The sequence below is a fragment of the Bartonella sp. HY328 genome (assembly GCF_025449335.1).
Classification (GTDB): Bacteria; Pseudomonadota; Alphaproteobacteria; order Rhizobiales; family Rhizobiaceae; genus HY038.
Window position 1 is genome coordinate 3,150,045 of record NZ_CP104883.1, and the last position, 44,846, is coordinate 3,194,890.

40 protein-coding genes, 1 tRNA gene and 1 pseudogene (1 of these 42 only partly in view) are annotated in these 44,846 nt (G+C 42.3%); 24 read left to right on the forward strand and 18 right to left on the reverse strand.

Features of this window, described 5'->3' with window-relative positions:
* The 5 genes from sdhA to N5852_RS13375 form a co-directional block, all read left to right on the forward strand.
* On the forward strand, positions 1-220 hold the end of the coding sequence (sdhA, locus tag N5852_RS13355; RefSeq protein ID WP_262098251.1) for a succinate dehydrogenase flavoprotein subunit. Its footprint begins 1,625 nt before the window's first position; only the last 220 of its 1,845 coding nucleotides appear in the window; its start codon lies beyond the left edge, outside the window; it ends in the stop codon at positions 218-220.
* Between the two features lie 12 nt (positions 221-232).
* Positions 233-1,012, forward strand: a complete 780-nt coding sequence (locus N5852_RS13360; protein ID WP_182417994.1) for a succinate dehydrogenase iron-sulfur subunit — start codon at positions 233-235, stop codon at positions 1,010-1,012.
* A 280-nt stretch (positions 1,013-1,292) separates the two neighbouring features.
* Positions 1,293-2,699 (forward strand): dihydrolipoyl dehydrogenase, encoded by a 1,407-nt coding sequence (gene lpdA, locus N5852_RS13365; protein ID WP_262098252.1) that lies wholly within the window; start codon positions 1,293-1,295, stop codon positions 2,697-2,699.
* Between the two features lie 558 nt (positions 2,700-3,257).
* Entirely contained in the window at positions 3,258-5,402 is a 2,145-nt protein-coding gene (locus N5852_RS13370) for a TonB-dependent hemoglobin/transferrin/lactoferrin family receptor (protein WP_262098253.1), read from the forward strand.
* 108 nt (positions 5,403-5,510) lie between these two features.
* Positions 5,511-6,428, forward strand: coding sequence for a heme/hemin ABC transporter substrate-binding protein (locus tag N5852_RS13375; RefSeq protein ID WP_262098255.1), 918 nt, complete (start codon positions 5,511-5,513; stop codon positions 6,426-6,428).
* 118 nt (positions 6,429-6,546) lie between these two features.
* Here N5852_RS13375 and N5852_RS13380 read toward each other — a convergent pair whose 3' ends face one another.
* Positions 6,547-6,780 carry a DUF1674 domain-containing protein gene (locus N5852_RS13380; protein ID WP_262098256.1) on the reverse strand — a complete coding sequence of 78 codons (234 nt, stop codon included), beginning with the start codon at positions 6,778-6,780 and terminating at the stop codon, positions 6,547-6,549.
* A gap of 222 nt (positions 6,781-7,002) precedes the next feature.
* On the opposite strand from N5852_RS13380, the gene htpX reads away from it, so the two are divergent.
* Both htpX and N5852_RS13390 read left to right on the forward strand, forming a co-directional pair.
* On the forward strand, positions 7,003-7,986 hold the full coding sequence (htpX, locus tag N5852_RS13385; protein ID WP_262098257.1) for a zinc metalloprotease HtpX: 984 nt from the start codon (positions 7,003-7,005) through the stop codon (positions 7,984-7,986).
* Positions 7,977-9,410, forward strand: coding sequence for an RsmB/NOP family class I SAM-dependent RNA methyltransferase (locus N5852_RS13390; RefSeq protein WP_410004220.1), 1,434 nt, complete (start codon positions 7,977-7,979; stop codon positions 9,408-9,410). The genes htpX and N5852_RS13390 overlap by 10 nt, the downstream gene beginning before the upstream one ends.
* Before the next feature lie 122 nt (positions 9,411-9,532).
* Here the strand turns inward: N5852_RS13390 and N5852_RS13395 are convergent, their stop codons facing one another.
* From N5852_RS13395 to N5852_RS13415, 5 genes are all read right to left on the reverse strand, one after another.
* Positions 9,533-10,219: a hypothetical protein gene (locus N5852_RS13395; RefSeq protein WP_262098259.1), complete on the reverse strand. Its 687-nt coding sequence runs from the start codon at positions 10,217-10,219 to the stop codon at positions 9,533-9,535.
* Between the two features lie 136 nt (positions 10,220-10,355).
* Positions 10,356-12,305, reverse strand: coding sequence for an acetate--CoA ligase (gene acs / locus N5852_RS13400; protein ID WP_262098260.1), 1,950 nt, complete (start codon positions 12,303-12,305; stop codon positions 10,356-10,358).
* A gap of 424 nt (positions 12,306-12,729) precedes the next feature.
* Complete coding sequence (gene lpxK / locus N5852_RS13405; RefSeq protein ID WP_262098261.1) at positions 12,730-13,734, reverse strand: tetraacyldisaccharide 4'-kinase; 1,005 nt, start codon at positions 13,732-13,734, stop codon at positions 12,730-12,732.
* A gap of 4 nt (positions 13,735-13,738) precedes the next feature.
* Positions 13,739-15,067 (reverse strand): lipid IV(A) 3-deoxy-D-manno-octulosonic acid transferase, encoded by a 1,329-nt coding sequence (waaA, locus tag N5852_RS13410; RefSeq protein ID WP_262098263.1) that lies wholly within the window; start codon positions 15,065-15,067, stop codon positions 13,739-13,741.
* Between the two features lies 1 nt (position 15,068).
* Entirely contained in the window at positions 15,069-15,827 is a 759-nt protein-coding gene (locus N5852_RS13415) for a lysophospholipid acyltransferase family protein (protein ID WP_262098264.1), read from the reverse strand.
* Between the two features lie 655 nt (positions 15,828-16,482).
* Here N5852_RS13415 and N5852_RS13420 point away from each other — a divergent pair.
* From N5852_RS13420 to N5852_RS13430, 3 genes are all read left to right on the forward strand, one after another.
* Positions 16,483-17,985 (forward strand): efflux transporter outer membrane subunit, encoded by a 1,503-nt coding sequence (locus N5852_RS13420; protein ID WP_262098265.1) that lies wholly within the window; start codon positions 16,483-16,485, stop codon positions 17,983-17,985.
* 66 nt (positions 17,986-18,051) lie between these two features.
* The gene (locus N5852_RS13425; protein WP_262098266.1) at positions 18,052-19,260 is read left to right on the forward strand and encodes an efflux RND transporter periplasmic adaptor subunit; all 1,209 of its coding nucleotides are present in this window, start codon (positions 18,052-18,054) and stop codon (positions 19,258-19,260) included.
* A 5-nt stretch (positions 19,261-19,265) separates the two neighbouring features.
* Positions 19,266-21,257 carry a MacB family efflux pump subunit gene (locus N5852_RS13430; RefSeq protein ID WP_262098267.1) on the forward strand — a complete coding sequence of 664 codons (1,992 nt, stop codon included), beginning with the start codon at positions 19,266-19,268 and terminating at the stop codon, positions 21,255-21,257.
* A gap of 89 nt (positions 21,258-21,346) precedes the next feature.
* Here N5852_RS13430 and N5852_RS13435 read toward each other — a convergent pair whose 3' ends face one another.
* Together N5852_RS13435 and N5852_RS13440 are read right to left on the reverse strand one after the other, a co-directional pair.
* Positions 21,347-21,556 (reverse strand): hypothetical protein, encoded by a 210-nt coding sequence (locus N5852_RS13435; protein WP_262098268.1) that lies wholly within the window; start codon positions 21,554-21,556, stop codon positions 21,347-21,349.
* Positions 21,557-21,659: 103 nt separating this feature from the next.
* Complete coding sequence (locus N5852_RS13440; RefSeq protein ID WP_262098269.1) at positions 21,660-22,193, reverse strand: AprI/Inh family metalloprotease inhibitor; 534 nt, start codon at positions 22,191-22,193, stop codon at positions 21,660-21,662.
* Positions 22,194-22,536: 343 nt separating this feature from the next.
* Here N5852_RS13440 and dapF point away from each other — a divergent pair, with 343 nt between their 5' ends.
* From dapF to N5852_RS13465, 5 genes and pseudogenes are all read left to right on the forward strand, one after another.
* Entirely contained in the window at positions 22,537-23,412 is an 876-nt protein-coding gene (dapF, locus tag N5852_RS13445) for a diaminopimelate epimerase (RefSeq protein WP_262099779.1), read from the forward strand.
* Complete coding sequence (mtaB, locus tag N5852_RS13450; RefSeq protein ID WP_262098270.1) at positions 23,412-24,686, forward strand: tRNA (N(6)-L-threonylcarbamoyladenosine(37)-C(2))-methylthiotransferase MtaB; 1,275 nt, start codon at positions 23,412-23,414, stop codon at positions 24,684-24,686. The genes dapF and mtaB overlap by 1 nt, the downstream gene beginning before the upstream one ends.
* A gap of 442 nt (positions 24,687-25,128) precedes the next feature.
* Positions 25,129-26,184 (forward strand): annotated as a pseudogene (ftsY, locus tag N5852_RS13455) (signal recognition particle-docking protein FtsY); the annotation flags it as partial.
* An 82-nt stretch (positions 26,185-26,266) separates the two neighbouring features.
* Positions 26,267-26,932 carry a septation protein A gene (locus N5852_RS13460; protein WP_262098272.1) on the forward strand — a complete coding sequence of 222 codons (666 nt, stop codon included), beginning with the start codon at positions 26,267-26,269 and terminating at the stop codon, positions 26,930-26,932.
* Positions 26,933-26,982: 50 nt separating this feature from the next.
* Positions 26,983-27,357, forward strand: coding sequence for a DUF4259 domain-containing protein (locus N5852_RS13465; RefSeq protein WP_262098273.1), 375 nt, complete (start codon positions 26,983-26,985; stop codon positions 27,355-27,357).
* A gap of 72 nt (positions 27,358-27,429) precedes the next feature.
* Here the strand turns inward: N5852_RS13465 and dmpG are convergent, their stop codons facing one another.
* From dmpG to N5852_RS13505, 8 genes are all read right to left on the reverse strand, one after another.
* Entirely contained in the window at positions 27,430-28,452 is a 1,023-nt protein-coding gene (gene dmpG / locus N5852_RS13470; RefSeq protein WP_262098274.1) for a 4-hydroxy-2-oxovalerate aldolase, read from the reverse strand.
* Positions 28,452-29,402 carry an acetaldehyde dehydrogenase (acetylating) gene (locus N5852_RS13475; protein WP_262098275.1) on the reverse strand — a complete coding sequence of 317 codons (951 nt, stop codon included), beginning with the start codon at positions 29,400-29,402 and terminating at the stop codon, positions 28,452-28,454. The genes dmpG and N5852_RS13475 overlap by 1 nt, the downstream gene beginning before the upstream one ends.
* Positions 29,403-29,538: 136 nt before the next feature.
* The gene (locus tag N5852_RS13480) at positions 29,539-30,555 is read right to left on the reverse strand and encodes an amidohydrolase family protein (RefSeq protein ID WP_262098276.1); all 1,017 of its coding nucleotides are present in this window, start codon (positions 30,553-30,555) and stop codon (positions 29,539-29,541) included.
* Complete coding sequence (locus N5852_RS13485; protein WP_262098277.1) at positions 30,555-31,097, reverse strand: 3-hydroxyanthranilate 3,4-dioxygenase; 543 nt, start codon at positions 31,095-31,097, stop codon at positions 30,555-30,557. Before N5852_RS13485 ends, N5852_RS13480 begins: the two co-directional genes overlap by 1 nt.
* 82 nt (positions 31,098-31,179) lie before the next feature.
* Complete coding sequence (locus tag N5852_RS13490) at positions 31,180-31,599, reverse strand: RidA family protein (protein ID WP_262098278.1); 420 nt, start codon at positions 31,597-31,599, stop codon at positions 31,180-31,182.
* Between the two features lie 40 nt (positions 31,600-31,639).
* On the reverse strand, positions 31,640-32,422 hold the full coding sequence (locus tag N5852_RS13495) for a 2-keto-4-pentenoate hydratase (protein ID WP_262098279.1): 783 nt from the start codon (positions 32,420-32,422) through the stop codon (positions 31,640-31,642).
* Positions 32,419-33,222, reverse strand: a complete 804-nt coding sequence (locus tag N5852_RS13500; protein ID WP_262098280.1) for a 2-keto-4-pentenoate hydratase — start codon at positions 33,220-33,222, stop codon at positions 32,419-32,421. Before N5852_RS13500 ends, N5852_RS13495 begins: the two co-directional genes overlap by 4 nt.
* An 8-nt stretch (positions 33,223-33,230) precedes the next feature.
* A complete protein-coding gene (locus N5852_RS13505; protein WP_262098281.1) occupies positions 33,231-34,715 on the reverse strand; it encodes a 2-hydroxymuconic semialdehyde dehydrogenase in 1,485 nt (494 codons plus the stop codon).
* 233 nt (positions 34,716-34,948) lie between these two features.
* Between N5852_RS13505 and N5852_RS13510 the strand changes: the two genes are divergently transcribed.
* Positions 34,949-35,878, forward strand: coding sequence for a LysR substrate-binding domain-containing protein (locus N5852_RS13510; RefSeq protein WP_262098282.1), 930 nt, complete (start codon positions 34,949-34,951; stop codon positions 35,876-35,878).
* A gap of 67 nt (positions 35,879-35,945) precedes the next feature.
* Here N5852_RS13510 and N5852_RS13515 read toward each other — a convergent pair whose 3' ends face one another.
* Entirely contained in the window at positions 35,946-36,878 is a 933-nt protein-coding gene (locus N5852_RS13515) for a LysR family transcriptional regulator (RefSeq protein ID WP_262098283.1), read from the reverse strand.
* A gap of 337 nt (positions 36,879-37,215) precedes the next feature.
* Between N5852_RS13515 and N5852_RS13520 the strand changes: the two genes are divergently transcribed.
* From N5852_RS13520 to N5852_RS13540, 5 genes are all read left to right on the forward strand, one after another.
* The gene (locus tag N5852_RS13520; RefSeq protein WP_262098284.1) at positions 37,216-38,397 is read left to right on the forward strand and encodes an ABC transporter substrate-binding protein; all 1,182 of its coding nucleotides are present in this window, start codon (positions 37,216-37,218) and stop codon (positions 38,395-38,397) included.
* Positions 38,398-38,625: 228 nt separating this feature from the next.
* Entirely contained in the window at positions 38,626-39,540 is a 915-nt protein-coding gene (locus N5852_RS13525) for a branched-chain amino acid ABC transporter permease (protein WP_262098285.1), read from the forward strand.
* Between the two features lie 198 nt (positions 39,541-39,738).
* Positions 39,739-40,683 (forward strand): branched-chain amino acid ABC transporter permease, encoded by a 945-nt coding sequence (locus N5852_RS13530; protein WP_262099780.1) that lies wholly within the window; start codon positions 39,739-39,741, stop codon positions 40,681-40,683.
* Entirely contained in the window at positions 40,677-41,435 is a 759-nt protein-coding gene (locus tag N5852_RS13535; RefSeq protein ID WP_262099781.1) for an ABC transporter ATP-binding protein, read from the forward strand. The genes N5852_RS13530 and N5852_RS13535 overlap by 7 nt, the downstream gene beginning before the upstream one ends.
* A complete protein-coding gene (locus N5852_RS13540) occupies positions 41,429-42,130 on the forward strand; it encodes an ABC transporter ATP-binding protein (RefSeq protein WP_262098286.1) in 702 nt (233 codons plus the stop codon). The genes N5852_RS13535 and N5852_RS13540 overlap by 7 nt, the downstream gene beginning before the upstream one ends.
* Before the next feature lie 134 nt (positions 42,131-42,264).
* On the opposite strand, the gene N5852_RS13545 is transcribed toward N5852_RS13540, so the two are convergent.
* A tRNA-Ser gene (locus N5852_RS13545) sits at positions 42,265-42,354 on the reverse strand.
* A 383-nt stretch (positions 42,355-42,737) separates the two neighbouring features.
* Here N5852_RS13545 and rplU point away from each other — a divergent pair.
* The 3 genes from rplU (at position 42,738) to N5852_RS13560 (ending at position 44,249) form a co-directional block, all read left to right on the forward strand.
* Positions 42,738-43,052 (forward strand): 50S ribosomal protein L21, encoded by a 315-nt coding sequence (gene rplU / locus N5852_RS13550; protein ID WP_182418317.1) that lies wholly within the window; start codon positions 42,738-42,740, stop codon positions 43,050-43,052.
* 135 nt (positions 43,053-43,187) lie between these two features.
* The gene (rpmA, locus tag N5852_RS13555) at positions 43,188-43,457 is read left to right on the forward strand and encodes a 50S ribosomal protein L27 (RefSeq protein ID WP_182418318.1); all 270 of its coding nucleotides are present in this window, start codon (positions 43,188-43,190) and stop codon (positions 43,455-43,457) included.
* A gap of 120 nt (positions 43,458-43,577) precedes the next feature.
* Positions 43,578-44,249 (forward strand): GNAT family N-acetyltransferase, encoded by a 672-nt coding sequence (locus N5852_RS13560; protein ID WP_262098287.1) that lies wholly within the window; start codon positions 43,578-43,580, stop codon positions 44,247-44,249.
* Positions 44,250-44,846: the final 597 nt, after the last annotated feature.

Below are 44,846 nucleotides of genomic sequence, written 5' to 3' on the forward strand. Positions count from 1 at the left end.
TTACTCGGCTGTTGCACGTAAGGAAAGCCGCGGCGCTCATGCCCGTGAAGATTTCCCAGATCGCGATGATGTAAACTGGCGTAAACATACATTATCTCACCTTTCACCGGAAGGCAAAGTTAGTCTTTCCTATCGTGCTGTGCATGTGGATCCACTTACTCGCTATGAAGATGGTGGTATTGATCCAAAGAAAATCGCGCCTAAAAAGCGCGTTTACTAGGGGAGCAAAATAATGGTTCAAATGACCCTTCCCAAAAATTCCACGGTTAAAAAAGGCAAGGTCTGGCCAAAGCCAGAGCAAAACCAAAACTTAACGGAATTTCGTATTTATCGCTGGTCACCAGATGATGGTGAAAATCCACGCCTTGACACTTTTTATGTGGATCGTGATTCATGTGGGCCGATGATTTTGGATGGACTTTTATACATCAAAAATCATGTTGACCCAACATTGACACTGCGTCGTTCTTGCCGTGAAGGTATTTGCGGCTCTTGTGCGATGAATATTGATGGCTCCAACACCCTTGCTTGTATTACCGGCATGGATGAAGTTAAGCACCCAATTAAGGTCTATCCATTGCCTTCAATGCCAGTGGTCAAAGATCTTGTGCCAGATCTTAATCGTTTCTATGCCCAGCATCGCTTGATCGAGCCTTGGTTGCAAACCGTATCGCCAACACCAGAAAAAGAATGGCTACAAAGCCATGATGATCGCTTGAAACTTGATGGGCTTTATGAGTGTATTTTATGCGCTTGCTGCCAGACATCTTGCCCAAGCTATTGGTGGAATGGTGATCGTTATCTGGGACCCTCGGTTCTATTGCAGGCTTATCGTTGGATTGCTGATTCACGCGATGAAGCAACCGGTGACCGCCTAGATAAGCTTGAAGATCCTTTCCGGCTTTATCGCTGTCATACCATCATGAACTGTACGCAAACTTGCCCTAAAGGACTAAATCCTGCCAAGGCAATTGCCGAGATTAAGAAATTGATGGTTGAGCGTCAGCTCTAATCCTATATTCTTTATGAGTGGATTGAAAATGCCCTGAATGAAAATTCAGGGCATTTTATTTTAAAGCCTATTCATGTCAAATTGCGCAATTTGACATTATGGTAATGGGCACTAAGCGGTGGCGTTAAGATATTTTCAAATCAACGCCCTGCATAAGTTTACAAAAACCCTCACATTTTGCTAAAAATTTGCAATAATGTTTAACTTTGTTTTTGAGACTCACGTGATTTATGCTAGTCACGAACAAACGAGGGAAAAACCCTAAGCAAAAGGAAGAATCATGTCTTATGATGTTGTGGTGATCGGTTCCGGCCCTGGCGGCTATGTTTGTGCATTCAAAGCAGCCCAATTAGGCCTTAAAACCGCAATGATTGAAAAACGTAAAACATTTGGTGGCACTTGCCTTAATGTTGGCTGCATTCCATCAAAGGCGTTGCTTCATGCTTCAGAAGTTTATGCTGAAGCCTCTCATGGCTATGACTCAATTGGTGTTAAAATTGGCAAACCAGAGTTTGATTTTGCCAAAATGATGGAATTTAAACAAAGCGTTATTGATGCCAATACCAGCGGCGTTGCTTTTCTAGCTAAGAAAAACAAGGTTGATACTTTTATTGGTACTGGTAAAATTGTTGCGCAAGGCAAAGTTGAAGTAACTGCTGAAGATGGCAGTGTTCAAACGGTTGAAACCAAAAATATCGTAATCGCAACCGGCTCGGATGTTGCAGGTATTCCTGGTGTGGAATTTGAATTTGATGAAAAAACCATTATTTCATCGACAGGAGCCTTAGCCCTTACCAAAGTACCATTAACAATGATTGTTGTTGGTGCCGGTGTAATTGGTAGTGAACTTGGTTCAGTTTATGCGCGTCTTGGTACAAAAGTAACGGTTGTAGAATATCTTGATAAAGCTCTTGGCGGTATGGATGGCGAAGTATCGCGCAACTTCCAAAGACTTATGGAAAAGCAAGGCATCACTTATAAGCTTGGCGCAAAAGTAACTGGTGTTGAAAATGGCTTTATGGGCGCAACAGTGCGTTATGAACCTGTAAGCGGCGGCGAAACACAATCTCTTCATGGCGATGTTGTTTTGGTTGCAACAGGCCGTAAACCTTATACAGCCGGTCTTGGCCTTGAAGAAGTTGGCGTAAAGCTAGACAGCCGCGGCTGCGTTGAAATTGACAATCATTGGAAAACTACACTTGATGGCGTTTATGCCATTGGTGACGTAGTAAAAGGCCCAATGCTTGCCCATAAAGCTGAAGATGAAGGCGTTGCCGTTGCTGAAATTTTGGCAGGTCAAAAAGGCCATGTCAATTTTGACGTAATCCCTGGCGTTGTTTACACCCAACCAGAAGCTGCCTCTGTTGGTAAAACTGAAGAAGAATTAAAAGCCGCAGGTATTGAATATAATGTTGGCAAATTCCCATTCACTGCCAATGGTCGTGCACGCTCGATCCAGCACACTGATGGATTTGTAAAAATCCTTGCTTGCAAAAAAACCGACCGCGTTCTTGGTGGCCACATTCTTGGTTATGGCGCAGGTGAAATGATCCACGAAATCGCCGTTCTTATGGAATTTGGCGGTTCTTCGGAGGATCTAGGCCGCACATGTCATGCCCACCCAACTATGTCAGAAGCTGTACGTGAAGCGGCCCTTGCTACTTTCGCAAAACCGCTACATATGTAAGCTTTTCACCTCTAATAAAAGCCCCCTTTGCTTTGTCCAAAGGGGGCTTAAACTACCTAAAAAGTCCAAAACGAGCTTATACTCCCCAAAAACATTGACTTATTTTTAATATTTGTCGAATTTAATAAAACCAATCCCTCTTTAAAAACTTAACTATTACCTAATTTTATTATCAAGGGCGTGCAGGGTGAAAATCCTTTTAAGTTCAGGCCAGATATCATGCGCGATTTTTGGGCGCAATTTAAAACAATAAAGCCAAAACGCTCGTTTTCCATAATTTTGTTTCCATTAAATAGCCTTTCAATAAATTATAACTTGACTATATTTATCATGTTTGATAGCCAAAGTTAAAAATAAATATAGGCTAGAGGAAAGTTTATACCAACGAAGTTCGAAAAGTAGAATTTAATATTACCTAGCTGTATTTAAGTTATGAACAATTATCTAGCCATTCAAGAAAATTATTGATGGTTATTATTACTTAACTTGTTTTATTGGTGATATAAAGATGATAAAAGTCAATTATAAAATAAAAAAAAACTTTTTATAACTACTTTTTTGACATTATCAATATTTTCTAGCTTAACCTCATCGCAAGCAAATGCAGCACAAGAAAATGAAAACGAGCTTGATACCGTTGTTGTCGATGCTGAAAACAAACACAGTTTGAAAAATAAGGGTGTTTTAACCGATACTGTTACCACTAAAGATATTCAAAACAAGCAAGTGGATAATGTCAACGACATTTCTCGGCTTGATCCAGCAATTAATTATAACCGCCAAAATGATAGTTTTAATATTCGCGGTCTTGATGGCAATCGTGTCACCACTACAATTGATGGCATTCCGATACCGTGGCTTGATGATATCACGCGCGGCGTTAAGGGCGGTTCATCAGCCTTTGACTTTGCTTCCCTATCGGCAATAGATATTGGTAAGGGATCAGATTCAAGTATTTACGGTTCTGGCTCGCTTGGCGGCATTGTGTTAATGCGCACCATAGACCCTGAGGATCTTATTAAAGACAATAAAAATTGGGGATCAATTACCAAAGGCAGTTACGATTCAGCCAATCGCAGTTGGAACATAAACGAAGCTTTTGCAGTTAAATTCAATCAAACTTACATGTTATTACAAGGCGGTTATATTGGCGGCAAGCAGCGTGCAAATAATAGCGATGACGGTGGTTATGGCGTAATGCGCAGCATGCAAAACCCAGAAAATTTCACTAGCAAAAATTACCTATTTAAAATCCACCAATATATTAATGATCAACACCGCTTAGGTTTTACCGCCGAGCGCTTTGACAATGACCGTGACACATGGGTGCTAAACCAAGCGAGCGCGCAATTTAAGCCTGCGAGCACTTATCAAGAGCAAAATCGCAAGCGTGAGCGTTATTCAGCTTCATATGATTATTATGGCAGTGGTGATGGTTGGTTAGATCGTGCCCGCATCATTGGCTATTGGCAAGAAAATAGTGCAAGTTCTGGAACCGAACAAATTCGACTAACCACACCCAAAGGTGATTTTTATCGAATTTCCAACACGCAAAATCGCGATTATGGCTTATCATTTGATGCAATGAAGCTATTAACATTTGACAATGTTACCCATACTTTGCGCATTGCCGGCAATGGTTCATCTTCGCGCTTTGAGCAATATACAACTGGTCGTGATAGTTGCCCACCACCACCTTATCGTCCACCCTATATGATGTGCAAATTTCTACTTAGCGACCAATCTGAAATACCAACTACCCGCTCAACAAGTTGGGGTATAAGTATTGAAGATGAAATGGCTTTTTTGAACAATCGCCTAAGAATTACCCCTGGCGGTCGGTTCGACTGGTTTAAACATAAGCCCTCAACCACAAAAGGCTTTGAAACCAACGTATTTTTCCATGGCTATGCAGCAGAGGTTAGCGATTCGCACTTTTCGCCAAAACTACGTGGCGAATGGGATGCTAGCGAAAACCTTATGTTTTATGCGCAGTGGGCACAAAGTTTTAGAGCGCCAAGTTCGTCAGAACTTTACTTAGAATTTGCCAATCCTGGCATTTACCACCTTTATGGCAACCCCAACTTGAAGCCTGAAATTGGTAATGGATTTGATATTGGTGCAAAATATACAAGTAACAACTGGGGTGGTTCACTTGGACTATTTAGCAATTATTATAAAAATTTTATCGGCCGCAAAGAACTTGGACCATCGCTTATGTTTCCAAGTGGTGAGGCTGTTTATATAAACCGCGCTAAGGTGCGTATTTCCGGCGTGGAAGCAAAAGCCTATTGGCAAATAACTTCCAATTGGCGCACAGATTTCAGCCTCGCTTATATGGAAGGCAAGGATCGCGAAACCGATGAATATTTAAATTCTATTCCACCATTTAAAGGAACGCTTGGTGTTGGCTATTCTCAAGAAATATGGGGCGCTGATTTAAGAATGACGGCAGCGGCAAAACGCAATCGAGTAGAAAACAAGTCGGATTACGCCAAAGCCCCCGGCTATGCCGTTTTTGATATTAGTGGTTGGTGGCGTCCTACTGGTGAAAAAGGCTCTAAATTGCAAGCAGGTATCTATAATATATTTAATAAAACCTATTGGAATGCACTCGATCTGCCATCAAGTGCTAACTATAAAAAGGTTTATTATAGTGAACCGGGACGTAATTTTAAAATTTCTTTTGTGCAAGAATTTTAGCCAATATCGCGCCAAAGGGCGAAACTTTGGACATTTAAAAACCTAGCAAGATACAGCGATAAACAAAGTGTCCTGCTTCACATGCCGCAAAAATGAAAAGGATAGGTTATGACAAAAACACATAAGACTGTTACCAAAAACCGAATTTTAAAAACTTTTATGCTTGCGGCATTTGCACTGGCGGCGAATAGTCAACCGTCTTTAATACAAGCTAGCGAGATCTTGATTAATGATAATGCTAAATTAGTATCCATCGGTTGGCCCGTTACTGAGACCATTATTGCCCTTGGTGATAAAGATCGTTTAGTCGGTGTTGATAAACGCAGCACCTTTATGAAGGAAGGAAGCGATCTTACAAATATTGGCGCTGCCGCAACTATTGACCTTGCTGCAATTAAAAAAGTTGATGGCCAAACTGTCTTGGCTTTAGAGGGTGCTTTAAATAAGGATAATTTAACCTCTATTGAAAGCAACAAGATTCCAGTTCTTATTATTCCAGATGATCACAGTGAAGATGGCGTCATCGATAAAGTTAGTTTTATTGGCCATGCACTTAATCATGAAGATAAGGTCAATGAGTTAATTGCACGAATAAAAAACGACTTTAATAAAGCAAACAGTATAAAGGCTGAACTTACCACTAAGAAAAAAGTGCTTTTTCTTTTGACAGTACCTTCAGGCGACAAGGAAGTTGGTCCTATATTCATGGCTGGTAAAAACACTCCTGCCCATGACATTATTGTTCTTTCAGGCGGAGAAAATGCCGCCGCCAATATTGAATCCTATGTGCCTTTAAACAAAGAACAAGTGACTAAAATGGCGCCCGACCTTATTTTATCTATGAGCAATGATGGTTTCCCAACGATTGAAACATTGTTAACGCAAGCGCCATTGCAAGATACTCCGGCAGTTAAGAATAAAGATCTTTTGCGCTTAGATGGTTTAAAGCTACTTGGCTTTGGCCCTGATACTGGTATCATCATGCAGGAAATCGCCCAAAAATTGGTAGATATCCAAAATCGTTAATTTAAGTTACGTAAGACAAATACATAAGCAAGGATATTGATGGCTAAAGCCTGCCACCAATATTCTTGCTTTTTTATTGCGCTTTAAAAGCATTTAACATTAGCCGCACCCCTCACAATCAAAAATCGATAGCACGACCTTTAATTTCCCAGTCACCATAGCGTGCTGGATCATGGCCACCGCGCCCACCAAGCTCACGCTTCGCCTTTTCAGCGGCAAGGGCTGCCTGCTCGCGGCGCTCTTGTGCTTCGGCTAAAGCGCGTTTTGCTGCTGGTGTTAAAGTTTCTTGCACCAAAGCCTTTTCCTCAGCTACATTATCATCTTTATTGATTATTTGCTGTTTTTCAGTCATTTTTTCACCAATCCATTGAAAAAATTCTTTCAAATCCACATTTTATATAAAATTGGTAAATCTTGCCAGCTTATTTTTAACGACAAGCATAGGAATATTCATATGCTTATATTCACAAAAAAGGCGACTTCAAATAGTCGCTTTTTAGTAGTTATTATATGATAAGCAAGTAATAGATTTACAAAATGCAAAAAGAAACAAATTAACAATGGAGTTTTGTTGATGAACATTATTCGGACCGCCATGCTTTTAGCATTCATGACGGCCCTTTTCATGGGTGTAGGTTATATTATCGGTGGCCCAAGGGGCATGATGATTGCCTTTGTGATTGCGGCTGGCCTAAACCTGTTTTCCTACTGGAATTCAGATAAAATGGTGTTGCGCATGTATGGTGCCCGTGAGGTTGATGCCCGCTCAAACTCTGAATATTACAATATTGTCACCGATTTAGCTCGTAAAGCTGGCCTGCCACAACCACGCGTTTATATTATGGAAAATCCGCAACCCAATGCTTTTGCAACGGGTAGAAATCCACAAAATGCGGCAGTTGCAGCGACAACTGGACTGTTAAACAGCTTAACACCAGAAGAAATTGCTGGCGTCATGGCGCATGAGCTTGCCCATGTGCAAAATCGTGATACTTTAACCATGACAATTACCGCAACTATTGCCGGTGCTATTTCAATGCTCGCCAATTTTGCCTTTATTTTTGGTGGCAATCGCGATTCCAATGGCAATTCTACCAATCCACTTGGTATGATTGGTACGATTATTGTTATGTTTGTTGCGCCTTTTGCGGCAATGCTCGTACAAATGGCAATTAGCCGTACCCGTGAATATGCGGCTGACAGACGCGGCGCTGAAATTTGTGGCAATCCTTTATGGCTTGCATCAGCTTTAAACAAAATTGCTCGCGGCGCCCATGAAGTAGTCAATGACGAAGCCGAACATAATCCAGCAACCGCCCATATGTTTATTATCAACCCATTATCAGGTCGTGGAACAGATAATCTCTTCTCAACTCACCCTAATACTGAAAATCGTATTGCAAAATTGCGTGAAATGGCTCAAGAGATGGGAGCACAGTCAAACAGCACCTTCGACATGCGCAGCAATAGCCCGAGGCAAACCATGCGCAAAACTGTTGAGCGGCCAAGCTGGATGAAAGTCAAAAAAGATAATAAGCCAAGAGGTCCATGGTCTTGAATAACGCCAAAGCGCAAAAAAACAATAATCAAAAACCTAAACGCGATAATAGTAAATCGGATCGCCAGCCCAAAGTGGCTGGCATCGCTGTTCGGCAAGCAGCTTTGCGTATGCTTGGTGCAGTGATTGACAAGGCAACCTCGCTTGATGGCTTAACCGATAATGAGCATGGCCACCCACAATATTTAGCGCTTGATATGCGTGACCGCTCTTTGGTACGAGCAATTTTGGGAGCCGCTTTAAGAAATCGCGGTGCCATTGATAATGCGATTGACCAATTTGTCGATAGGCCATTGCCGCAAAATGCCAGTGCGTTAAAGCATCTTATCCATATTAGTGCGGCGCAAATTCTTTATCTTGATGTACCAGATCATGCGACAATTAATCTTGCCGTAACAATTGCCAAATTTGATCCGCGCCTTACCCGTTTTTCTGGCCTAGTAAACGCTATTTTACGCCGCTTTACCCGCGAAAAAGATGCGATTTTACAACAAGATGATGTTCTATCCAATGTGCCTTTATGGTTTGCACAAATGCTTGAGCGCGATTACGGCAAGGAAAAAGCCCAAGAAATCATTAAGGCACAAGCTTATGAGCCGCCTTTAGACATCACAGCAAGCGGTGATGTTAACGCAATAGCACAAGAGCTTGGCGGTGAAGTACTGCCTTTTCAATCTATCCGAATTGCTGAGGTTGATTGCTCCATTCCAGAATTACCGGGCTTTGCCGAAGGTAAATGGTGGGTACAAGATGTTGCAGCAAGCCTCCCTGCCCGCTTAATGAAGGCAGGCAAAGGGCAAAATATTGCCGATTTATGTGCCGCCCCTGGTGGTAAAACCGCGCAGCTTGCCAATACGGGTGCCAATGTCACGGCGGTTGATGCATCTAAAAACCGGATGAAACGGCTCATTGCCAATATGGCGCGTTTAAACCTCAATGTTGCCACTTATAATGGCGAATTACAAGATTTCAAACCAGAACAGCCTTTTGATGCCCTATTGCTTGATGCGCCCTGCTCATCAACTGGTACGATTCGCCGCCATCCAGATGTTTTGTGGACAAAATCGCTTGATGAAATCGGACGACTTGCAGATTTACAATTGCAGCTGTTGGAAAAAAGCATCGATCTGGTTAAAATTGGCGGCACGATATTATTCTCCAACTGTTCTTTAAGCAAAAGAGAAGGCGAAAGACTGGTTGCTAAATTTTTAAAAAACCGCACTAATGTCGCGCTTGTTCCCTTCACAGTTGAAGAACTTTGCCAAAGTTTTGATAATATGTCCGATGCAGCTAAAAATATTTATGCAGATATTTTAACCGATGAAGGATACTTGCGCACGACGCCAGCCGATTTACCCAATGAAAATCCAAAATTAAGCGGCATGGACGGATTTTTTGCCGCCCGTTTCAAGCGTTTAAGTTAAAGATAAAAGCTAAAAATTTGATTTTAGAGCGCTTTATCTTTTATGTAAGCACAAGCGCTCTCATTTTTCTTTAACATATTGTAAACGCAAAAAGATTTCATTTTTGCACTTAACGAGCTTTCTTACAGGCTAATTATATATCTGTGTAAAAAAAATAGAATATAAACAATAAACAATATACCAATTATGATGGAAATATATTTTTTTCGAAATTTTTCATCAATAATTTTAGTCATAAAAATTAAGATAATTGCAACAAAGGCCTTAATCATAATAGAGCTGAGACTACCAGATAACAAATTCATTGTATCTTCTAAACGTTCTTCAAACGAATATTTTTCATAAGAATATTGCAAATACTGTTGATTTATAATCATACTGTAAACATTTAATATTCCAAACATTATACCATATAAAAAAACATTTTTACTATCGATCTTTTTATTATCAATCTTTGGTTCATTGTTTTTTATTTTACAAAAAGCATATCGAAAGCATAAAAAGGCAGCGAATAAACAAATTGCACTAATTAATAGAATAAAAACAAGACTGTTTTTATCAACCATCATCACTAAATCATAAAAGATAGTTCTAATCGAAAGTAGAATAACCAAATTGGTGGTAAAGTATCCCAAGACAAATATACTAAGACGATAGATATCAAAACGAACCAATATAAAAATCATAGCGAAGAAAAGCGGGCTAAAAAACATTGCTGTTAATGCCCCTTCTTGATGAATAATAATATTCATCCATTGAATAATATTTTTAACAAGCAGATAAATTGGAGACTGAGTAAAATATTCCATTATCGATTTCTACTTTTCTAATGATGATAGATGTGATTTAACGCAAAATAGTCTAAAAAATTGAAATTTTGCAATAAAAAAATGCCAATCCTTGCTTAAGGAATTGGCATTTTTTAGTTTAAACTATTGTTAGAAACTAGCCGATTATTTTACGCCCTGCAATCAAATCATCAACTACGCCGGGATCTGCGAGAGTTGACGTATCGCCAAGATTGTCAAATTCATTCTCAGCAATCTTGCGCAAGATACGCCGCATAATTTTACCTGAACGGGTTTTGGGCAAACCGGGTGCAAACTGGATTTTATCGGGTGTTGCAATTGGCCCAATATCTTTGCGCACATGCTGGATAAGCTCTTGGCGTAGCGCATCGGTTGGCTCAATACCCTCCATCAAGGACACATAGCAATAAATGCCTTGGCCTTTGATAGCATGGGGGAAACCAACAACTGCTGCTTCTGCCACCGAGTGATCTGAAACCAGTGCCGACTCCACCTCTGCGGTACCAAGGCGGTGACCAGACACGTTAAGCACATCATCCACACGGCCAGTTAGCCAATAATAGCCATCTGCATCGCGCCGACAGCCATCGCCCGAAAAATATTTTCCTTTATAGGTGGAAAAATAGGTTTCGACAAAACGCTCATGATCTTTATAAATGCTACGCATTTGTCCCGGCCAAGAATCGGAGATACAAAGATTACCTTCACCCGCCCCCTCAAGAACATTGCCTTCCGCGTCAACAATATCAAGCTTCACGCCAAAGAACGGCTTGGTTGCTGAACCGGGTTTAAGGTCGGTTGCCCCCGGTAATGGCGTAATCATATGGCCACCAGTTTCTGTTTGCCACCACGTGTCAATTACCGGACAACGACCATCACCAACCACATTATAATACCATTCCCAAACTTCTGGATTGATTGGCTCGCCGACAGTACCAAGAATACGCAGGCTTGTCCGCCGTGAACGGGTAACAAACTCATCCCCTGCCCCCATTAGCGAGCGAATTGCCGTTGGCGCCGTATAAAAAATATTGACCTTATGCTTATCCACCACTTCCCAAAAACGAGCATTATCCGGAAAATTGGGAACACCTTCAAACATTAAGGTTGTGGCACCGTTACATAATGGCCCATAAACAAGATAAGAGTGCCCCGTAATCCAACCAGCGTCAGCGGTACACCAGTAAACTTCATTCGGGTGATAATCAAAAACATATTCATGGGTCATAGAGGCATAAACAAGATAACCACCAGTGGTATGCAACACACCTTTTGGCTTACCAGTTGAGCCTGATGTATAAAGAATGAATAATGGATCTTCCGCCTTCATCTTAGCTGGCGGACAATCACCCTTCACATCAACCATTTCTTCGTGATACCAGATATCGCGGCCTGGCGCCCAACCAATTTTACCACCGGTTCGGCGTACCACTAACACTTGATTGACAATGGTATATTGGCGTGCAGCAATATCAATAGCCAGATCAACATTTTCTTTCAAATGAATTGGCTTACCACCGCGTACACCCTGATCTGCTGTAATTACAAATGTAGATTCACAATCCACCAAACGGCCAGCCAAAGCTTCTGGCGAGAAACCAGCAAATACGACTGAGTGAATCGCACCAATACGCGCGCAAGCCAGCATCGCATAGGCAAGCTCTGGAATCATCGGCAAATATATGGTAACGCGATCGCCTTTTTTAACGCCACGCTTTTTCAATACATTGGCAAAGCGGCAAACATTGTCATAAAGTTCGCGATAGGTGATTTTTTTATCAATATAGGGATTGTCCCCTTCCCAAATAATTGCCACTTGATCAGCTCGGCTTTTTAAATGACGATCAATACAATTATAGCTGACATTGGTAACACCATCTTCATACCATTTAATCGATACACGACCTTTAAAACTGGTATTTTTAACTTTAGTGAATGGCTTATACCAATCTATCCTGCGACCATGGCGTGACCAGAATGTATCTGGATCTTTGATACTCTCGTCATACCATTTGGTATAAGTATCCGCATCAAGCAAAGTATTTTTCTTTATGCTTGAAGGCACGGGATAAACTTTATCGGTCATATTTTCCTCCAAAATGCGCTTGCCACAAATATGCAAGGTGCAATCCTCATGCATCTTACAAATGACAATCCTCCAACGCGAAATCTCTAACTGGTCCTCCTACAAACCGTTTTATTAGAGTTCCTTTAAACCATAACTGCTTTTTTTATAAAAAAGAAGAACTAATTTAATTTTTGTATTTTTTTGAGATTTTAGCCAATTTTTTAAAGCCAACAAATATCAATTTTTAGATTTAAGTAATTAATAATAAATAACATTTAAAAACTACAGGGAAATTATTCTATTAATAATTTTACATTTTTTTTCAATGAAAATAATATCTTTTTTAAAATTAAAATTAATAACAAACTTATATTATCATCAATAATAGTAAGTTTTGATGCAAATTATATCTCGCCATAATCGCTCGAACTGATGATCGCAATTAGTGGATTTTAAAACTTTTAATCGTTTCAACCAATAAATTTTGACCATAATCGGTTTGGTTAAAAACCACTTCAACATCAACAATAATCAAATTTTCTAAGTTTACAGAAAAATCTTGATCTTTTAAACGCACATAATCTTTAGCGGTGGTAACCAGCATAAGATCTTTGGTCTTTGCCTCAACAGCAATATTTTTCACTTCGCTAGCGTTAAAAAAATGATGGTCAGCAAAAATACGCTTTTCAACAATAATGCCGCCAAGCTCATTTACACTTTCAAAAAATTTGTCCGGATTACCAATTCCGGCAAAGGCTAACAATTTTTTATCCTTTAAATCGACACTGCTTGTTGGTTGTAATTTAGCATGAGTTATCTGCCCATCATCTATTGGTAAAAAAACAGTTTTATCAAATTGCGCTGCTCTATTGCCGATAATAAGAATTTTATCGGTAAATGCCAATTGCGTTGCAAGCGGCGCACGTAAGGGGCCGGAGGGAAAAACAGCGCCATTGCCAATGCCGCGCAATGCATCAACCACCAATAGGCTTATATTAGGCAATAATTTACGGCTTTGAAAACCATCATCCATTAAAATGATATCACAGCCTTGTTCTACCAAAATTTGTGCCGCAAGGAAGCGATCTTGACAAACCGCAACAAGAGCATGACGCGCTAATAATAAGGGCTCATCGCCGACCTTTGTTGCGTGATCTTTATCAATATCAACAATATGGACATTTTGTACCGAACCGCCATGGCCGCGCGTCACAATGCCCGGTTTTAGCCCCATAGTTTTTGCCGTCTTTGCAAGGCTTATCGCTACGGGTGTTTTACCAGCTCCGCCAAGAGTAAAATTGCCAATACATAAAACCGGCACATCAACCTTTGGCGCGGAATGATTTTGCATTTTTCTAGCCGCAAAATAACCATAGACCCAAGCAAAGGGGCTTAGTAAAAAGCTTGAAAGGCTGTTATTCTGCCACCAGAATTTTGGTGCCTGCACTTTTTTAATCCCGCTTATTCAACATATTATCAGCTTGGCTTAATTGCGCAGCAAGAGTTAGCGGTTGTAAAAATTTTTCCAATACTTCAAAACAACGCTCTCTTGCCCCGCTTAATTGCGTAATGGTTTGGCGGCCAGATTCAATCATCCGCTCACGCACATCAGGCCGTTCCAATAAATGATGAACATAACCTGCAAGCATAGTCGCGTCATCAACCAATTGCACCGCCTCATTTTTCATCAATGCCTGATAGGTTTCCTTAAAATTTTGGATATTCGGTCCACTTAATATAGCTGCACCGCTCATGGCAGGTTCGATAGGGTTATGCCCTCCCTCTCCTGCCAAGGATTTGCCAACAAAAGCAATTTGGGTAAGGCGCAAATAAAGTCCCATATCACCCACCGTATCACCTAACAAAATATCCGTCTCATTTGTTGGCATTTGGTCATAGGCTTTACTGGCAAAGGTCAAACCAATATCGTCGAAATGGCGGGCAATTTCCGGCGCTCTTTCAACATGGCGCGGCACAATAATTGTCAAAAGCCCAGGATGTTTTTTCAATAGCTTTTTATGCACTTCGGCCGCCATTGCCTCCTCCCCCTCATGGGTTGAGATAGCTGCCCAAACGGGGCGCAAGCCAATGGCCTTTTTGTAGCGTTTAATTTCGGCAGGTTTACCCGGCAAAATAACATCGGCCTTTAAATTGCCCGATACCGATACACGCGCCGCGCCAAGATCACGGAAATATCGTGCATCATCGTCGGTTTGGCAGACCACAGCATCAAATTTTGAAAAAATTTCATAAGCAACGCGTGAGCGCTTTTTCCAAGATTTATAAGAACGCTCAGATAAATGGGCATTAAGCATGATTTGCGGAATTTTTCGTTTAGCAAGCTCAAAAATACGCACTGGCCAAATTTCAGATTCGCAAACAATGGAAATATCAGGCTTCCAATAGTCTAAAAACCGCCGTGTACAAGAGACAATGTCAAGTGGTGCATATTGATGAATCACCCTATCGGCAAAGCGCTCATCGGCCAGTTTTGCCGATGCAACTGTTCCCGTCGTCAATAATATATTGATTTTCATCAATAATATACGTTCTACAATTGGAATAAGCGCCATTGTTTCGCCAACGCTTGCCGAATGCAACCAGATTAATGGCCCCAATGGGCGTGGTTGTGTCGCTTTGCCAAGCCGCTCGCGCTTACGCTTTAGCTCTTCCTTGCCACGAGCTGCGCGCATTGACAGATAAAAAGGCGCAAAAGGGCGAAAGCTTGAGCCAAGGCCCCGATAAAATGATAATGCCAGTCTTGCTCTTAAATTACGCATATCAGCCCCGCTTTTTGTGGTGAAGCTTATCATAAGCCTCAACAGTTAAGCGGTTCATAATTTCTGTAAGTTCCTGTCGTTTTTTTTCCAATAAATCATCATCGGCATCCTCTGGTACAAAAACAGCGTCACCCATAAGAAAAATAGATCGACCAAACGGCAATGGTATGGCGGTTTTATCCCAAGTTTTCTCCAATATTTTTTCTCGCGAAAAAGCATAAATATAAGGAACAATTGGGCGTCCAGATAATTTAGCCAAAAGAATAATACCTTTGCCAGCTTCACGCGCCGTACCATGAGCAATATCGGCAATCATTGCGGTTGTTTTGCCAGCGCGCAAAGACTTATTTAAGGTAATGAGCGCACGCGCACCGCCGCGCTCTGCCTTTTGCTTGTCACCGCGCCCACCCGAACCGCGTACAGTTTCAAGTCCTAAAACTTCACTTACCCGTGCATTAAGTTCTGCATCAGCCGAACGAGAAAACATTGCAATGATTGCTTCACCCTTGGGGCGTAAAAATGGCCCCATAATATGGCGACCATGCCAAAAAGTAATAATAAAAGGATTATACTTTTCATGGGCTTTTTTAGGATCATCTGATCCTTTTAACAATGGATTTGTCCAATAAACCAGCCGCAAATAGGTTGCCATGAAATGCACCAGCAGCGATTTAAAAAATTTTGAATCCTTTAAAGGCTGCCGAATTTTACGCCATAAACGTTTTGAAAAGGGGTCTTTAGAGGGTTGGTTATTATCCATATTACAATCTTAATCTTATTCCATTTGTTAATGGCCTAGTTCAACAACACACTAGGCTATCAATCGATTCGATGTTTTGGCGCGCATTCTTGTAAATGAGAATCGCAAAAGCCATGCTTTTTTACTGTGATGCATCATCAAATGCAAAATTTGTATCAATTTTTTGTAAAAAATTTGTTTTTAATAAAATAGAACGCTTTTGTCTTTACGCGATTAAACATGGATTGTCATCCAGCAGTTACCAATACAAAATAATTTAACAATCCTATTGTTAAAATTCAATAGATCTCTATTTGCAGTATCTCAAACATATAATCTCAGCTCTAAGCATTGGTATGAATAAAATTTTGCAATTATGACAAATAATTCACGAGCAAAATTTTAAAAAATATGTTTAAACGCAATTAGGCTAAACTAGGGCTTCTTTGACTTAGCTTAAAATAAAACCGCTTTAATAATAAAACAATTGAACAACAATCAAATATTTAGATTTTTAAAAAAATATTGTTGCTCAAACAATTGCATCGCTAAAAATTATGATGTTTAACCGCCATTCATATCAAACATGCTATTTTATAGTCAAAATTTAAAGTAATCGCCGAAAAGCGCAAGAAAAATAGTCCAGCAGGGCCAACAGGTAGGAAACCTTTATAATATGTCTGCCACAAAGCACATAACCAAAAGACTAGCCAATAAAACATTCAACCATTCATTGGCTAAAAGCCTGTCGGCTGTGTTATCACTTTTTTTATTGGCAGGCTGTGTTGTTGGTCCAGATTATCAAAAGCCAAATCTTTCACTGCCAGCGAGCTGGTCTAAATCTAACAATTTAACGCCGCTGCAACCAGCGCAATTAGCCAATTGGTGGTATAAATTAAATGACCCCTTACTTGACCAATTAATTGATGTTGCTATTCGCGGTAATAATGATGTTGCAACCGCCAAGGCTAAAATTCGTGAAGCACGCGCTAGCCTTGCCTCATCAAATAGCACATTATTTCCAAGTCTTAATGGATCAAGCTCTTATAATCGCAGCCGCACCGGCACGCAAAGCGACCAGGGCGCTTATCGCGGTGGCCTCGATAGTAGTTGGGAAATTGATCTTTTTGGTGCTAATCGGCGCGGTGTTGAAGCATCGCGTTACGGGCTTGATGCTGCTAACGAAGATTTACGTGCAACATTGGTGACAATGATTGGAGATGTTGCAAGCTATTATGTTGAGGTACGCAGCCTACAAGCAAAACTTGCATTAACGCGCGAAAGCGTCGCTTCGCAGCAAAGCACGGCAAAGCTTACCCGCGATAAGTTTGCCGCTGGCGCCGTATCGCAGCTTGACGTATCAAATGCCGAGGGACAAACTGCTAGCACTGAAGCAAATATTCCTCAACTCGAAAGCCAATTAGCAAGCGCCACTCACCGTTTAGCGGTTTTAACGGGGCAACAACCAGCTGCACTTAATGCAATAATGGCAAAACGCAAGGCCATTCCAACCCCCAAATGGCCAATTGCAAGTGGAATACCCGCCGATATTTTGCTAAACCGTCCAGATGTGCGAGTAAGCGAACGCCAATATGCCGCAGCAACAGCACGCATTGGTCAAAAGGAAGCTGCGCGCTATCCATCGCTTTCACTTACCGGCAATATTTCAACTTCCGCTTCACAAATTGGCGACCTTGGACGCAATTCATCGATTGCATGGGCGGTTGGCCCAAGCTTTAGCGTGCCAATTTTTAATGGTGGGCAACGCGCTGCCGATGTAATGGCGGCAGAAGCTCAGCGCGATCAATATTTTATTGCTTATCGTGCAAAAATCTTAACCGCCCTTGAGGAGGTTGAAAACGCCCTTGTTGCACTATCCAAAGATAGAATAAGAGCAGCCAAATTAGGTCAAGCCGAGCGTTCTTATCGCCAAGCACTTGATCTTTCGCGCAATCTTTATACATCGGGTAATACCAGCTTTTTAGACCTTTTAACTGCTGAACGCTCTCATTATTCAGCGCAACAATCTTATATTGATGCGCAAGCATCCATTACCACCGATTATATTGCCCTAATGAAAGCTTTAGGTGGCGGTTGGAATGGAACATTAGATACAAGTCGCAAAGAGGTTACCGACAGCAATACTGGGCCTCATATCCAACCACGAGCTAATCAATAACAAATGCCAATAAGAAGCAAATATATTTGCCAATACAATTAAATTTTTTGATAGGAATAAAGACTTATGTATAAACCAAAAAAGAAATTATTACTGGTTATCATCGCCGCCATTGCGCTGATTATTGTCTATTTTCTTTATCAAATGTTATTTTCGAGCCAAACAAGCGAACCCAACTTTATGACTGCCCCGATAAAACGCGGTGATATTGAGGTAACCGCTCTTGCGACCGGTATCGTTAAACCATATCGCTTGGTGGCAGTAGGTGCGCGCGCAACGGGCCGTATTATTTCACTCAAAGTTCAGCCCGGCAGTGAGGTAAAGGAAGGCGATTTATTAGCCGAAATTGACTCAACCACCCAAGCAAATGATCTTAAAAACAAAGAAGCTGCGCTGAGCAACAATTACGCCAAGCTAGCAGAGCTGCAAGCTCAGTTAGTACTTGCACAAAAAAACCTTGCTCGTCAAAAAAATATGATTGCGAGCAATGCGGTGTCAAAAGCCGATTTTGATAGTGCTGAGGCCGAGGTAAATGTGCGCCAAGCCCAAATTGACGCATTAAATGCGCAAATTATCCAATCGCAAGTGGATGTTGAGACGGCAAAAGTAGATCTTGGCTATACACGCGTTACAGCACCTTTTGATGGAACGGTGCTCGCAACGGTTGTTCAAGAAGGCCAAAATGTTAATGCTGTTCAATCGGCTCCAACCATTGCAATTATTGGTGATCTTACCAAAATGACCATCCGCGCTGAAATTTCAGAAGCAGATGTGATAAATGTAAAGACTGGCCAACCCCTATATTTCAATGTGATCGGTAATCCAGAACGGCGCTATGATGGTGTTTTGGAAGCGATTGAACCAGCACCTGAATCTATTCGTAATGACATAAGCTTTAACTCAAGTGCTAGCACGTCTAGCTCATCTTCGTCGTCAGCTATTTATTATAATGGTATTTTCAATATTGATAATGCCGATGGTGCGTTGCGTACCTATATGACGGCTGAAGTCAAAATCGTCCTTGGCAAATCTGAAAATGCTCTTTTAATTTCAACCGATGGCTTAGGGGCGAAAAAACGTGATGGAAGCTATAATGTGCGAGTTCTTAATGAAAATGGCAAAGTCGAAACACGAGATGTCAAAATAGGCCTTAATAATAAGGTGAACGCTGAAGTGCTCTCCGGCCTTAATGAAGGGGATAAAGTTATTACGGGCGGTGGCATGCCAAGTGGCCAACAAGGATCTGGCCGTGGTCGTGGCATGGGGCCGTGGTGAGTGTAATGGTAAGTCAAAAAAAACCACTTATCGTCCTTAAGGATGTGCGCCGCAATTATCCAGCTGGCGAAGGTGAAGTAAGCGTTCTCAAGGGCATTGATCTTACCATTTATGAAGGCGAAATGGTAGCAATTGTTGGGGCATCCGGCTCTGGCAAATCAACGCTTATGAATATTTTGGGCTGTCTTGACCGCCCATCATCAGGCAGTTACAAAATCAGGAATAGTGAAACCCTAGAGCTTGATGCCGATCAGCTTTCAGAATTGCGCCGTGATCATTTTGGCTTTATCTTTCAACGCTATCATCTTTTGGGTGAATTAACCGCCCTTGGCAATGTTGAAATTCCAGCAATTTATGCCAACATCAATCCAAGCGAGCGAAAAAAACGCGCAGAAGGACTTTTGCAACGCCTTGGTATGGGCGAGCGTGTCAACCACCGGCCGAGCCAATTATCAGGCGGCCAGCAGCAGCGTGTATCGATCGCCCGCGCCTTAATGAATGATGGCGAAGTAATCCTTGCCGATGAACCAACCGGCGCGCTTGACAAACAATCTGGCGAAGAAGTTTTGCGCATCCTTGAAGAGTTACATGCTGAGGGGCGCACAATTATCATCGTTACCCATGATATGAATGTTGCCCGCCGTGCTGAACGTATTATTGAAATAAGTGATGGTGAAATTTTAACGGACACACCCAATATTACTGACGCCAATCCTACTCAACATGGTGTTTCTGGTAAGGCTGATTTAATCGAAAAAGAAGATGTCGTTTATAAACGCAGCGGCTTTTTGCGCGGCTTTACCGATCGGTTCCTTGAAGCCTTTCGCATGGCAACCTTGTCAATGAACGCGCACCGCATGCGCACATTTTTGACTATGCTTGGCGTTATTATTGGTATTGCCGCCGTGGTATCAATGGTCGCGCTTGGTAATGGTACTAAGCAACAAATCTTAGAAAATATTAATCGCCTCGGCACCAATACGCTAACCATTTTTGCGGGCCGCAGCATGGCAGATTTACGTTCAGGCAAGATTACCACCCTTGTTGATGCTGATGCACAAGCACTTAAAGAACAACCCTATGCAGCCGCAGTCACGCCAAGCGTTTCAACAACAACAACGGCGCGTCGCGGGGGAATTGAAGCAAATGCATCACTGACAGGCGTTGGTGAACAATATTTTTCAGCTGAAGGCGCAACGCTTGTTGCTGGCCATTTATTTGACGAACAAAGTGTTAAGGATCGCACTCTTGATCTTGTTGTCGATCAAACCGCCGTCTCAACACTCTTTCCTGATGATCCTGATAAGGCGGTTGGTTCAGTTATTTTTATTGGTAAAGTCCCAGCGCGCATTATTGGTGTAATTGAATTGCAAAGTTTTGGCCCTGCTAGTGATACCTTATCGCTCTATTTGCCTTATACTAGCGTTCAAACACGCTTTTTAGGCACCACTACTGTGCGCTCAATTACTTTACGTGTTGATGATGCCTATGATTCCCGGGTTGTTGAAACAGCGGTTAAAAACTTTTTGACCATGCGCCACGGGTCTGAAGATTTTTTCATTCGCAATAGTGATGAGTTCCGCGAGCAAATTATGCAAAGTTCGCAAGTCCTAACCCTGCTGATTGCATCTATCGCTCTTATATCACTGATCGTTGGTGGTATTGGCGTTATGAATATCATGCTGGTAACTGTCTCTGAACGTATTAACGAAATCGGTGTACGAATGGCAGTTGGCGCACGGCGCAGTGATATTTTGCAGCAATTTTTAATTGAAGCAATTCTCGTCTGTTTAATCGGCGGTACGTTGGGTATTGCTTTTGGTCTGTCGGTTGGCTTCTTGTTTGATGTGCTTGGCGCACCTTTCAAACTTATATACACCAGCGGCTCGATCATTGCGGCATTTTTATCGTCCACCCTTATTGGTATTGTCTTTGGCTTTTTACCCGCCCGCAACGCATCAAAACTTGATCCCGTTGCCGCCCTTGCCAGAGATTAAAACTTAACAAATAACAAGGCGATTTGCATAATAGCAAATCGCCTATGGTTAAAACTAGTGCATGAGTAATATGTAAAATACATGATAGGTTAAAACTCATGTAAAATAGCTTTTAAGCCAATATAGGGACTAGTTAAAACTTGTGGGTGATTAATTTGTTTTGCGGCCTTCATCATTGAAGATTGCACAAGTACAATATTTTGATAATCAGCTTTTAATGCATCATTGGCAGCTAAAGCTGCTTCATCATAAAGCGCCACATTGCTTTTAGCGGTGTGAAAACAGCAAATTTTTACCATTCTGCCCTCCTCCTCAAATGGTCGCAATATAAAAGACATAAAAAAACTGGCGTAAAATACGCCAGTTTTCATTAATCCTAATATAAGCTTTGACGCGTTAAGCTTAGCGTGAAAGGCTGATGGGCGAACCTGACGAAGTTTGGCCACTAAAATGGGTACCATCTTGTGATGTAAGCGTTGCAACGCTTGCACCAGATGCATCAAAGAACTCGAGTTTTGAACCACTAATATTCCATGAGCTAACGCTTGAAATGGCTGAAGGGCAATTTAAAGGTGCAGAACGGTAGCCTTGGCCAAATTTGGTCATTGGCGTTACAACCTTACACGTCATACCACCAACATTGGCATTCCAGACACCAGCAATACTAGCAGCGGCAAGATTAATGCCGGTTGCTTCACTACCAAGGCTAGCAACTTGGGTTTGGCCATCCATACCAGGGGCAGTTGGATATTCGCCCGATGGGGCTGGCAATTCAGATTGCGAAATAGATGCTGAAGGGCCAGTGCCTGTTGCTGGTGGGAATGGACGCACATCAGCATTTTGATAATTACCACTGCCCATACGGTCTGCCATGCAGCCTGTTGTTACCAGTGCCGCCAATGCCAATGCAACCAAGGATATTTTATTCAACGCCATGACATGCTCCATCATCCGAATCGGTCAATTTTGTTAACCATAAAAGATTTTTTTGCTAATATTCGGTTTTCACTTGTAAATGCAATGAAATTAAGCCTTTTTTTTACCAATGCGGCTTAATAGCAACACATTATAGTGCTTTTTAATAATTCTACTCAAGTTCAACTGGTATTTTTATCGCCTTTACGCCATATAAGGCACATCAATCGGATTTCATGTAAAAAATTGAAATAAATCTGCCGGAATTGTTAAAATGCCAGAACCTTTAAGCCAGTCTGAGATGACCAATATGCAAGAACCTCGCACAATGACAGAGCTCACCCAAATGCCAGAGCTTACTAAAATGCCCGAGCTTACCAAAATGAACGGTCTTGGTAATAAGATTCTTGTTGCTGACATGCGCGGCCAAAACAAGCATATCATTCCTGCTGCTGCGATAGAGCTTGCCAGCCATGATCAAACATCCTTTGATCAAATTATGGCAATTTATAATAGCCGGCTTACAAATACAGATTATTATATTGAAATATGGAATAGCGATGGTTCAAAGGCTAAAGCTTGCGGCAATGGCACACGCTGCGTTGTCGAGTGGCTTTACAATAAAAATGGGCAAAGCCATTTTATCCTTGAAACCGATGGTGGCATTGTAGAGGCAAACCGGCTCGATAATGGGCTTGTTTCGGTTAATATGGGTAAAGCTCGTTTAAACTGGCAAGATATTCCAACCCAACATGCGGTTGATGATACCAATCATGTCGCAATTGGTACTGGCCCTTTGCAGGATGCATCACTCGTTTCTATGGGCAATCCCCATGCGATCTATATTGTTGATAAGGATGTTTGGGATTATCCTTTGGGGGAATTAGGACCCATTATTGAGCATGATGCGTTTTTTCCAGAACGGGTTAATATTTCAATTGTTGAGATTACCTCGCCAACATCATTTAATATGCGCACATTTGAGCGCGGTGCAGGTCTAACCCTTGCTTGTGGTACTGGGGCTTGTGCAGCAAGCGTTGCGGCTAATCGCCGTGGACTTATCGGTAAGCGTGCAGTAGCCACCCTACCTGGTGGTGATTTAGAATTATTTTGGCAAGATGATGGCAATGTCATCATGACTGGGCCAACCCAATATGAGTTTTCCGGACATTTTGATCCAATTTCGGGTCACTTTATCAAGGATGAAACAAATTTGAAGATTGAAAGAGTTAATGCCTGATGGCGACTGAGATTGTTACCTTTGGTTGTAGGCTCAATGCTTATGAGTCTGAAGTCATGCGCAAAGAAAGCGCAGCGGCTGGCCTTGATACGCTTGAAGGCGGCGCAATCATTTTTAATACATGCGCTGTAACCAGTGAAGCAGTGCGCCAAGCCCGCCAAGCTATTCGCAAAGCGCGGCGTGAAAATCCAGACGCACGTATTATCGTCACCGGCTGCGCTGCCCAGACCCTTGCGCCCGAATTTGCGGCAATGGGCGAAGTTGATTTGGTTTTAGGTAATGAAGAAAAACTTCATTCTCATTCTTATCGCCAACTCCCTGAATTTGGTGTTAATCTTTTTGAAAAAGTTCGCGTTAACGACATTATGGAGGTTAAAGAAAATGCCCCCCATATGGTTGACCTTATTGAAGGGCGGGCGCGGGCTTTTGTGCAAGTGCAAAATGGCTGCGATCATCGTTGCACGTTTTGCATCATTCCCTATGGTCGCGGGCCATCGCGCTCAGTACCAATGGGGGCAGTGGTGGAGCAGATTAAGCGGCTTAATGGCAATGGCTATCAAGAGGTTGTATTAACGGGAGTTGACCTTACCAGCTATGGCCCAGATCTTCCGGGAAAAGCTGGACTTGGCAAGTTGGTTGCCGCGATTTTGCGCGGTGTACCTGACCTTGAGCGTTTACGGCTTTCATCGATTGACTCGATTGAGGCGGATGACGAATTATTAGAGCTTTTAGCCTATGAAAAACGCTTAATGCCGCATTTGCATCTATCGCTACAAGCGGGCGATAATATGATCTTAAAGCGCATGAAACGCCGTCATGCCCGTGAAGATTCAGTGCGTTTTTGCAATGATTTGCGCGATAAACGGCCTGAATTTATTTTTGGTGCCGATATTATTGCCGGTTTTCCCACCGAAACGGAAGCGATGTTTGAAAATACTCGCCAGCTTATAGCCGATTGCGGTTTAACCCACACCCATATTTTCCCGTTTTCGCCGCGTGAAGGAACACCTGCCGCCCGTATGCCGCAATTAGAACGAGGCATAGTGAAAGAACGCGCTGCAATTTTACGCAGTGAAGGTGACAGAGCCTATGAAAAGCATTTGCAACAGGCAATTGGTCGCCGCCAACGAGTTTTGGTTGAACGTGATGGCATTGGTCGCAGTGAAGATTATACCTTGACCGAAATTGCTGGTGCGGTAGCTGGCACTATTATAGATTGCGATGTTTCCCATGTAGAGGGTGATAAGCTAATTGGCAATAGAATTGCAGCTTAACAATCCAACTATTTTTTGGATTGTTAAGCCAATATTTTGATATATAGATGAGAAAAGGCCACGACAGTGGCTTGATGTATGTTTAAGGATTTAAAACAATATGGCTGGTTTTTTCAAAAAGGTTTTTTCTTTTGCTGATAAGACAGATGAAGAAAATGCAGGTCAAGCACCGGCATTAACTCCTTTTGAAGCCCACCAATTGGCATTAAAACAGGCACAAGAGGAAAAAGAAGCTCAAAAAGCTGCAAGTGAACACGTCTCTCACCATGCCAATGAAGATACCCCAAAAGCGGAAGCCGAAAGCCAAAGCGATTCATCAAGTTCTAAATCTGATACAACACTTGATAAAACCGCAGATAATAAGCTTGACGAAACATTTGCAACAATTGCTCAAGATAACATTGTACCCGCAACAATTGATACAAGCCTGCTGGTTGATGAACCAGAGGCAGCAGATATTGTAAACGCATTTCCGCCACAGGAATTGCCAAAAAAAACGGGGCGCATCAGTGTTGGCGCCGATATTGAAGAAGTTATTGAACCAGAAGTTGTGGTGGTAGAAGAACCCGTTGCGGTAAAACGCTCATGGTTTGAGCGTTTGCGCAATGGCTTGTCACGCTCATCACGCCAGCTTGGCGATTCAATTGGTGCTATTTTTACCAAACGCAAACTTGATGAAGATACATTACAAGACCTTGAAGATGTTTTGATTGCTTCAGATCTTGGGCTTGAAACGGCAATGCGGGTTACCGACTCCCTTGCTTCTGGCCGCTATGGTAAAGATATTTCTACTGATGAAGTACGCGTGATTATGCGCGATGAAATTGAAAAAGTTTTGGCGCCTGTTGCTAAGCCTTTAGAGCTTGATCTTTCGCATAAGCCGCATGTTATTTTGGTGGTTGGCGTCAATGGCACAGGTAAAACTACCACTATTGGTAAATTAGCAGCAAAATTATCGCGCGGTGGTTTAAAAGTAATGTTGGCAGCAGGCGATACGTTTCGCGCTGCAGCAATTGAACAATTACATATTTGGGGCAAACGCACCAATTCACCGGTAGTTGCAACCAAGCTTGGCGCTGATGCAGCTAGCCTTGCTTTTGAAGCCTATGAAAAGGCAAGGGAAGCAGGCAGTGACGTATTAATCATTGATACAGCAGGGCGTTTACAAAATAAAACCGAATTAATGGACGAACTTGCCAAAATTGTACGCGTTTTAGGCAAGCATGATGCTGATGCACCGCACACGGTTTTGCAAACCCTTGACGCTACCACTGGACAAAACGCCCTTAACCAAGTCGAAATTTTCCGCAATGTTGCAGGTGTTAATGGTTTGGTAATGACAAAGCTTGATGGAACAGCGCGCGGTGGTATTTTGGTTGCTATTGCAGCAAAGCACAAATTACCCGTTTACTTTATTGGCGTTGGCGAAGATATAGATGATCTTGAACCTTTTAAAGCCAATGAATTTGCCCAAGCGATTGCCGGAAAGCATGATTAAGTAAGCATGATTTAAGTAAACATAAATCTCACTTGATTGAACCAAATTTAAATAAAATCCATGACCTTAGAAAGCATGATGAATGACAAAATCAATTTTTGAACCAAATCCAGATGATGCGGCGGCGGTAAAAAAGGCGCAAATGTCGCCAATGGGTAAGTTAATATTGGAAATGGGGCCCTTGGTTTTGTTCTTTTTTGCCAATTATAAAGGGCAATGGCTTATCGACAATATCAGTTTTTTTTCAAGCTTTGATAAGCCAATTTTTCCAGCAACAGCTATTTTTATGGTGGCGATTATAGTTGCCCTTATCCTATCATGGATTTTAACCCGTACTATTCCGGTTATGCCCTTGGTATCTGGTATATTCGTCGTGGTTTTTGGTGCCTTAACTCTTTGGTTGCATAATGACATTTTCATTAAAATGAAGCCAACAATCATTAATACATTATTTGGAATTATTTTATTTGGTGGCCTTTTATTTGGTCGCTCTCTGCTCGGCTATGTCTTTGATTCAGCTTTTCGACTAGATGCTGAAGGATGGCGGAAACTTACTTTTCGCTGGGCATGCTTCTTCATTTTCTTAGCGGTTTTGAATGAAGTTATCTGGCGCAATTTCAGCGATAATTTTTGGGCCAATTTCAAGGTTTGGGGAACGATGCCCATCACCATCATCTTCCTTATCTTACAAGCGCCACTTTTAGCGCGCCATTCACTTGATCTTAAAGAAAACGAAGAAAAGTCTTAAGATTATCATATCAAAACGCATCGATAATTAACGAAATTTTGGAGAAAAAAATGGGTGCTTGGAGTGTAGAGCCTTGGGGAAATGACGAGGCGGCTGATTGGTTTGCCAATTTTTGGGACGATAAGGATTTTTCGCCCATTATTACGCTGATTGAAAATTTTGATCCAGCTAATGAAGATTATTGCGGGTTTCGCGCCGCTTGCTATTTGCTTGAAACTTTGGGCCGTCCCTATGTTTGGCCAAGCAATAGGCTAGATGATTTGCGACCACTTTTAACCAAAGCAATCGAAATTTTAGAAAATATGGTCAGCCCGCCCGATGAAAGCTGGTTTTTCCTTGAGGAATGGGACAATGATCCAGAAATGATTGAAGCCCTTGAACAGCAAATTAAAGCTTTGTCCAAGAACCTCAACCAACTTAGCTAAAACGCAAAGCTATCAGATTATTAAAAAGGTGTGAAATTGCATCACGCCTTTTTAATCTTAACATAAAATTTTTTAAGCCTTTTGCGATAGATCCAACGCTACATCGACAATCATATCCTCTTGGCCACCGACCATTTTTCGCTTACCAAGTTCAATTAAAATATCACGAGTATCAACATTATAGCGTTTTGATGCATTTTCCGCATGACGCAAGAAGCTGGAATAAACACCAGCATACCCAAGTGACAGGCTTTCCCGATCAACCCGCACGGGACGATCTTGCAATGGACGAACAAGATCATCAGCCGCATCCATGAGCTTAAATAAATCGACACCTGTTTCAATATTCATGCGGTTTAATACGGCAATAAGTGCTTCAATGGGTGCATTGCCCGCCCCTGCTCCCATGCCGGCCAAAGAAGCATCAACGCGCACAGCGCCTGCCTTAATACCTGCAACCGCATTAGCTATGCCAAGGGTTAAATTGTGATGGGTATGGACTGCCACTTCCGTTTGCGGCTGTAGGGCTGATCTTAAGGCGTGGACGCGCTTTGCATAATCTTCAGGTAAAAGCGCCCCTGCAGAGTCAGTCACATAAACACATTCCGCCCCATAACTTTCCATTAATTGAGCTTGCTCTGCAAGTTTTTCTGGCTCCGCCATATGGGACATCATTAAAAACCCAACTGTATCCATGCCAAGGTCACGCGCTGCCTCAAGATGTTGGCGCGAGACATCCGCCTCGGTGCAATGGGTTGCCACCCGCACTGAACGCGCACCTGCATTATAAGCAGCTTTTAAATCATGAACCGTGCCAATACCGGGGATCAGCAAGACAGTGACAACAGAATAATCACAAACATCACTAACCGCTTTAATCCAGTCAATATCACTATGGGCGCCAAAGCCATAATTGAAGGTTGAACCGCAAAGGCCATCACCATGAGTGATTTCAATCGCATCAACATGGGCATCATTAAGAGCTTTGGCTATTTCTTGAACCTGCGCAATGCTATATTGATGGCGAATAGAGTGCATACCATCGCGCAGGGTTACATCTTGAATGTAGATTTTATCCTTATTTTTGCGTGCCATTAGCGTGCTCCCTGTGCCATTTGTGATAATTTCTTACCGGCCCAATGATCGGCAGTCATCAGCGCTGCGGATGTCATAATGTCAAGATTACCTGCATAAGCAGGTAAATAATGGGCAGCGCCTTCAACCTCTAACAAAACAGTGGTTTTTAGCCCTGTCGATGGCCCAATGCCGGGAATATTTAACGGGGCATTATCACCAATATATTCAAACTGCACTTTTTGTTTTAAACGATAGCCTGGTACATAGGACTGTACAATCTTCACCATATCATTGATGGATTGTTCTATTTTTTCGGCACTGCCCCCTTGCGACAAAACAAAAACGGTATCTCGCATAATGACCGGCGGCTCTGCAGGATTTAAAATAATAATTGCTTTGCCAATTTCGGCTCCACCTAATTTTTGAATAGCATTTGAAGTGGTTTCAGTAAATTCATCAATATTAGCTCTTGTACCGGGACCAGCTGATTTTGATGAGATAGAAGCAACGATTTCGCCATAGATCACACGGTCAACTGCCCGCTTAATTGCATAGACCATAGGAATCGTTGCCTGCCCGCCGCAGGTCACCATATTCACATTAGCTTCATCAATATTTTGATCACCATTAATTGCCGGTATTGTATAAGGGCCAATGGCTGCAGGCGTGAGATCAATAACTTTTTTACCATCTTTTTGTAAAAGTTCATTATTATGGATATGCGCCTTGGCTGAGGTTGCATCAAAAACAACTGCAATATCCTTATATTCATCCATAAGCCGCAGCCCATCAATACCATCAGATGAAACGGCAACGCCCATGCGTTTTGCCCGTGCAAGACCATCAGACGCTGGATCAATGCCGATAAGTGCGCCCATCTCAATATTTTGCCCCATGCGCATAATTTTTATCATCAAATCAGTACCAATATTGCCAGATCCAATGATAGCTGCTTTTAATTTAGCCATTTTTCCTCCTAATGAAACCATAGCATTTTTTGCGAAAGCTTGAGCGGATGAACGCGGAAAAATGCATAAAATATAAGCAAGGGGCGTCTTAGCCAAGCAATTGCTAACTGCCCCATGCCAAGTTTAAGCCTTATGATTAGCTGGCTGCTTTTAGTTGACCATCGTCCTTAATATTGAAGAAATGTGCGGCATTTTTTCCAAGAATTTTGGCCTTTTGCGGCGCGCTTAGCGCAGATTCGCGTACCAAGGCTCCCATTTTTTGTTCACCCAATGGAAATGGATAATCGGTACCAAACATGATATGATCCTCTCCCATTGCCTTAACCAATAGTTCAAGCGCATCTTGGCTAAAGACAGCGGAATCGACATAAAAACGGTCGATATAGCTTGATGGTAAATTGGGACAATCCTCGCGCACAATATCGCGATGACGCCATGCATTATCAATACGGCCAATCAGATAAGGAAAGCTACCGCCGCCATGGGCGAAGCAAATCTTTAAGGATTTTGGCAAACGTTCAAATGCGCCAGAAAGAATAAGCGATAGAATAGATAATTGTGTTTCTGCTGGCATAGCGACAAGCCAAGGCAGCATATAACGCGGCATCCGTTCTGCCGCCATCATATCCCAAGGGTGAACCAATACTGCTGCACCAATATCGGCACAGTGATGTAAAAAGGTTTGTATCCCCTTATCGTCAAGGTTTTTAAGCCCGACATGGTTGCCAATTTGAACGCCAAGATGACCATTTTCCATGGCACGACTAATTTCTTTGCATGCCATATCAATATTTTGTAACGGCACCTGTGCCAATGTTTTTATACGGCCACTTGATTTTGCAGCCATATCCAATGCAGCATCATTAAAAATTTCTGCACAAGCAAGGGCGTGTTCGTCTGGACGAGCGTATGCGAAAAGAACTGGCGTTGCACACATCACCTGCATGTCTATGCCATCGCGATCCATTTCTTCCAAGCGTTTGCTAACATCCCAACAGGCCGAATAAACAGGGCGAAACGCGCTATCGCCAACCATAACCATTGCTTGACCATCGCCGAGATGTTTCATCCAAGGCCAATTAGGTGTTCCAAATTTTTCTGCAAGGTTAGGCCAATTTTCAGGAAAAAAGTGGCTGTGAATATCAATAATCATTAGAGTTTTACCCAATCTGCTGGTGGTATTTTCCCTGGATGTTTGGCACCACAATGGGGGCAAATCCGGGCACTTTCATCATTGTAAAAAGTCTCATAAATAGGTGGGAGATCCTCAACAATGCTCTCAAGATCAATTTCAGCACGGTGCACAAGCCCTTGGCATTCAAAACAATACCATTCTATGGCATCTAACGCGCCTTCAGGCCGCTCTGGTTCAATGACAAGGCCAATAGATCCCTCTTGCGGCCGCTGTGGAGAATGGCGCACATGGGGAGGCAAAAGAAAAATTTCCCCCTCACGAATTGGAATGTCATAATGCTCGCCATTATCGACGACTTTTAACAGCATATCGCCTTTAATTTGATAGAAAAATTCCTCAACTGGATCATCATGATAATCGGCACGCTGATTAGGTCCGCCAACAATCGTCACCATAAGGCCAGCATCCTTCCAAATTTGCTGGTTGCCAACGGGCGGCTTTAATAAATGTTGATGCTCATCAATCCATTTTTGAAAATTTAGCGATTGTAATCTTCCCATTTTTCTCTCCTCCTTTTTACAAACTGTCTCTTTTCATTCCTACCCGACAGTTCAAAATTGAAACTCAATTCATCCTCCACTCCTATTGGGGATGAAATGCGATTGCTTTAATCTCAATAAGCAATTCCTTATGCGGTAATTCCTTTACCGCAACGGTTGTTCTTGCCGGCCCTGAATAATCAAAAAACTCCGCATAAACCTCATTATAGGCTTTAAAATCATCCATATTAGTCAAGAACGCACTTACCTCGACAACATCGCTTAAACTCGCACCGACCGATTTCAATATCTTGTCAATATTTTGAATAACAGCGCGTGTTTGCTGGGTGATATCAAGCTCTAAACCACCATCCGCTTTTTTCGTCACACCTTCAAAACTATTATCAGGCCGTCTTGAACTGGTGCCCGACACAAATAAGAAATCGCCAGCCCGTCGCACATGGGGGAACCGCCCCATTGGCTTAGCATTTCCTTCAACAACCACTGCTTTTGAATTATCCATTTTTTCCTCCAAAATTGTCCTTTAAAGACAGCGATCGCTATTAATCCAGCATGGTAAAACCAGCAGATCCAAGCCCTTGCACCTCTACCGATACATAAAGACCAGGATACATATTGGCGGCAGCGGTGGATGCACCTGCAAGCACTAAATCACCAGCTTTTAATGGTTCATCAGCCTCATGCGTCAAGCGCACAGCTTCGGTTAGCGCCCGCAAAGGATTACCTAAAATAGCAGCACTTGACCCCATTTCGACAGGTCGCCCATTAAAGCGCATAATCATACCAAGATTTTCAACATTACGCGGTAATTGCGGATGACCAAACATTACACCCGATGATGATGAATTATCGGCAATCACATCAGCAAGGCGAAATTGAAAATTTTCATAACGGCTATCAATAATTTCAATCGCTGGCATGATAGCTTCAATGGCGTTAACAATATCTGGCCCCGTTGCACCTTTTGGTAAATCACGCTTTAGTAAAAAAGCGATTTCAGGTTCGGCACGCGGATGAATAAATTTTTGTCGCGAAACAAAACCACCCTCATTGATAAGCATCTCATCAGTTAAACGCCCCCAGATAACTTCATCAACATTAACCTGACGCATCTTGGCAATACTGGTAAGCCCCATCTTAACCCCAATGCGTTTTTCACCGCGCTTGTAGCGCTCTTGCATTGAAAGCTTTTGTATTGCAAGTGCTTCTGCCTTATTGAGGCTAGCAACTTCATCGGTTAATTGTGCAATGGCCTTAACATTTTTTTGCGCATCATCAAGGCGTTTTGCAAAAAGCTCAAGCTTTTCTTGACCCAAATTAATCATTGTGCAAACCCCACATTTACGCCGCCAAGACCTTCAATTTTGACTTCAAAATAATCACCATCCTTCACACCCACCATAGGGCCTAAAGCACCTGATAAAATGACTTCTCCCGCTTGAAGCGGCTGGCCATTGGCGGCCATGCGTTTTGCCAACCACAAAGTGCTATTAATTGGTGAGCCAAGACAAGCTGCACCAATGCCGGTAGAAACTGGTTCACCACGAAGGCTCATTTGCATTCCGCAATTGATGAGGTCACAATCTTGCAAACGCATCGGGCGTTGGCCAAGAACGAATAAGCCACTTGAGGCATTATCGGCAATTGTATCGGTAATACGGATATCCCAATTTTCAATGCGACTTGCAACAATCTCAATAGCTGGCACGACAAAATCAATGGCGCTTAAAATATCAGCAATGGTGAGACGCGGATTATCAAGAGCCGTTTTTAGCACAAAAGCAATTTCGGCCTCGACCTTGGGTTGCATGATCTTGCTAAGATTGACGCTATCACCATGTGCAACATCCATTTCATCGAGTAAAATACCATAATCTGGGCAATCGACCCCTAATTGCTTTTGTACCACCAGCGAGGTAAGCCCGATTTTACGGCCAACAATACGCGCACCGGCTTTAACCGCACGGTCGATATTGATTTTTTGAACCGCATAGGCCGCCTGTTGATTTTGCCCTGAAATAAGGTCACGCACTGGCTTAATTGGCTTTCCAGTTTGTGCAGCTTCATGCAACAGATTGGCAGCCTCGTTAATTTTTTGTTGCTGTAATTCGTCAAATTGAAACATGATCCACCTTAAAGCTTGATGCAAATATTGACAGGCTCACTATAAAAGCTAAGAGAATGCTGACCGCCCTCACGCCCAATGCCCGATAATTTGACCCCGCCAAAGGGCGTCCGTAAATCACGTAAAAACCATGTATTAACCCAGACAATACCAGCATCCATTTGTGGAGAAATGCGATGGGCACGGCGTAAATCATTGGTCCAGATCGCAGCGGCTAGGCCATATTTTGTGTCATTGGCAAGCTCTACTGCTTGTTCTTCACTATCAAAGGGCATGATATTGCAAACCGGCCCAAAAACCTCTTCCTGCATTGTGCGTGAATGTTGGTCTAATCCTGTCCAAATCGTCGGTAATACATAAGAGCCATTATCACGCTCGTCACCAAAATGGGGAATGTCATTACCCGTGATAATTGTTGCACCTTCTTCAACCGCTAGTTTGAAATAGCTGACAACCTTATCACGATGTTCTTGTGAAATGAGCGGGCCAGTGGTGACATCTGCATCTTCAAGCCGACCCAGCACTATCTGTTCGGCCTTTTCTTTCAAAGCAGCAACGAAACGATCAAAAATTGGTCGTTCAACATAAACGCGCTCGGTACAAAGGCAAACTTGTCCGCAATTAGCAAAGACCGAGCGCATAGTACCATTTACTGCTTCATCAAAATTACAATCGGCAAAAATTAATGAAGCATTTTTACCACCAAGCTCAAAAGAAACCGGGCGCACATGCGCCGCTGCAGCGCGCATGATGGCGCTACCCGTTGCTGATGCACCAGTAAAAGTTATGGCATTAATATCTTCATGACCGGTCAAAAAAGCACCAGCAGAATCTGGTCCAAAACCATGAACAAGATTGAAAACACCAGCTGGAACTCCAGCTTCTGCCATAACTTCAGCCAGCAAGGTTGCAGTCCAAGGTGTTTCTTCTGATGGTTTTGCTACAACGCAATTACCGCATGCAAGAGCTGGTGCTACTTTCCAAGTAAAAAGCAAAAGCGGCAAATTCCAAGGAGAAACAATTGCAACAACCCCTAATGGGCGGTTTACCGTATAGTTTAATGCACCCTTACCATCAGCTGTCGGGGTTTGAAAGCAATCACCACCTTGGACACTCACCAAATCTGCAAAAGCGCGAAAATTGGCAGCAGCGCGTGGAATATCAATGGTTTTTGCATGGCTGAGGTCTTTACCGGTATCTGCAATTTCAGCGGCAACAAATTCTTCAAAACGGTTTTCAATACCACAAGCAACCTTGCGCAATATGTCCGCGCGCTGCTGCGCACTCATTTTCCCCCAAGGGCCCTGCAAGGCGCGGCGCGCAGCACCAACAGCATCATCAATAAGAGCCTTATCAGCTTCCGCAACCTTGGCTGCAAGCTGCCCATTAGCAGGATTGATATCATCAAACCATTTGCCGCAGTCACGCCATTGACCATTAATATAATTTCGCAATTGCGGTACTGATTGCCCCGCATTCAAAGAAATATTCATTTTTTAAAAAGCCTCCCAGCTTGCCATTTTGCTCATCCGCTTCCTCGGCAGATCATAGCCAATAAAGCCCTTTTTCTCGTTAGACTTGTTCGTTTATTTCAAAGAATAGGACATTTATTTTCATGAGCATCTTGTCTGTAAAGCTATGGTGACCTTTTTTTCTTTACAAAAAAAGGGAATTATGATGCTATCTGATATAACTTTTTTTCATATCAAGATTAAATTGGTTCCAAATGGCTATACATGCAGATCGCTTAACCATAAGGCAATTGAAGCTCATTCTTGCTATTTATCGCGAGGGCAATTTGGTGCGTGCCGCCCAAAGTGTTCACATGACGCAATCGGCGGTTACCAAAGCCCTGCGTGAAGCAGAAGCCCTTTGCGGCGTTTCCTTGTTTAACCGCACCAATCGCGGTGTCACACCGACACTTTATGGCGAGGCTATCGTCCATCATGGACGACGTATCCTTTCTGAGCTTGAAGCTGCAAGTGCCGAGTTAGACGATTTAAAGCACGGCAATGGCGGGCGAATTGCTATTGGTACTCTATTGGCAGCAGCAGCGGATATTTTGCCAACGACAATCGCGCTTTTGCGGCAAAGAAGACCCAATATTCGCGTAAAAGTTCTAGAGGGCACCAATAACCAGCTTATGCCAGCATTAAGGGCGGGAGAACTGGATATGGTTATTGGCCGACTACCAGAATTTCGCTCACGTCATGGCATGCGCCAAGAATATTTAATGGATGATAGCGCACGCATCATTGTGCGAAAAGGCCACCCACTGACCCAATATGGCGCCTTGCAACTTGCCAACTTATTGAAATGGCCATGGATCTTGCCGGGAATTGAAACTACTTTACGCCGCCAAATTGATGATATTTTTAGAGATGAAGGCTATGAACCACCGACAAATGTCGTCGAATCAGTTTCTTTGTTAACCAACCGCTATTTATTAACCAGCGGTGATTATATCGGTATATGGCCAGATCAAGTTGCCAAGCTAGAAAAGCAAAACGGCCTTATCGACATTTTGCCGCTTGACCTTGCCCACCTTAACCGGCCAATAGGTATCACCACCTTGATAGATGGCCGTGAAACCCCAGCCTCACAAATGTTTTTAAAAATTTTACGTGAAGAAGTTATAAAATATCAAAACACCTAAGATGCCTGTAATTTACCGATAAGCGGCAACATATTTACAAACTAAGATTGATAAAAAACAATAATCATTATTCCCAACCGACAATATCGGGATAGGATTGCCCTTGTTCTAACTCCCGAACAATGCGGCTTAAAACATTTTGAAAGGCTTGCAAAGCTGGACTTGGTGTCTTTCTTATATTACGGATAAGAGAAATATCGCGCGTTATAATCGGATTAACGAGTGGTTTAACCTTAACCAGATTGTCATCAATTACTGCTCGCGCATAGCCTGGTAAAACCGCACTGCCGATATTAGCAGTGACAAAGGCCAGCACTGTCCCTATTTGCTTAAACTCAAAATGCGGCGTGAAGGGAATGTGATTAGTGGCAAACCCAACTTCTATTTTTTGACGGATTGTGCTTTCACGAACCAGCGTTATTATTTTTTCGTGCCCAAGCATATCCCAGCTTACAATATCATGGATTGCCAGCGGATTATCAATGTGATGAAAAACCATTAACTTATCACTGGTTAAGGCAATTTTGCTGCAATCATTATCAATGGCGGGAAATGTGCCAACTGCGCAATCGATTTGATTTTCGCGCAGCTTTTCAATAATCACCTCGGTGCTTTCCTCATGTAGGATTAATTCAATATCAGGATAGATTGCTTCAAAAGCACTAAAGACTTTTGGCATAATTATGGCTGCAAGCATGGGTACAGCGGCTATACGTAAGCGGCCACGCCTTTTGGCTGCTAAATCCGATAATCTTGCTACAGCAAGGTCGATATCATCATGAATTTTTCGTGCAGAAATAAAAAATTCGCGGCCAGCCTCGGTTAATTCAACTCGCCTTGTGGTGCGGTCAAAGAGTTTTAATCCCAAACTTTCTTCAAGCTCGCGAATAGCTTGGGAAAGTGCCGACTGGGCCATGGATAGCGCTTGTGCTGCACGAGAAAAATTACCATTGCCAGCAACGGCGATGAAACACTCAATCTGGCGTAATGTCAGCTTCATAAGCGCACCCGTTTTTTTCAACTTGCTATTTATAATAAATACCGAATAATTTATATTATTTTTATGTATTGTCTATATAATATATTTTGCGCCATGATGGAAAAATGGGGAAGGCTTTAGTTTGGCAAAAGCTGATAAGACACATAAATTATAAAACATAAAAAAATCTATCAGTTTGATGCATTAAAAGAGCAATAAGAGATCGGGTTGCCAAATTCTTATCAATAAACGAGAGCCAACCAAAATATTACATGAAGGGATAAAGATTTAAGCAAACTGCCACAAAAAAATTATTAATTGCAGTTTGGTTTAATTTTAAAACGGGATGGAGGACCCTATGAAATTAATATCCTTAAAACGTATTTTCTTAACAGCATCCTTTATTGCAGGCATTGCAACATCACCATTGGCCGCGCAAGAGCCAGTAAAAATCGGTATGATAACCACTTTAAGTGGACCAGCTGGCTATCTCGGGCAAGATCTTCGCGATGGATTTCAACTTGCCATCGACATGGAGGGCGGCAAGCTTGGCGGTATTCCTGTCCAGTTGATTGTCGAAGATGACAGCCAAAAACCTACCAATGGCAGACAAATTGCCGAGCGGATGATGCATGAAGAAAATGTCCATATTTTTACGGGCATTGTCTTTTCCAATATAGCCGGTGCCACCGTGCCGGACATTGTTGATAATGGCAATTTTTTCATTAGTGCCAATGCCGCACCTTCCAATTTTGCTGGCAAAGAATGTCATGAAAATTATTTCGTTGTAAATTGGCAAAATGACTCCCTTCACGAAGGTGGCGGTGAGCTTGCCAACCAGCTTGGCTATAAGCGTGTATTTTTGCTTGCCTCTAACTACCAATCTGGCAAAGACGGTATTGCAGGCTTCAAGCGCTTTTTTAAGGGTGAAATTGTTGGTGAAACCTATACACGTTTAGACCAAACTGATTTTTCTGCTGAAATTGCGCAAATTCGGAATACTAAACCTGATGTCGTCTATCAAATTCATTCCGGTGGGCTTGGCATTACATTTTTACGCCAATATCAGCAGGCTGGCCTACTTGATACAATCCCGATGCTCGTTAGTGAACCATCACTTGATACAGTTACCCTTAAAGCGGTTGGTGATGCTGCTATAGGGCTTAAAATGGCACTTCATTGGAATAGTGACTTTGATAATCCAGCCAATAAAGCCTTTGTCGAGGCTTGGAATAAGAAATATAAAAGACCATCAACCTTTTATGCCGATCAAGGCTATGAAACCGCCCTTGTTATAGCTGCCGCCTTAAAAGACACTAAAGGCAATATTAAAGATGAAGATGCCTTTCGCGAAGCTTTGCGCAATGTCAAAATCAACTCTACCCGCGGTGAATTTCATTTTGACAAAAATCAGCATCCCATACAAAATTGGTATGCCGCAGAAGTTGTCAAGGGGGTAGATGGCCAACCACAAATAAAAACAGGTGCCATTATTTTTTCTAACAAAGGCGATTCCTACGCATCGCAATGTAAATTGTAAAGCGTGAAATATAAGGCGCAAAGCATTAAGTGCAAAGTGTAAAGCCTTATAAAAATGGCGATAGCTTGCACCAATAGCGGCTCAATCAGATTATAATAAGCCGCTATTTTAAAAATAAATCACAAAAACAAGACCATCATTAAAAACCAAGACTATCGGGACATAGCATTGGTTTTTGAAACAAGAATTGGCTTTATAAATGGGAGGCAAGATAAATGGGAGGTAAGAATGCTTTTGCTTTTTGAACAGCTCTTAAACGGCTTTCAATATGGAATAACGCTTTTTCTATTAGCTGCAGGGCTAACACTGATATTTGGTGTTATGGGGGTTATCAATCTTGCCCATGGCTCCATTTTCATGATTGGTGCTTATGCAGGAACTTGGACTTCCCTTACAACAGGATCATTCTTAATTGGAATAGTGGCCGCTCTTATTTGTGCGGCTATAGCAGGCGCACTCATAGAGTTTTGCGTTATTCGCCAATTATATAAGCGTAACCATCTCGATCAGGTTCTTGCAACCTTTGCCCTTATTCTCATCGCCAATCAGGGCATAACGCTCATTTTTGGCCGCCAACCGCTTAACGGCTTTATGCCTGAAATGCTTAATGGGACAATCGCCCTTTTACCCGGTTTCCATTATCCACTTTATCGCTTTATCGTCATATTAAGTGGCATTGCTGTGGTTATCGGACTTTATCTCCTTATGACCTATACACGCATCGGCATGCTCATTCGCGCTGGCTCCACAAACCGTAATATGGTCCGCGCCTTGGGCATTAATGTCAATATGCTTTATACTTTTGCCTTTGCTTTAGGCGCGCTACTAGCTGGTTTTGCTGGTTTTATTACCAGTCCGCTTGGCTCCGTTCAAGTTGGCATGGGCGAGCAAATCCTAATCACCACTTTTGTTGTTGTGGTGGTAGGTGGTCTTGGTTCGATCAAAGGCGCTTTTGTTGCAGCTATTATTGTTGGCTTGTTTGACACTTTATTACGATCCTATTTACCCGATTTTTTAAGGTTAATGATGGAGGGGCCAGACGCTGATGCATTAAGTTCGGGCCTATCATCCATGGGCATTTATATATTGATGGCTATTGTGCTTTTGCTTCGCCCTGCTGGGATACTTGGCAGCAAATCGTAAAATAGTTGGCAATTGCCACCAAGTCTTAAGCGTGCAGCAACCATGCCACAAAAAGCAGTCGAATAGATTTAAGTCAGGAACGCAATACCAATGGGCAATCATTCAACGCATAGCACAGAATTTGAAAACTCAGCAATAAAGACATCGAAAGCGGCTTATCTTCAAGATATTGGCAGCTATGCACTCTTTATCATTATCATGGTCACTCTGCCCTTTATTGCTGATATGATGGGCTTTTCAGGAACAACCGCTTTACTTACCCGCATATTAATTTATGGAATGGCGGCCCTTAGCCTTAATTTTATTTTGGGCTTTGGTGGAATGGTAAGTTTTGGACATGCTGCTTTTTTTGGTATTGGTGGCTATGTGGTTGCAATATTATATTACCATTATTCCAATGATAGCTATTTTTTAGGGTTTATTCCAGGTAGTAACCAATTTTTGGTGACCGTGCCTTTTGCCATGCTTGTTAGCGGATTTGCCGCCTTTATTATTGGTGCTTTGTCGTGCCGCACCAATGGCGTGACTTTTATCATGATAACGCTTGCCTTTGCGCAAATGTTTTATTTCCTTTTTGTATCTCTATCGGTTTATGGTGGTGATGATGGCCTAATGATCCGCCGAGCCAATGAGCTATTTGGCTTAAATCTAAAAGACCGGAATGTCTTTTATTTTGTTTGCTTAACCCTATCAGTTCTGTTCTTTTTTGTTATGCAGCGGATTATCCAATCACAATTTGGCTCTGTTCTTATTGGACTACGCCAATCAGAAAGACGCATGACTGCCCTTGGACTACCCGTTTATCGTTATAAATTGGTGGCCTTCATCATTGCCGGCATGGGTGCGGGACTTGCAGGAGCTTTGATGGCAAACTTCCTGCGCTTTGCAAGCCCTGACATGCTGCATTGGACCAAATCCGGTGAACTAATGGTAATGGTCATTCTTGGCGGCGTTGCGACATTGCGCGGGCCATATCTTGGGGCTGCATTATTTATTGCGCTTGAAACCATTCTAACCACACAAACGGAATATTGGCAGCTTTTCTTAGGCTTCATTTTGCTGTTTGTCGTATTGTTCTTCAATGGCGGCATAGCATCAATTGCCAAATATCTTAAGAGCTATTTAGCGGGGAAAAAATCATGAAAACCATGTTGCGCGTTGATAATCTTAATAAGAAATTTGGCGGTTTGATTGCAACCAATAATGTAAGCCTAACGGTCGATCATCAAGAAATACATGCTTTTATTGGCCCCAATGGTGCAGGAAAATCAACTCTCATTGCCCAACTTATGGGGGAGCTTACGCCTGATAGCGGAACAATTACCTTGGGTGACAAAGATATCAGCCAAACAAAATCGAATGAACGAGTAAAACTGGGCCTTGCCCGCACATTTCAAGTAACTTGCTTGCTGCCTGATTTTACAAGCCTTGATAATGTTGCCCTTGCCATTTTAGTTCACCGTGGCCATAGTTTCCATTTTTGGCGGAACATGCATTTTGACCAACAATTGCGCCAAGAAGCCTTAACTTACTTAAGCAAAATCCACTTGCAAAAAAAGGCCGATATTCTTGTTGCCAATCTCTCCCATGGCGAACAAAAACAACTCGAACTTGCTATTGCTCTTGCAAGCAAACCAAGCGTTTTACTGCTTGACGAGCCGATGGCCGGCCTTGGCGCTGCCGAAAGCCAAGAAATGGTGAAACTGCTTTTGGAGATTAAAAAGCATGTAGGCATTTTATTAATCGAACATGATATGGATGCAGTTTTTCAACTTGCTGATCGCATTTCAGTATTGGTTTATGGGCAAATTATTGCGACAGGCAGCATTGATGACATTCGCAATAACCCTTTAGTAAAGACAGCCTATCTTGGTGAAGGAGATGAGCCATGCTAACGATAAGTCATCTTGAAGCTGCCTATGGCGCTAGCAAAGTTTTATTTGATGTTAATTTATCCATAAAACAGGGTGAAATTATTACGCTTTTAGGCCGTAATGGCATGGGTAAAACCACAACAGTTAAAACATTAATGGGGCTGTTGGATCCTAAAGGCGGTAATATCGAATTTAACAAACGCGATATTACCGGCGCATTACCTGAACACATTGCCCGTTTGGGGCTTGGCTTGGTTCCAGAAGGGCGCGAGACTTTTTCAACTCTTACCGTTTATGAAAATCTTGTCGCAACCGCCGCTAACCGTAAGAAAAAATCATCCCCTTGGACATTGGCGCGCATTTACAAGCTGTTTCCAAGGTTAGAAGAAAGAGCAAAACAACTTGCAGGCACCTTATCGGGCGGCGAGCAGCAAATGCTTGTCATAAGCCGTGCCTTAATGACAAATCCCGACCTTTTAATCCTTGATGAAGCAACCGAAGGGCTAGCACCGGTAATTCGCGCTGAAATATGGAATTGCATTGATATTTTAAAGCAAGAAGGCCTCTCAATCATCATCATTGATAAAAATATCGGCGCATTAAAGCGCTTGGCCAATCGTCACTTTATTCTTGAACGTGGCAAGACTGTCTGGTCGGGCACAACGCAAGATTTACAAGCTGATGAAGAACGCTTACTGCAAATTATCGGCATATGATTGCATATTTTGTAATTTTAGTATTTCGCGTAAAGCATGTAGCAACAGCCCTATTTTGTAAAAAACACGCAATTTTGCTGTTGCTTGCAGGCTATAAATCAAGTTTAAAATTACAAAGATTTAAATTAGTGATCTGGCGGAGAGGGAGGGATTTGAACCCCCGATAGAGTTGCCCCTATGCCGCATTTCGAGTGCGGTGCTTTCAACCACTCAGCCACCTCTCCAATCATGCGCTTGCTAGTTGCTGTTTGAAAAACAAAAAAGCGCATAGATAGTGCATATCATGCTAAGCGGCTTAATAGCTGTGAATTTAATCGCTGACAAGTGTTATTTTATTAAATATAGCAAAAAATCTTGACATTGCAGCAAAAATTCGCAATAGAAAAACTTGCATAAATTGGGTTTAAGATTCTATGCCTTAAATTTTTGTGCAATTTTGATGAAAAACAAGTTGGTCGCATGGTTTTAGCTTAAAGCTATAAATGAGATCAAACTATAAAAAGACTGGCCACTGTTACAATAATGGCAATTGCCTTTATGTTTGAAATCTTTCATTTTTGAAAGTTTTTAATTTCAGTGAGATCTAGTGTGTATGAAAGGCTTATAAATGTTTGCAGTTATCAAGACCGGGGGCAAGCAGTATCGTGTTGCTGCTAATGATCTCCTTAAAGTAGAAAAAGTTGCTGGTGAAGCTGGTAGCGTTGTAGAATTTACCGATGTCATGATGGTTGGCGTTGGTGCAGATGCCAAAATCGGTCTTCCTTTTGTTAAGGGTGCTGTTGTTAAGGCAACTGTTGTCGAGCAGGGCCGCGCCCGTAAGGTTATCGCTTTTAAGAAGCGTCGCCGTCAAAATTCAAAGCGCACACGTGGCCATCGTCAAGAATTGACAACAATCCGTATTTCCGAGATTGTTGCTGGTTAATTAAAAGATTTAAAAACCATCACTGGTTTTTATAAAAGTTAAAACCGCTGTTACATGCGCCAAAATTGGCAGCAGTAAATTTCAGCAAAATGTTAAATTATTTGCAATAGCAATAAAGTTTTTAGGAGAACACCTATGGCACACAAAAAAGCTGGTGGTTCGTCACGCAACGGTCGCGATTCAGAATCAAAACGCCTCGGCGTGAAAAAATTTGGTGGTGAATCTGTCATTCCTGGCAATATCATTCTTCGTCAACGTGGCACTCAGTGGCACCCTGGCGACAATGTAGGCATTGGTAAAGATCACACTATTTTTGCACTTGTTAACGGCACGGTTTCGTTCCGTACGAAAGCCAATGGCCGCAGCTTTGTATCTGTCGTGAAAATGGCAGAAGCAGCAGAGTAAGCCGGAGCTCTTAAAACAGTCCGGCGTCCCATTGGACCCCGGTACTGTTAATCCAGACCAAAATATAAGGGAAAGATGGGACACCATCTTTCCCTTTTTTCTTTTGCTCTGGAGGTTATAATGAGCAACGACCCCTTGGATAATAATGAGCCGTTAAGCAGTAACGGCATCAGCAATAATGAGCGGCGGCGGCAGTTACATTGCCCTGTTTTAGTAACTGAACGATTGGTATTGCGATTACCCCATATTGAAGACATGGACGCCATTGCCGATCTCGCCAATAATCGCCGTGTCTCTGCAATGCTTAGCGCTATGCCTTATCCGTTTACGCGAAAACATGCAGCCGACTTTATTCTACGTGCGGTTGCGGGCGAGATGGGCCATTGCGTCTATGCCATTACGTTGGGTGATACAGGCGAATTTATTGGCTCTTGTAGCGTTCGAGAACGCCATGACGATCCAAATGGTGTTGAGATCGGCTATTGGCTTGGTGAACCCTATTGGAAAAAGGGCTATGCAAGCGAAGCGGCTAACGCATTAATCGATACTATTTTTCGCGCAACCGACCTTGATAGCATTTATGTCACCTGTTTTGCTGCCAATACCCCTTCGCGGCGAGTTATCCAAAAATTAGGATTTCGCTATGAGGGGGTTAGTGAGCAACAATCGATCGTATCAGGATTATTAATAGCTGATAATTTCAGCTTAAGCCGCGAGAATTGGATTGAGCAACGCCGCATCGCTCAAGGTGTTGCTTCTTCACGCATCCAAACATTGCAAAATGCTGCCTGATAAGATTGGGCGCATTGTCGTCGCCACATAGGCGGCTAGACAAAAACCGTAAACTGGTTTTTTAAATTTTTTCTTTGAAAACGCTTCGCATCTTTTGATGTGAAGCGTTTTTGCATTTATTGCCCTTGTTCTCATGTAAGTTTCTGGTGACAACCATTTTTATGGCTGCCCAATCCATATTTATTACTCTATGCATCACCTTACGACTTACTCAATGACAGAATCAAAGGCTTGGTTAGTTAAAATTTTAAACTGAAACATGTGGGACTAAAGAGACGATCAGCTTTTTTAAATAAGCACCTTATTTTTTAGCTTTTGCCTTAATAGTTAACAAATCTTCTAAAAACGTGGACCAATAGCGCGACCAATTAGCAGTAAATTTTATGCGTTATTTTGATAATGGTTAATTTTGTATATAAATATATGTTTATAACCTAATTTTGATTCTTGTTTTTAAAGACTCACTCATTCACAAGCTTGATCGGCTTAAAATGAGTCTCTTTATAACGATGTGAGTCTTATCAACACCCATTCAATATTGCCTTGTTTTTGTTAAGTTTTTTAACATTCCATCCTTGGAAATTATTTGATTTTATC

Bases quoted from the DNA above. Each gene is read 5' to 3' on its own strand.
- N5852_RS13360 (WP_182417994.1), top strand. From the start codon at position 233: ATGGTTCAAATGACCCTTCCCAAAAATTCCACGGTTAAAAAAGGCAAG.
- lpdA (WP_262098252.1), top strand. From the start codon at position 1,293: ATGTCTTATGATGTTGTGGTGATCGGTTCCGGCCCTGGCGGCTATGTT.
- N5852_RS13375 (WP_262098255.1), top strand. From the start codon at position 5,511: ATGACAAAAACACATAAGACTGTTACCAAAAACCGAATTTTAAAAACT.
- N5852_RS13380 (WP_262098256.1), bottom strand. From the start codon at position 6,780: ATGACTGAAAAACAGCAAATAATCAATAAAGATGATAATGTAGCTGAG.
- htpX (WP_262098257.1), top strand. From the start codon at position 7,003: ATGAACATTATTCGGACCGCCATGCTTTTAGCATTCATGACGGCCCTT.
- N5852_RS13390 (WP_410004220.1), top strand. From the start codon at position 7,977: ATGGTCTTGAATAACGCCAAAGCGCAAAAAAACAATAATCAAAAACCT.
- N5852_RS13395 (WP_262098259.1), bottom strand. From the start codon at position 10,219: ATGGAATATTTTACTCAGTCTCCAATTTATCTGCTTGTTAAAAATATT.
- acs (WP_262098260.1), bottom strand. From the start codon at position 12,305: ATGACCGATAAAGTTTATCCCGTGCCTTCAAGCATAAAGAAAAATACT.
- waaA (WP_262098263.1), bottom strand. From the start codon at position 15,067: ATGCGTAATTTAAGAGCAAGACTGGCATTATCATTTTATCGGGGCCTT.
- N5852_RS13415 (WP_262098264.1), bottom strand. From the start codon at position 15,827: ATGGATAATAACCAACCCTCTAAAGACCCCTTTTCAAAACGTTTATGG.
- N5852_RS13420 (WP_262098265.1), top strand. From the start codon at position 16,483: ATGTCTGCCACAAAGCACATAACCAAAAGACTAGCCAATAAAACATTC.
- N5852_RS13425 (WP_262098266.1), top strand. From the start codon at position 18,052: ATGTATAAACCAAAAAAGAAATTATTACTGGTTATCATCGCCGCCATT.
- N5852_RS13430 (WP_262098267.1), top strand. From the start codon at position 19,266: ATGGTAAGTCAAAAAAAACCACTTATCGTCCTTAAGGATGTGCGCCGC.
- N5852_RS13435 (WP_262098268.1), bottom strand. From the start codon at position 21,556: ATGGTAAAAATTTGCTGTTTTCACACCGCTAAAAGCAATGTGGCGCTT.
- N5852_RS13440 (WP_262098269.1), bottom strand. From the start codon at position 22,193: ATGGCGTTGAATAAAATATCCTTGGTTGCATTGGCATTGGCGGCACTG.
- dapF (WP_262099779.1), top strand. From the start codon at position 22,537: ATGCCCGAGCTTACCAAAATGAACGGTCTTGGTAATAAGATTCTTGTT.
- mtaB (WP_262098270.1), top strand. From the start codon at position 23,412: ATGGCGACTGAGATTGTTACCTTTGGTTGTAGGCTCAATGCTTATGAG.
- N5852_RS13460 (WP_262098272.1), top strand. From the start codon at position 26,267: ATGACAAAATCAATTTTTGAACCAAATCCAGATGATGCGGCGGCGGTA.
- N5852_RS13465 (WP_262098273.1), top strand. From the start codon at position 26,983: ATGGGTGCTTGGAGTGTAGAGCCTTGGGGAAATGACGAGGCGGCTGAT.
- dmpG (WP_262098274.1), bottom strand. From the start codon at position 28,452: ATGGCACGCAAAAATAAGGATAAAATCTACATTCAAGATGTAACCCTG.
- N5852_RS13475 (WP_262098275.1), bottom strand. From the start codon at position 29,402: ATGGCTAAATTAAAAGCAGCTATCATTGGATCTGGCAATATTGGTACT.
- N5852_RS13480 (WP_262098276.1), bottom strand. From the start codon at position 30,555: ATGATTATTGATATTCACAGCCACTTTTTTCCTGAAAATTGGCCTAAC.
- N5852_RS13485 (WP_262098277.1), bottom strand. From the start codon at position 31,097: ATGGGAAGATTACAATCGCTAAATTTTCAAAAATGGATTGATGAGCAT.
- N5852_RS13490 (WP_262098278.1), bottom strand. From the start codon at position 31,599: ATGGATAATTCAAAAGCAGTGGTTGTTGAAGGAAATGCTAAGCCAATG.
- N5852_RS13495 (WP_262098279.1), bottom strand. From the start codon at position 32,422: ATGATTAATTTGGGTCAAGAAAAGCTTGAGCTTTTTGCAAAACGCCTT.
- N5852_RS13500 (WP_262098280.1), bottom strand. From the start codon at position 33,222: ATGTTTCAATTTGACGAATTACAGCAACAAAAAATTAACGAGGCTGCC.
- N5852_RS13505 (WP_262098281.1), bottom strand. From the start codon at position 34,715: ATGAATATTTCTTTGAATGCGGGGCAATCAGTACCGCAATTGCGAAAT.
- N5852_RS13510 (WP_262098282.1), top strand. From the start codon at position 34,949: ATGGCTATACATGCAGATCGCTTAACCATAAGGCAATTGAAGCTCATT.
- N5852_RS13515 (WP_262098283.1), bottom strand. From the start codon at position 36,878: ATGAAGCTGACATTACGCCAGATTGAGTGTTTCATCGCCGTTGCTGGC.
- N5852_RS13520 (WP_262098284.1), top strand. From the start codon at position 37,216: ATGAAATTAATATCCTTAAAACGTATTTTCTTAACAGCATCCTTTATT.
- N5852_RS13525 (WP_262098285.1), top strand. From the start codon at position 38,626: ATGCTTTTGCTTTTTGAACAGCTCTTAAACGGCTTTCAATATGGAATA.
- N5852_RS13530 (WP_262099780.1), top strand. From the start codon at position 39,739: ATGGTCACTCTGCCCTTTATTGCTGATATGATGGGCTTTTCAGGAACA.
- N5852_RS13540 (WP_262098286.1), top strand. From the start codon at position 41,429: ATGCTAACGATAAGTCATCTTGAAGCTGCCTATGGCGCTAGCAAAGTT.
- rplU (WP_182418317.1), top strand. From the start codon at position 42,738: ATGTTTGCAGTTATCAAGACCGGGGGCAAGCAGTATCGTGTTGCTGCT.
- rpmA (WP_182418318.1), top strand. From the start codon at position 43,188: ATGGCACACAAAAAAGCTGGTGGTTCGTCACGCAACGGTCGCGATTCA.
- N5852_RS13560 (WP_262098287.1), top strand. From the start codon at position 43,578: ATGAGCAACGACCCCTTGGATAATAATGAGCCGTTAAGCAGTAACGGC.